The organism is Taklimakanibacter deserti (assembly GCA_003574785.1).
Window position 1 is genome coordinate 57,672 of the sequence record QORU01000015.1, and the last position, 55,216, is coordinate 112,887.

General features: G+C 63.8%; 57 protein-coding genes (2 of these 57 only partly in view). 19 read left to right on the top strand and 38 right to left on the bottom strand.

What is annotated here, in order from left to right:
• Window positions 1-539, bottom strand: partial view of a hypothetical protein gene (locus DS839_RS27650; protein ID WP_119273744.1) — the 5' portion only. 1,783 nt of this gene lie to the left of the window's left edge; only the first 539 of its 2,322 coding nucleotides appear in the window; it begins with the start codon at window positions 537-539; its stop codon lies off the left edge, out of view.
• A 103-nt stretch (window positions 540-642) separates the two neighbouring features.
• Window positions 643-1,500 (bottom strand): beta-keto acid cleavage family enzyme, encoded by an 858-nt coding sequence (locus tag DS839_RS27655; RefSeq protein ID WP_119273745.1) that lies wholly within the window; start codon window positions 1,498-1,500, stop codon window positions 643-645.
• A 74-nt stretch (window positions 1,501-1,574) separates the two neighbouring features.
• Between DS839_RS27655 and DS839_RS27660 the strand changes: the two genes are divergently transcribed.
• The 4 genes from DS839_RS27660 (at window position 1,575) to DS839_RS27675 (ending at window position 7,636) form a co-directional block, all read left to right on the top strand.
• Window positions 1,575-2,465, top strand: a complete 891-nt coding sequence (locus DS839_RS27660) for a MurR/RpiR family transcriptional regulator (protein WP_119273746.1) — start codon at window positions 1,575-1,577, stop codon at window positions 2,463-2,465.
• On the top strand, window positions 2,462-3,808 hold the full coding sequence (locus tag DS839_RS27665; RefSeq protein WP_119273747.1) for an aspartate aminotransferase family protein: 1,347 nt from the start codon (window positions 2,462-2,464) through the stop codon (window positions 3,806-3,808). Before DS839_RS27660 ends, DS839_RS27665 begins: the two co-directional genes overlap by 4 nt.
• A 58-nt stretch (window positions 3,809-3,866) precedes the next feature.
• A complete protein-coding gene (locus DS839_RS27670) occupies window positions 3,867-4,838 on the top strand; it encodes a TAXI family TRAP transporter solute-binding subunit (RefSeq protein WP_119273748.1) in 972 nt (323 codons plus the stop codon).
• A gap of 305 nt (window positions 4,839-5,143) precedes the next feature.
• Window positions 5,144-7,636, top strand: a complete 2,493-nt coding sequence (locus tag DS839_RS27675) for a TRAP transporter permease (RefSeq protein WP_119273866.1) — start codon at window positions 5,144-5,146, stop codon at window positions 7,634-7,636.
• A gap of 157 nt (window positions 7,637-7,793) precedes the next feature.
• Here the strand turns inward: DS839_RS27675 and DS839_RS27680 are convergent, their stop codons facing one another.
• The 4 genes from DS839_RS27680 to DS839_RS27695 all read right to left on the bottom strand — a co-directional run bounded on the left by DS839_RS27680 (window position 7,794) and on the right by DS839_RS27695 (window position 12,213).
• Window positions 7,794-8,687, bottom strand: a complete 894-nt coding sequence (locus DS839_RS27680; RefSeq protein WP_119273749.1) for a carbohydrate ABC transporter permease — start codon at window positions 8,685-8,687, stop codon at window positions 7,794-7,796.
• Window positions 8,687-9,628, bottom strand: coding sequence for a carbohydrate ABC transporter permease (locus DS839_RS27685; protein WP_119273750.1), 942 nt, complete (start codon window positions 9,626-9,628; stop codon window positions 8,687-8,689). Before DS839_RS27685 ends, DS839_RS27680 begins: the two co-directional genes overlap by 1 nt.
• Window positions 9,629-9,819: 191 nt before the next feature.
• Entirely contained in the window at window positions 9,820-11,130 is a 1,311-nt protein-coding gene (locus tag DS839_RS27690; RefSeq protein WP_119273751.1) for an ABC transporter substrate-binding protein, read from the bottom strand.
• 30 nt (window positions 11,131-11,160) lie between these two features.
• Window positions 11,161-12,213 carry an ABC transporter ATP-binding protein gene (locus DS839_RS27695; protein ID WP_119273752.1) on the bottom strand — a complete coding sequence of 351 codons (1,053 nt, stop codon included), beginning with the start codon at window positions 12,211-12,213 and terminating at the stop codon, window positions 11,161-11,163.
• A gap of 219 nt (window positions 12,214-12,432) precedes the next feature.
• Between DS839_RS27695 and araD1 the strand changes: the two genes are divergently transcribed.
• Genes araD1 through DS839_RS27710 form a run of 3 tightly spaced genes read left to right on the top strand, consistent with a single transcriptional unit; the run spans window position 12,433 to window position 14,663 of the window.
• Entirely contained in the window at window positions 12,433-13,425 is a 993-nt protein-coding gene (gene araD1, locus DS839_RS27700; protein WP_119273753.1) for an AraD1 family protein, read from the top strand.
• A gap of 5 nt (window positions 13,426-13,430) precedes the next feature.
• Entirely contained in the window at window positions 13,431-14,210 is a 780-nt protein-coding gene (locus DS839_RS27705; RefSeq protein WP_119273754.1) for a helix-turn-helix domain-containing protein, read from the top strand.
• Between the two features lie 42 nt (window positions 14,211-14,252).
• A complete protein-coding gene (locus DS839_RS27710; protein ID WP_119273755.1) occupies window positions 14,253-14,663 on the top strand; it encodes a VOC family protein in 411 nt (136 codons plus the stop codon).
• Between the two features lie 7 nt (window positions 14,664-14,670).
• Here DS839_RS27710 and DS839_RS27715 read toward each other — a convergent pair whose 3' ends face one another.
• Genes DS839_RS27715 through DS839_RS27740 form a run of 6 tightly spaced genes read right to left on the bottom strand, consistent with a single transcriptional unit; the run spans window position 14,671 to window position 21,090 of the window.
• Entirely contained in the window at window positions 14,671-15,996 is a 1,326-nt protein-coding gene (locus tag DS839_RS27715) for an NAD(P)/FAD-dependent oxidoreductase (RefSeq protein ID WP_119273756.1), read from the bottom strand.
• 4 nt (window positions 15,997-16,000) lie between these two features.
• A complete protein-coding gene (locus DS839_RS27720; protein WP_119273757.1) occupies window positions 16,001-17,164 on the bottom strand; it encodes a M24 family metallopeptidase in 1,164 nt (387 codons plus the stop codon).
• A 25-nt stretch (window positions 17,165-17,189) separates the two neighbouring features.
• A complete protein-coding gene (locus DS839_RS27725) occupies window positions 17,190-18,011 on the bottom strand; it encodes an ABC transporter permease (RefSeq protein WP_368911955.1) in 822 nt (273 codons plus the stop codon).
• Complete coding sequence (locus DS839_RS27730; RefSeq protein ID WP_119273758.1) at window positions 18,008-18,883, bottom strand: ABC transporter permease; 876 nt, start codon at window positions 18,881-18,883, stop codon at window positions 18,008-18,010. The genes DS839_RS27725 and DS839_RS27730 overlap by 4 nt, the downstream gene beginning before the upstream one ends.
• The gene (locus DS839_RS27735) at window positions 18,883-19,977 is read right to left on the bottom strand and encodes an ABC transporter ATP-binding protein (RefSeq protein WP_119273759.1); all 1,095 of its coding nucleotides are present in this window, start codon (window positions 19,975-19,977) and stop codon (window positions 18,883-18,885) included. The genes DS839_RS27730 and DS839_RS27735 overlap by 1 nt, the downstream gene beginning before the upstream one ends.
• 54 nt (window positions 19,978-20,031) lie before the next feature.
• The gene (locus tag DS839_RS27740; RefSeq protein ID WP_119273760.1) at window positions 20,032-21,090 is read right to left on the bottom strand and encodes an ABC transporter substrate-binding protein; all 1,059 of its coding nucleotides are present in this window, start codon (window positions 21,088-21,090) and stop codon (window positions 20,032-20,034) included.
• Window positions 21,091-21,299: 209 nt separating this feature from the next.
• Between DS839_RS27740 and ehuR the strand changes: the two genes are divergently transcribed.
• On the top strand, window positions 21,300-22,688 hold the full coding sequence (gene ehuR, locus DS839_RS27745; protein ID WP_162918850.1) for a MocR-like ectoine utilization transcription factor EhuR: 1,389 nt from the start codon (window positions 21,300-21,302) through the stop codon (window positions 22,686-22,688).
• A 3-nt stretch (window positions 22,689-22,691) separates the two neighbouring features.
• Here the strand turns inward: ehuR and DS839_RS27750 are convergent, their stop codons facing one another.
• Complete coding sequence (locus DS839_RS27750) at window positions 22,692-23,549, bottom strand: LysR family transcriptional regulator (protein ID WP_119273762.1); 858 nt, start codon at window positions 23,547-23,549, stop codon at window positions 22,692-22,694.
• A gap of 75 nt (window positions 23,550-23,624) precedes the next feature.
• On the opposite strand from DS839_RS27750, the gene DS839_RS27755 reads away from it, so the two are divergent.
• The 4 genes from DS839_RS27755 to DS839_RS27770 are packed head-to-tail and all read left to right on the top strand — an operon-like array spanning window position 23,625 to window position 26,207.
• Complete coding sequence (locus DS839_RS27755) at window positions 23,625-24,143, top strand: flavin reductase family protein (RefSeq protein ID WP_119273763.1); 519 nt, start codon at window positions 23,625-23,627, stop codon at window positions 24,141-24,143.
• Between the two features lie 20 nt (window positions 24,144-24,163).
• A complete protein-coding gene (locus tag DS839_RS27760; protein WP_119273764.1) occupies window positions 24,164-25,204 on the top strand; it encodes an LLM class flavin-dependent oxidoreductase in 1,041 nt (346 codons plus the stop codon).
• 9 nt (window positions 25,205-25,213) lie between these two features.
• Window positions 25,214-25,411 (top strand): tautomerase family protein, encoded by a 198-nt coding sequence (locus DS839_RS27765; RefSeq protein ID WP_119273765.1) that lies wholly within the window; start codon window positions 25,214-25,216, stop codon window positions 25,409-25,411.
• A 7-nt stretch (window positions 25,412-25,418) separates the two neighbouring features.
• A complete protein-coding gene (locus tag DS839_RS27770; protein WP_119273766.1) occupies window positions 25,419-26,207 on the top strand; it encodes an alpha/beta fold hydrolase in 789 nt (262 codons plus the stop codon).
• On the opposite strand, the gene DS839_RS27775 is transcribed toward DS839_RS27770, so the two are convergent.
• From DS839_RS27775 to DS839_RS27790, 4 genes are read right to left on the bottom strand one after another with little or no spacing between them, the layout of a single operon-like run.
• Window positions 26,158-27,444 (bottom strand): aminotransferase class III-fold pyridoxal phosphate-dependent enzyme, encoded by a 1,287-nt coding sequence (locus tag DS839_RS27775; RefSeq protein ID WP_119273767.1) that lies wholly within the window; start codon window positions 27,442-27,444, stop codon window positions 26,158-26,160. The two genes, DS839_RS27770 and DS839_RS27775, sit on opposite strands and share 50 nt — an antisense overlap.
• On the bottom strand, window positions 27,441-29,558 hold the full coding sequence (locus DS839_RS27780) for an ABC transporter permease (protein WP_119273768.1): 2,118 nt from the start codon (window positions 29,556-29,558) through the stop codon (window positions 27,441-27,443). Before DS839_RS27780 ends, DS839_RS27775 begins: the two co-directional genes overlap by 4 nt.
• Window positions 29,558-30,625, bottom strand: a complete 1,068-nt coding sequence (locus DS839_RS27785; RefSeq protein ID WP_119273769.1) for an ABC transporter ATP-binding protein — start codon at window positions 30,623-30,625, stop codon at window positions 29,558-29,560. The genes DS839_RS27780 and DS839_RS27785 overlap by 1 nt, the downstream gene beginning before the upstream one ends.
• A 17-nt stretch (window positions 30,626-30,642) precedes the next feature.
• Window positions 30,643-31,602 carry an extracellular solute-binding protein gene (locus tag DS839_RS27790; RefSeq protein ID WP_119273770.1) on the bottom strand — a complete coding sequence of 320 codons (960 nt, stop codon included), beginning with the start codon at window positions 31,600-31,602 and terminating at the stop codon, window positions 30,643-30,645.
• Window positions 31,603-31,701: 99 nt separating this feature from the next.
• On the opposite strand from DS839_RS27790, the gene DS839_RS27795 reads away from it, so the two are divergent.
• Entirely contained in the window at window positions 31,702-32,580 is an 879-nt protein-coding gene (locus tag DS839_RS27795; protein WP_119273771.1) for a LysR substrate-binding domain-containing protein, read from the top strand.
• On the opposite strand, the gene DS839_RS27800 is transcribed toward DS839_RS27795, so the two are convergent.
• Window positions 32,556-32,957, bottom strand: coding sequence for a winged helix-turn-helix transcriptional regulator (locus DS839_RS27800; RefSeq protein ID WP_119273772.1), 402 nt, complete (start codon window positions 32,955-32,957; stop codon window positions 32,556-32,558). The genes DS839_RS27795 and DS839_RS27800 overlap by 25 nt on opposite strands.
• Entirely contained in the window at window positions 32,957-33,652 is a 696-nt protein-coding gene (locus DS839_RS27805; protein ID WP_162918851.1) for an adenylate/guanylate cyclase domain-containing protein, read from the bottom strand. The genes DS839_RS27800 and DS839_RS27805 overlap by 1 nt, the downstream gene beginning before the upstream one ends.
• A gap of 182 nt (window positions 33,653-33,834) precedes the next feature.
• Here DS839_RS27805 and DS839_RS27810 point away from each other — a divergent pair, with 182 nt between their 5' ends.
• Window positions 33,835-34,554 (top strand): response regulator, encoded by a 720-nt coding sequence (locus DS839_RS27810; RefSeq protein ID WP_119273774.1) that lies wholly within the window; start codon window positions 33,835-33,837, stop codon window positions 34,552-34,554.
• Window positions 34,554-35,990, top strand: coding sequence for an ATP-binding protein (locus DS839_RS27815; RefSeq protein ID WP_119273775.1), 1,437 nt, complete (start codon window positions 34,554-34,556; stop codon window positions 35,988-35,990). The genes DS839_RS27810 and DS839_RS27815 overlap by 1 nt, the downstream gene beginning before the upstream one ends.
• Before the next feature lie 155 nt (window positions 35,991-36,145).
• On the opposite strand, the gene soxA is transcribed toward DS839_RS27815, so the two are convergent.
• From soxA to DS839_RS27855, 8 genes are read right to left on the bottom strand one after another with little or no spacing between them, the layout of a single operon-like run.
• Window positions 36,146-36,913 (bottom strand): sulfur oxidation c-type cytochrome SoxA, encoded by a 768-nt coding sequence (gene soxA / locus DS839_RS27820; protein ID WP_119273776.1) that lies wholly within the window; start codon window positions 36,911-36,913, stop codon window positions 36,146-36,148.
• Window positions 36,913-37,233 carry a thiosulfate oxidation carrier complex protein SoxZ gene (gene soxZ / locus DS839_RS27825; protein WP_119273777.1) on the bottom strand — a complete coding sequence of 107 codons (321 nt, stop codon included), beginning with the start codon at window positions 37,231-37,233 and terminating at the stop codon, window positions 36,913-36,915. The genes soxA and soxZ overlap by 1 nt, the downstream gene beginning before the upstream one ends.
• Window positions 37,230-37,607, bottom strand: coding sequence for a SoxY-related AACIE arm protein (locus tag DS839_RS27830; protein ID WP_119273778.1), 378 nt, complete (start codon window positions 37,605-37,607; stop codon window positions 37,230-37,232). The genes soxZ and DS839_RS27830 overlap by 4 nt, the downstream gene beginning before the upstream one ends.
• A 3-nt stretch (window positions 37,608-37,610) precedes the next feature.
• Entirely contained in the window at window positions 37,611-38,009 is a 399-nt protein-coding gene (gene soxX, locus DS839_RS27835; RefSeq protein WP_119273868.1) for a sulfur oxidation c-type cytochrome SoxX, read from the bottom strand.
• Window positions 38,010-38,020: 11 nt separating this feature from the next.
• Window positions 38,021-39,295 carry an FCSD flavin-binding domain-containing protein gene (locus DS839_RS27840; RefSeq protein ID WP_368911957.1) on the bottom strand — a complete coding sequence of 425 codons (1,275 nt, stop codon included), beginning with the start codon at window positions 39,293-39,295 and terminating at the stop codon, window positions 38,021-38,023.
• Entirely contained in the window at window positions 39,270-39,593 is a 324-nt protein-coding gene (locus DS839_RS27845) for a c-type cytochrome (protein ID WP_119273779.1), read from the bottom strand. The genes DS839_RS27840 and DS839_RS27845 overlap by 26 nt, the downstream gene beginning before the upstream one ends.
• A complete protein-coding gene (locus DS839_RS27850) occupies window positions 39,593-41,764 on the bottom strand; it encodes a xanthine dehydrogenase family protein molybdopterin-binding subunit (RefSeq protein WP_119273780.1) in 2,172 nt (723 codons plus the stop codon). Before DS839_RS27850 ends, DS839_RS27845 begins: the two co-directional genes overlap by 1 nt.
• A gap of 12 nt (window positions 41,765-41,776) precedes the next feature.
• Window positions 41,777-42,247, bottom strand: a complete 471-nt coding sequence (locus DS839_RS27855) for a (2Fe-2S)-binding protein (RefSeq protein WP_119273781.1) — start codon at window positions 42,245-42,247, stop codon at window positions 41,777-41,779.
• A 303-nt stretch (window positions 42,248-42,550) separates the two neighbouring features.
• On the opposite strand from DS839_RS27855, the gene DS839_RS27860 reads away from it, so the two are divergent.
• Window positions 42,551-42,922, top strand: a complete 372-nt coding sequence (locus tag DS839_RS27860; RefSeq protein WP_119273782.1) for a c-type cytochrome — start codon at window positions 42,551-42,553, stop codon at window positions 42,920-42,922.
• A gap of 15 nt (window positions 42,923-42,937) precedes the next feature.
• On the opposite strand, the gene DS839_RS27865 is transcribed toward DS839_RS27860, so the two are convergent.
• The 10 genes from DS839_RS27865 to DS839_RS27910 form a co-directional block, all read right to left on the bottom strand.
• Window positions 42,938-43,426 carry a c-type cytochrome gene (locus tag DS839_RS27865; RefSeq protein ID WP_119273783.1) on the bottom strand — a complete coding sequence of 163 codons (489 nt, stop codon included), beginning with the start codon at window positions 43,424-43,426 and terminating at the stop codon, window positions 42,938-42,940.
• Between the two features lie 24 nt (window positions 43,427-43,450).
• Window positions 43,451-44,068 (bottom strand): TetR/AcrR family transcriptional regulator, encoded by a 618-nt coding sequence (locus tag DS839_RS27870; RefSeq protein ID WP_119273784.1) that lies wholly within the window; start codon window positions 44,066-44,068, stop codon window positions 43,451-43,453.
• A gap of 5 nt (window positions 44,069-44,073) precedes the next feature.
• Window positions 44,074-44,493 (bottom strand): ester cyclase, encoded by a 420-nt coding sequence (locus DS839_RS27875; RefSeq protein ID WP_368911958.1) that lies wholly within the window; start codon window positions 44,491-44,493, stop codon window positions 44,074-44,076.
• A gap of 92 nt (window positions 44,494-44,585) precedes the next feature.
• Window positions 44,586-46,079 carry a M81 family metallopeptidase gene (locus tag DS839_RS27880; RefSeq protein ID WP_119273786.1) on the bottom strand — a complete coding sequence of 498 codons (1,494 nt, stop codon included), beginning with the start codon at window positions 46,077-46,079 and terminating at the stop codon, window positions 44,586-44,588.
• Complete coding sequence (locus DS839_RS27885) at window positions 46,076-47,074, bottom strand: oligopeptide/dipeptide ABC transporter ATP-binding protein (RefSeq protein ID WP_368911959.1); 999 nt, start codon at window positions 47,072-47,074, stop codon at window positions 46,076-46,078. The genes DS839_RS27880 and DS839_RS27885 overlap by 4 nt, the downstream gene beginning before the upstream one ends.
• The gene (locus tag DS839_RS27890; protein WP_119273787.1) at window positions 47,067-48,035 is read right to left on the bottom strand and encodes an ABC transporter ATP-binding protein; all 969 of its coding nucleotides are present in this window, start codon (window positions 48,033-48,035) and stop codon (window positions 47,067-47,069) included. The genes DS839_RS27885 and DS839_RS27890 overlap by 8 nt, the downstream gene beginning before the upstream one ends.
• Window positions 48,036-48,037: 2 nt before the next feature.
• Window positions 48,038-48,925, bottom strand: coding sequence for an ABC transporter permease (locus DS839_RS27895; protein ID WP_368911960.1), 888 nt, complete (start codon window positions 48,923-48,925; stop codon window positions 48,038-48,040).
• Window positions 48,922-49,848 (bottom strand): ABC transporter permease, encoded by a 927-nt coding sequence (locus DS839_RS27900; protein WP_119273788.1) that lies wholly within the window; start codon window positions 49,846-49,848, stop codon window positions 48,922-48,924. Before DS839_RS27900 ends, DS839_RS27895 begins: the two co-directional genes overlap by 4 nt.
• A gap of 29 nt (window positions 49,849-49,877) precedes the next feature.
• Window positions 49,878-51,458, bottom strand: coding sequence for an ABC transporter substrate-binding protein (locus DS839_RS27905; protein WP_119273789.1), 1,581 nt, complete (start codon window positions 51,456-51,458; stop codon window positions 49,878-49,880).
• Window positions 51,459-51,506: 48 nt separating this feature from the next.
• On the bottom strand, window positions 51,507-52,385 hold the full coding sequence (locus DS839_RS27910; protein ID WP_119273790.1) for a MurR/RpiR family transcriptional regulator: 879 nt from the start codon (window positions 52,383-52,385) through the stop codon (window positions 51,507-51,509).
• A 166-nt stretch (window positions 52,386-52,551) separates the two neighbouring features.
• Between DS839_RS27910 and DS839_RS27915 the strand changes: the two genes are divergently transcribed.
• Together DS839_RS27915 and DS839_RS27920 are read left to right on the top strand one after the other, a co-directional pair.
• Complete coding sequence (locus tag DS839_RS27915; RefSeq protein WP_162918852.1) at window positions 52,552-53,136, top strand: TetR/AcrR family transcriptional regulator; 585 nt, start codon at window positions 52,552-52,554, stop codon at window positions 53,134-53,136.
• Entirely contained in the window at window positions 53,133-53,576 is a 444-nt protein-coding gene (locus tag DS839_RS27920; protein WP_119273792.1) for a methyltransferase family protein, read from the top strand. Before DS839_RS27915 ends, DS839_RS27920 begins: the two co-directional genes overlap by 4 nt.
• On the opposite strand, the gene DS839_RS27925 is transcribed toward DS839_RS27920, so the two are convergent.
• Window positions 53,546-55,039: a pyridoxal phosphate-dependent decarboxylase family protein gene (locus DS839_RS27925; RefSeq protein ID WP_368911961.1), complete on the bottom strand. Its 1,494-nt coding sequence runs from the start codon at window positions 55,037-55,039 to the stop codon at window positions 53,546-53,548. The two genes, DS839_RS27920 and DS839_RS27925, sit on opposite strands and share 31 nt — an antisense overlap.
• A gap of 147 nt (window positions 55,040-55,186) precedes the next feature.
• On the opposite strand from DS839_RS27925, the gene DS839_RS27930 reads away from it, so the two are divergent.
• Window positions 55,187-55,216: the beginning of a transcriptional regulator gene (locus DS839_RS27930; protein WP_119273794.1), read on the top strand. 1,986 nt of this gene lie beyond the right edge of the window; the window shows 30 of its 2,016 coding nt (coding positions 1-30); the start codon lies at window positions 55,187-55,189; its stop codon lies beyond the right edge, outside the window.

Genomic DNA, 55,216 nt, shown 5'->3' on the forward strand with positions numbered 1-55,216 from the left:
GCGCGCATGACGACATTGAGGGTCAAAGGCAGCCTTGAGGCATATTGGGCACCCGAGCGCGCCTCGACATAGCCGAAGCGGTAGATGAAGCGCACCTCGCCGCAGAAATCCTCGCGCTTGGCCGATTTGATCCGGGGCGGGCGGAAGCTGCGGTCGAGCCGGTTGACGACGCCGACCAGCGCCAAAGTGGCGCGCGGGTCGTCGAAGAAATTGACCGGGAAGCCGTAGTCATTGGCGACGCCACGCGCTTCGAGCGAGTCCGCCTGGGCTTCGAGGATGCGCTCTTTGATCGTGCCTGCGACCTGCTTCAGCGGCGGATGGAGGAAGGGATTGCCGATCGCATCCGAGGTACTGCCGTGCGTGCATTCATCCGGGCTCGACACATGGGGGATGAGGCAGTCGATGCGAAAGCCATGCGATTCGAGATGGCGCATGACGAGCGGATCGGACACGGCGAGGCCGCGCTCCAGGGGATCGGCCGCAGCCGCTTCATTGAGCAGAGCCAGCGCCAGGCTTGCAAGAACAACCATCCAGCGCATGAAGGCTCCACGGGTTTCCTGAGGCCTGGATCATGCCACTCGAATACAGGCGAGAAAAGATGCGACGCTTATACCCTCTCCCGCTCTCGCGGGGCGAGGGTAGCTAGGAAAGCTTCGCCCAGGATTCTCTCAACGCCTCGGCGCTCAGAAGCTTGACGCCGCTGGACCTAAGGATGTCCGCGACCGCGCGCACGAGATCGGCATTGCTCTCGGCGCGGGAGCCATCGGGGAGATGAAGATTGTTCTCGAAGCCGACGCGCGCATGGCCGCCGAGGAGAGCGCCGAGGCTTACCGCGGCCGCTTCATGCCGGCCGAAGGCGCATGTGGTCCAGTGCCCGAAGCGGGGAATGTCCGGCGCCAGAAAGGCGAGCAGGTCTTCAGGCTTCGAGAGCTGGTCCCTCACATAGCGGCCGAGCACATAAAGCACCGGCACATCCCTCCACGGAAGGATGCCGCGCTCACGCAATCGCGCAAGATGTACGGCCTCTTCCGGCGAATAGAGGATGATCTGCGGCATGACATGCTCGCGTTTCAGCCACAGGAGAAACGCGGCGAAGGCGGCTTCGGCGGCAGCATCCGGAACGAATTCGCGCAAAGCCAGCGACACGGCTTCGGGACGCGCCGCCTTGGTGACGGCCATCTGCTCTGCCGGCTTATAGAGGCCGAGCGCTTCCGTGGTGATCTGGATCACCAGCCGGTCCCGGGTCCGGGCCCTGATTTCGCCGATGGCCTCGCGATAGGCAGTCCCATCGAGAAGATGGCGGCCTTGCGCGTCGCGGACGTGGAGATGAAGCATCGCGGCGCCCGCGGCGAGGCACCGGGCGGCGCAATCGGAAAGCTCGGCCAGGCTCAAGGGTAATGCCGGGTGGTCGGATTTGCCGCGCCTGCCGCCATTGGGCGCAACGGCAATCGAGACCAGTGGCAGGGAAGGGCTTGGATTTCCTGATATTTTTTCGTTCATGATCCAAGTGTATCATGAATTAAGATATGTGAAACACTTGTTGCATCATACCTCGGACGGCGCTATCCTGCCTCATGGATCCGGGGCTTCTTTCAGAGCGCGTCGTCGCCCAGTTTGACGGCCTATCCGCCCAGCTTCAGGTGGCGGCGCGCTATGTTCTCGATCATCCGCGCGACGTGGCGCTGCTCTCGATGCGCGAGCAGGCACGCAAGGCTGGCGTCCGTCCGGCGACGATGACGCGCTTCGCCAAAAGCCTGGGTCTTTCCGGTTATGATGCGATCCGCAGCACCTATGCGGACGCCTTGCGTGGCGGCGCGCTTGATTTCGCCAACAAGGCGGGCGCCCAGCTCGAAAGCCAGAAACTGCGCGGCGACAAGGCGCTGGCGGCCGAGATGATCGCGATATTGTCAGCCCAGCTTGCGCGCCTGGCCGAGCCCGGCGCGCTCGACCGGCTGGTCACCGTCGCCGATCATCTGGTCGAGGCGCGCCGGATCTATTGCTTAGGTCTGCGCTCCAGCCATTCGGTCGCCTGGCACGCACATTATATCTTGTCCTTCTTCGGCGACCGCAGCGTCTTCCTCGATGCGATCGCGGGCGTCGGCGCCGATCAGTTGCGCGACGCCACGAAAGAGGACGTGCTCCTGGTCGTGAGCATCGCGCCCTATACCAAGGCGACGGTCGAGATCGCCCAATATGCGGCATCCCTCGGCGTGACGGTGATCGCCATCACCGACAGTCCGGTGGCGCCGCTGGCCCAGCTCGCGAAATCGGCCATTCTCGTTCCGACGGAGAGCCCGTCCTTCTTCCACACCATGTCGCCGGCTTTCGTCATGGCGGAGATATTGACCGCTCTGGTGGCGGGACGCGGCGGCCATGCGGCATTGAACACGGTGCGCCAGATGGAGCGCCAGCTCATCGCTCTCGATGTGCATCTGAAGCCGCGTCCGGCAAGGCCAGCACCATGACCCATATCCTGCATCGGCGGATCCGCGAGACACTGCCCGCGGCCGTCAGGGGCCTGGGCATCGAGATCATCGACGATGCCGGGCGCCGTTATATCGACGCCTCGGGCGGCGCCGCGGTCTCCTGCCTTGGCCACGGCCACAAGGATGTGTTGGCCGCGATGCAGGCCCAGATGGAGAAGATCGCTTACGCTCACACCGCCTTCTTCACCACCGACGTCGCCGAGCGTCTCGCCGATCGGTTGGTCGAAGAGGCGCCGGCGGGGCTCGATCATGTCTATTTGGTGAGCGGCGGTTCCGAAGCGATCGAAGCGGCCTTGAAGATGGCGCGGCAATATTTCGTCGAGAAAGGTGAGACGAAGCGCCGCCATATCATCGCCAGGCGCCAGAGCTATCACGGCAACACGCTGGGCGCGCTCGCGGCGGGCGGCAACGAATGGCGCAGGACCCAGTTCTCGCCGCTCCTGATCGAGACGCATCATATCAATCCCTGCTACGCCTATCGCTATCAAAACCTGAGCGAGAGCGATGAGGCTTATGGCTTGCGCGCCGCTCAAGCGCTCGAGCGGAAGATTGAAGAGCTCGGGCCCTCGACGGTCATGGCCTTCATTGCCGAGACCGTCGTCGGCGCGACGGCGGGCGCCGTGCCGCCGGTCGGCGAATATTTCAAGCATATCCGAGCCATTTGCGATCGCCATGGCGTGCTCTTGATCCTCGATGAGGTGATGTGCGGCATGGGCCGCACCGGCACGCTCCATGCCTGCATGCAGGAGGGCATCGCACCCGACCTCCTCGCCATGGCGAAAGGGTTGGGCGGCGGTTATCAGCCGATCGGCGCGGTTCTCCTGAGCGCGCGCATCTTCGAGGCTTTCGCCAAGGGCTCGGGCCTCTTCCAGCATGGCCATACTTATATGGGTCATCCGATGGCGGCCGCCGCGGCGCTGGCCGTTCAGGACGTCATCCGCCGCGACCGGCTTCTCGACAATGTGAAGACCATGGGCCGGCATCTCGAGCGGCGCCTGCGCGAGCGTTTCGGCAATCATCACCATATCGGCGACATCAGGGGACGTGGCCTGTTCATGGGTCTCGAGCTCGTCGCCGATCGCGCCGGCAAGACGCCCTTTGCGCTCGAGCTCAAGCTCAATGCCGCGGTGAAGCGCGAGGCCTTTGCGCGTGGGCTCATCGTCTATCCGATGGGCGGCACGATCGACGGTGTGCTGGGCGATCATGTGCTGCTGGCGCCGCCTTTCATCATCGATGCCCGATCCATCGACACCATCGTCGAGCGCCTGGGCGATGCCGTCGATGCGGCCGTCGCGACGGCCGCAACCCGTCACGTGGCGTGAAATAAACGGAGAGGCTGCCCGTATTGATAGGGCAACCGGTTAGCAAGGAGGAAGTGAGATGAGTAGAGGTTTCAGTGTTCTCGCCAGTCTTGGCATGATTGCGCTCCTGGCCGCAGGCCCGGCGGCCGCACAGGACCAGCGCTTCATCACCATTGGCACCGGCGGCGTGACCGGCGTCTATTATGCCGCGGGCGGCGCCATCTGCCGTTTGCTCAACAAGGACAGAAAGACGCATGGCATCCGCTGCTCGGTCGAATCGACCGGCGGCTCGGCCTTCAACATCAACACCATCAAGGAAGGCGAGCTCGATTTCGGCATGTCGCAGTCGGACGTGCAGTTCAATGCGCTGAACGGCAAGGGCGACTATGACGGCAAGGCCTTCCCCGAATTGCGTGCCGTCTTCGCCATCCACCCCGAGCCTTTCACGGTCCTGGTGCGTGCTGATGCGGGCGTCACCAAATTCGACGACCTGAAAGGCAAGCGCTTCAATGTCGGCAATCCGGGCTCAGGCACCCGCTCTTCGATGGAACGGTTGCTTGCCGCCATGGGCTGGACGCTCGGCGATTTCTCGCTCGCCTCCGAGCTCAAGGCCGACGAGCACGGGCCGGCTTTGTGCGATGGCAAGATCGACGGCTTCTTCTATGGCGTGGGTCACCCTTCCGCCAATATCCAGGACCCGACGACGACCTGCGGCGCCAAGCTCGTCTCGCTCACCGGACCCGTCATCGACAAGCTCGTCGCCGACAATGTCTATTATGCCAAGGCGACGATCCCGGGCGGCATGTACAATGCCAATCCCGATCCGACCGAGACCTTCGGCGTCACCGCGACTCTCGTCACTTCCGCCAAGGCGCCGGACGAAGTCGTCTATCAGCTGGTGAAATCGACCTTCGAGAATTTCGACGAGTTCAAGAAGCTGCATCCGGCCTTCGCCGGTCTCGAGCCTGAGAACATGATCAAGAACGGCCTGTCGGCGCCGCTGCATCCCGGTGCTGAGAAATACTACAAGGAGAAAGGCTGGCTGAAGTAAGCCACTCTTGTTGCATGTGGATTCTCCGCCCTCCGGCGCAAGCCGGGATCCCCTAAATTCTTTCCACGCGATCAACATTGCCCGCGTGAACTTATTCAATGGATCCCGGCTTTCGCCGGGATGACGATTGTGGAGGATGGCGGGCATTAGAGACGAGGCCGCGAGGCGAAAATGCTGGCGGCCCTTTCGGGGCTGAGATTTCCGGGGAGGGAATGATGCAGGTCAAAGCCGAGGCGGCCACGACGCAAGTCGATCTCGAGCAGCTTGTCGCGGAAGCCGATACGGGCGGGCGCAAGCCCAAGGGCTTGGCCGGCAAGCTCCTCCTGTGGGTGGCGATCGCCTGGTCACTGTTCCAGCTCTGGTATGCTTCCCCCTTGCCCTTCATGCTGGGCTTCGGCGTCCTCAACGACACCGAAGCGCGCTCGATCCATCTGGCCTTCGCGCTCTTCCTCGCTTTCACCGCCTATCCGGCCTTCAGCTCCTCCTCGCGCCGGCATATCCCGGTGGGCGACTGGGTCCTGGCGCTCGCCGGCGCTTTTGCCGGCGGTTATCTCTTTCTCTTTTACGACCAGCTCGCGATGCGGCCGGGCCAGCCGACCACGCTCGATCTCGTGACCGCCGGCGTCGGCATCATCCTGCTGCTCGAGGCGACGCGCCGCTCGCTCGGGCTTCCCATGGTGATCGTGGCGATCGCCTTCATCCTGTTCACTTTCGCCGGCCCCTATATGCCCGCCGTGCTCCAGCACAAGGGCGCCTCGCTCAGCCGCTTCCTCACCCATCAATGGCTCGTCACCGAGGGCGTCTTCGGCATAGCGCTCGGCGTCTCGACGAGCTTCGTCTTCCTCTTCGTGCTGTTCGGCACGCTGCTCGACAAGGCGGGCGCCGGCAACTGGATGATGCAGATCTCGATAGCCCTTCTCGGCCATTTGCGCGGCGGGCCGGCCAAGGTGGCGGTCATCTCATCGGCCCTCAATGGCGTCGTCTCCGGCTCCTCGGTGTCGAATGTCGTCTCGGGCGGCATCTTCACCATCCCCTTGATGAAGCGCACCGGCCTTTCCGGCGTGAAGGCCGGCGCCATCGAGGCCTCGTCCTCGATCAACGGCCAGATCATGCCGCCGGTCATGGGGGCGGCCGCCTTCCTGATGGTCGAATATGTCGGCATTCCCTATTCCGAGATCATCAAGCACGCGGCCTTGCCGGCGATCCTGTCCTATGTATCGCTGCTCTATATCGTTCATCTCGAGGCGGTGAAGCTCGGCTCGCGGCCGATCCCGCGCGAGAAGGTCGACCGCAGGACGCGGGCTCTGCGCTCAGGCCTCGGCCTTGCCGGCACGATCGCCGTGCTTTGCCTGCTCTATTACGGCATCCAGGCGGCCAAGACGATCTTCGGCGCCAACGCGCCCTGGATATTGGGCATTGCCGGCATCGCGCTTTATGTGTGGACGGTCTGGTATGCGGCGCGCTTTCCCGATCTCGAGCTCGACGATCCCAACGCGCCGATCATCAAGCTGCCGCGCGCATGGGATGTGACCCGCACCGGCCTCGATTTCCTCGTCCCGCTCGTCGTGCTGCTGTGGTGCCTGACGGTCGAGCAGATGTCGCCCGGCCTTTCGGCCTTCTGGGCCACCGTCTCGATCATCGCCATCGTGGTGACGCGAAGGCCCATGCTGGCCTGGTTCCGCCGGCAGGCGATTTCGCCCGCCTGGAGCGCCGCGAGCGACGACCTCATCGACGGTCTCGCCAGCGGCGCCCGCAACATGATCGGCATCGCGATCGCGACCGCGACCGCCGGCATCGTCGTCGGCACCATCACCTTGACCGGCCTCGGCTTCATGATGACGGAGTTCGTCGAATTCATCTCCGGCGGCAATGTCATCGCCATGCTGGTGCTGATCGCGCTCGTCTCGCTGGTGCTCGGCATGGGCATACCGACCACGGCCAATTACATATTGGTGGCGACGCTGATGGCGCCGGTGGTGGTCGAGCTCGGCGCGCAAGCGGGCCTCGCCATCCCGCTGATCGCCGTCCATCTCTTCGTCTTCTATTTCGGCATCATGGCCGACATCACGCCACCCGTGGGCTTGGCCGCCTTCGCAGCGGCAGCGATCTCCAAGGAGGATCCGATCGCCACCGGCCTCCAGGGCGCCCTCTATTCGCTGCGCACCGCGATCCTCCCCTTCGTCTTCATCTTCAATCCGGAGATCCTGCTGATCGACATCGGGGGCTGGGCGCATCTGATCTGGGTGATCCTGGTCTCGACCGTGGCGATCCTGCTCTTCGCCGCCGCCACCATGAACTGGTTCGTCACCAAAAGCCGGTTGTGGGAATCGGCCGTGCTGCTCATCTGCTGCTTCGTGCTCTTCCGCCCGGGCTGGGTTCTCGACCGTTTCTATCCGTCTTCGGTCGAGGTGCCGGCTGCAACCTTCCTGCAGAAGGTCGGTGAGGCGCCCGAGCACGAGCGCATCGTCTTCATCGTCCAGGGCCTCTCTCTCGAAGGCGAGGATGTGCGCAAGACGGTCAGCCTGCCGCTGGGCCATCCGCAGGAGCCGCGCCTGCGGCTGCGCGCCCAGGGTCTCGGCGTGTCGCCCTTGGGCGATGCGGTCACGATCTCGGATGTCGCCTTCGGCTCCTATGCCAAGCGCATCGGCCTCGAGGTTGGCTATGAGATCACGGCCGTGCTCGAGCCGGCGGACCGGCCGTCGCGCGTGATTCCGGCGGCGATAGCGCTTCTGGTCGCAGGCGGCATCGCCGCCTTGCAATTTGCCCGCGGCCGCAAGCTCAAGGCCGCGATGGCATAATCCCCTCTCCCCCTGCGGGGGAGAGGGTTAGGGTGAGGGGGAACCGGCGGATAAGTTTCTCCGATATTCAAGGAACTTCACCGCCCGTTCCCCCTCACCCTCCCAATGCTTCGCATTGGGGCCCCTCCCTCTCCCCCGTTGGGGGCGAGGGTGTCATCTACTCCTTCACCGCCCCGGTCATCGACGACACATAATGCTCGACGAAGAAGGAATAGAGGATGACCACCGGCAATGAGCCGATGAGCGCGCCCGCCATGAGCGCGCCCCATTCATAGACGTCGCTGCGCACCAGCTCGGTCAGGACGCCGACCGGCACGGTCTTGTTCTCCGACGACTGGATGAAGGTGAGGGCATAGATGAATTCGTTCCACGAGAGCGTGAAGGCGAAGATGCCGGCCGAGATCAGTCCCGGCACGGCGAGCGGCAGCACGATCTTGGTCAGGATCTGCCAGCGCGTCGCGCCGTCGATCAGCGCGCATTCCTCGAGCTCATAAGGGATGGAGCGGAAATAGCCCATCAGCAGCCAGGTGCAGAAGGGGATGAGGAAGGTCGGATAGGTCAGGATCAGCGCGAAAGGTGTGTCATAGAGGCCGAGCTTGAACACCATCACCGCAAGCGGGATGAACAGGATCGAGGGCGGCACGAGATAAGCGAGGAAGATCGCAAGCCCGACCGTGCGCGCGCCCTGGAAGCGCAGGCGCTCGATGGAATAGGCGGCGAAGATCGAGGCGATGAGCGACAGGAAGGTCGCGGCGACCGAGATCAGCACCGTGTTGAGAAGCCAGCCCGGATAGGACGTCTCGAACAAAAGATATCGGATATGGTCGAAGGTCGGCCTGACCACCCAGAAGGGGCTGAAATTCTTGTAGTCGGTCAGTTCCTCATTCGGCTTGAAGGCGGTGATCGCCATCCAATAGAACGGGAACAGCAGCACGAAGACGAAGATGGCAAGCGGCAGGTAGATGGTGACGAGGCGCCACGGCAGGCGCTCGAGATAATTCATGCCGCCTTCATCGCCGGCGAGGTTCGCTGATCGCGTGACGTCGGCCATCAGTCTTTCCCGCCTTGCTGCCAGCGCCGCCGCTGCAATCCGAAATAGCTGAACAGGATGGCGGCAAGCAGGAAGGGGATCATGGCGACGGCGATCGCCGCGCCTTCGCCGAGATTGCCGCCGGAAATGCCGCGCTGGAAGCTCAATGTCGCCATCAGATGCGTGGCATTCACCGGCCCGCCGCGGGTCAGCACATAGATGAGCTGGAAATCGGTGAAGGTGAAGAGCACCGAGAAGGTCATCACGATGGCGATGATGGGCGTGAGCAACGGGAAGGTCACGAAGCGGAAGCGCTGCCAGGAGGTGGCGCCGTCGAGGGTCGCCGCCTCATAGAGCGAGGGCGAGATGGTCTGGAGGCCGGCGAGCAGCGTGATGGCGATGAAAGGGATGCCGCGCCAGATATTGGCGGCGATGACCGAGGCGCGCGCATTGGTCGGATCGCCGAGGAAGTTGATCGGCCCCGTGATCAGCCCGAATTTCTGCAGCACATAGGAGAGGATCGAGAATTGCGCGTCATAGATCCACCAGAAGGCGATGGCCGAGAGGACCGTCGGCACCACCCAGGGCAGGAGCACGATGGCGCGCAGGAAGGCCTTGAAGGGGAGCTTCTCGTTGAGGAGCAGCGCCAGCCACAGGCCCAAAGCGAATTTGAGAACCGAGGCGACGACGGTGTAGAGCAGCGTGTTGAAGACCGCGAGCCAGAAGACCGTGTCGTTCCACAGGAACTCGTAATTTTCGAGACCGATATAGATGCCGGGCCGGCCGACGCGCTCGTCGGTGAAGCCGAGCCAGACGCCAAGGCCCAAGGGATAGGTGAGGAAGAGCAAAAGCAGCGTCGCCGCCGGCAAGAGAAAGAGGAGACCCAGCGCCAGGCGGCTGTTTTCGAGCCGGCCCAGGAGGGATGTCGATTGGGGGGATCCTATGGCTGTCGTATCGGCCATTATTCTTTCAAACACTCCTCAGCCGAGGCGCCTTACCCTCGCCCCCAACGGGGGAGAGGGAGGGGCCCATTGCGTAGCAACGGGAAGGTGAGGGGGAACGGACGGGGAAGCTTCCTCGCATTTCATAGAAACCGCTCCGCCGGTTCCCCCTCACCCTAACCCTCTCCCCCGTTGGGGGAGAGGGGATGTCGTCACACGCGATAGTAGCGATTGGCCCGCTTCTCGGCGCGTTCCATGGCGGCTTGCGGCGTCTGCTGGCCGGTGACGGCTTCGGCGAACATGTCGACCAGCACGTAATCCGCCATCACGCCGGCCGAGGCATAGCCCAAGGGCCCGGCATAGCCGTTGTTGCGCAAGGTCTCCGACGCCTTGGCATAGGGTGCGTTCGCCGGATCCGCCGTCCATACCGGATTGCTGGCATAGGCCTTGAGCGTCTGGCAGCAATAGCCGCTCGACTTGGTGATCCAGTCATTCATCCGCGCCTCTTCGAACATGAATTGCAGATAGGCTTTCGCCGCATTGGGATATTTCGTGTATTTGAAGATGACGGCGCTCGTCACCTGGAACAGTTCGACCGGCTTGCCGACCGGTCCGATCGGCAGGTTGGTGGTGCGGATGTCCTTGGCGATCTCGGCGAGCTTCGGATCGTTCTTGGCCGAATAATAGGCCGAGATGCCGTTGGCGATGACCGACAATTCGCCGGCGAGGAAGGCGCGGTTGTTGTTCACATCGAGCCAGCCTTCGGTGCCGGGGATGAAGGTCTTGTAGAGCTCCATCGCATATTCGATGGCCTTCAGCGTCTCCGGGCTGTTGATGGCGACGGTGCCCTTCTCGTCGACCATCTTGCCGCCATGGCTCCACAAGAGCCAATGCGCATAGTTGTTGCCGTCGCCGACGCCATGGCCATGGGTGAAGCCGACCGGATGGCCGGTCTTCTGCATGGCTTGGCAGAGTTTCAGGAATTCATCCGTGGTCTTGGGGAATTCGGCGAAGCCCGCTTCCTTCACCCAGCTCTCGCGATAGACGATGGCATTGCCGATGGTGGCGAGCGGCAGGCCGACGAAAACGCCGTCGCGCGTCGCATAGCTCTTGGGGCCGTCATACCAGCCGCCATATTTGTTGCCCAGATAGTTGGCGAGATCGCTCACATCGAGCAGCTTGTCGGGATATTGATGCGGATCGTCGAACCAGACCCACATCAGGTCGGGACCCGATCCGACATTGGCGGCGACCGCGGCCTTGGGACGGATGTCCTCCCAGCTCTCCTTGTCGACGCGCACCTCGACGCCGGTCGCCTCGGTGAATTTCTTGGTATTGGCGAGCCACTGCTCCTCTTCGCTCTTGACGAAGGGCGACCAGCGCAGCAGGCGCAGGCTCGCCCCTTCCTCCGGCTTGAAGGAGAGATCCTGGGCCTGGGCCCTAGAGCCGAGGACCGCAGGCATGAACAGTCCGGCCGAAGCGCCGGCCGTCGTCTTGAGCAAATCGCGCCGCGTGAATCCCATCATTTCCTCCTGTTCCACATTGCCTTCATGTCACGAAATCCGAAGCCCGGTCTCGCCGTCGAAGAGATGCATGGCGCCCGCCTGGGGTTTCAGCGAAATGGTCTCGCCGGGCGAGAATGAGTGCCGCTCGCGGAACACCGCGACGATCTCATCGCCATTGGCGGCGCGCGCATTGACCTGCACTTCCGAGCCCGTCGGCTCGACGACGATGACTTCCGCCTTGATGCCGTCGGGCGCCAGCACCAAGTGCTCAGGCCTGACGCCGAGCGCCACCGCGGGGCCCGCCGGCGCCTTGACGTCGACCGGCAGCCTGATGCCGCCGTCGGCTTCGAAAGCTGCTCCGGCGAGGCGGCCAGAGATGAAATTCATCGCCGGCGAGCCGATGAAGCCCGCCACGAAGCGGTTGCGCGGTCGGTCATAGAGCTCGAGCGGCGCCCCGATCTGCTCGACCTCGCCCTCGTTCATCACCACGATCTTGTCGGCCATGGTCATGGCCTCGATCTGGTCGTGAGTGACGTAGATCGTCGTCGTCTTGAGGCGCTGATGCAATTGCTTGACTTCCGCCCGCATCGCGACGCGCAATTTGGCGTCGAGATTGGAGAGCGGCTCGTCGAACAGGAAGACTTGCGGGTCGCGCACGATGGCGCGGCCCATGGCGACACGCTGGCGCTGGCCGCCGGAAAGCTGGCGCGGATAGCGTTCGAGATAGGGGGCGAGGCCCAATATGTCGGCGGCCCTGCGCACCTTCTGCGCGATCTCGTCCTTGGGCGCGTTCTTGAGCCGCAGCGAGAAGCCCATATTCTCGGCGACCGTCATATGCGGATAGAGCGCATAATTCTGGAACACCATGGCGATGTCGCGTTCCTTGGGCGGGACGTTGTTCACCACCCGCTTGCCGATGGCGATCTCGCCGCCGGTGATGCTTTCGAGCCCGGCGATCATGCGGAGCAGCGTGGACTTGCCGCAGCCCGATGGTCCCACCAGCACCACGAATTCGCCATCGGCGATGTCGACACTCACCCCATGCAGGACCTGGGCGCTGCCATAGGCCTTGCGCGCGTCACGAATCTCGACTTCCGCCATGCTGCGGCGATCCTCCCATTCCGCGCTCATGGTGTTGATTGTTGTAATGAGCGCGAAGCGGAACGATACGAATGCGGCGCCGCCGCTGCAAGCCAAGACCGCTCTATTCGACAAAAGACTAATACGCGCCGCAAGGTAAGGCCCGCCTAAAAAACAGGCAGACTTGCCATCCCGGGAAATTGTATGACAATAATTCGAAAAATCGGAAGGGAGCGTCGCATGCTGTTGTCACAAGTGGTTTACAAGGGCGGTACAGGCGTGGTCGTGCGCGAAGCGGGTGCCGCCGGGCGCATCGTGAAGGGCGCGACCAGCGTCTATGACCTGGCGCTGGCGGCGGCGGAGACGGGCGCCTCTCTCGCCGACAAGGTGAAGAAGCAGGGACTCGGCGAAGAGATTGATCTCGAACGTGCTTATGCCGACGGCAAGGTGCTGGCGCCGATCAACCATCGCAATGCCGCCAATCTGTACCTGACCGGCACCGGCCTCACCCATCTGGGCTCGGCGGCGACCCGCGATGCCATGCACAAGAACCTCGCCGAGAAGGACAAGGAGACGCTGACCGACTCCATGAAGATCTTCCGCATGGGGCTCGAAGGCGGCAAGCCCAGGCCGGGCGAGGTGGGCGTCCAGCCGGAATGGTTCTACAAGGGCAATGGCGCGACCGCGACGGCGCCCGGCGCACCGCTGCTGTCGCCCGCTTTCGCGCTCGATGGCGGCGAGGAGCCCGAGGTCGCCGGCATCTATGTGATCACCAAGAACGGCACGCCCTTCCGCGTCGGCTTCGCTCTGTCGAACGAATTCTCCGACCATGTGACCGAGCGCATCAACTATCTCTATCTGGCCCATTCGAAGCTGAGACCCGCGAGCTTCGGCCCGGAGATCAGGGTCGGCGCACCCCCCGCCGACATCAGAGGCGCATCGCGCATCAAGCGCCAGGGCAAGGTGATCTGGGAAAAGCCCTTCCTGTCGGGCGAGGCGAACATGTCGCACACCTTCGCCAATCTCGAGCATCATCACTTCAAATATGATCTCTTCCGCCAGCCGGGCGATGTCCATGTCCATATGTTCGGCACGGCGACGCTGTCCTTCGCCGACGGCATCAAGCCCGAGGAGGGCGATGTGTTCGAGATCGATTGCGCCGATTTCGGCCTGCCTTTGCGCAATCCGCTGAAGATCGCCAAGGAAAGCGCGGTCACGATCCGGATTCTCTAAAGGCGATGGATGTCGATCATCCGATTTGCCGTGGTGCGGATGGCCAAGAGGCACAGGTTTTCTTCCGCCGATATGCTCCGCCACCGGAAATACGAAGCTTTGTCGAGTCGCTCTGGACATTCGAGGCGGGGGCCGGGGGCAAGGCGCTGACCGATTATATCCTTCCTGATCTCGCCACTGAGATCATTTGCCGGATGGATGGCCAGGTTTTCATGCGCGGGCCCAGGCTGCATCTGGAAGAAATCACCATTGCGCCCAAGGCTCGCTATATGGGTGCGCGCTTGCGGCCGGGCGTGGCGCCTGAGCTTTTCAAGCTCGCCGCAAGAGATGCATGTGGATCACGCCTGGCGCTCGAGGATATGGGTTGCCTGGTTGCAGCATCCTCGCAGGGTGACTTTACCCGCTCTTTGGTTGATCTCTTCAGGCGGCGCGGTCTCACCGGCAACAGGATTGCCCGGCGTGCAGTGGATATCATATCGCGGCCGCGGGGCAGGATCTCCGTCGATGCCGTTGCGACGGCCCTGGGCTGCTCGACCCGCCATCTTCACCGCGAGATGATTGCCGATCTCGGCATGGGCCCGAAGACAGTGGCGCGCATCGCCCGCCTCCGCCGAGCGATCACGCTCCTCGACGCCGGCCACGAGACTTTGGCCGCGACCGCTGCAGATGCCGGCTATGCCGATCAGGCCCATATGACGCGCGAATTTTCCTTGCTGAGGATGCCGAGTCCCGCGCGCTGGCGGCAATGGCGCGAGTCCGATTTCATCAATACATCCCAGGCCTGATCGGCTCTAATTCCCTGCCTGGCAGCGGATTGGAGCGATGAAATGCAACTCACCTTCAGATATTCGGGCTTCTTCGTTGAGGATGTCCCGGCGACAGTAGAGTTTTACCGGCGAGCCTTCGGTTTCGGGCTGCGCTATCTGCATCCGTCGCAAGGCTATGCCGAGCTTGCCACCGGCGACACGCTCCTGTGTTTCGTCGGTGAGGCTTTTCTCAGGGGCGCCGATCTGTTGGGCGGAGTTGACGTGACCTGCAGCCGTCCCGGCAGGCCGCCCATCGGCGCCCAGATCGCGCTGGTCTCGCATGATCTCGACCGCGATTGGGAACATGCGATCGAGGCGGGTGCTTCGGTCGTGAAATCGCCCGAGGCCAAGCCGTGGGGCCAGCGCGTAGGTTACCTGCAGGACATGAACGGTGTGCTCGTCGAACTGTGCACACCGAGCCCGAGACCGTAACGCCGAGCTAAAGCCCGGTCTCCGGCCGGATCGAGCTGCCGTCGGTGAAGCGTGCGAAGCGGAAGGGTGCGGGATCGGCGATCGGGCTTTCGCCTGTCACCAGTTGCGCGGTGAGGCTGCCGGCGCCGGGACCGATGCCGAAGCCGTGGCCCGAATAGCCGGTCGAGAGGATGAGGCCCGGCACGCTCTCGACGCGCGAGATCACCGGCAAGATGTCGGGCGTCGCATCGATCATGCCGCCCCAGGAAGCTTCCGTCCTGACGGTCTTGAAAACCGGGAATGTCTTTTCGAGATTCTGCCGCGCCCGCGCCAGATCATGTTGCGATGGCAGAGGATCGAGCTCACGCACGCGCTCGAAAGGCGATGGGCCATCTCTCGTCCAGTATCGGCCATAGACCGCTTCATCGAAAAAGCTGCGCCCGGCGTGCAGCGAGATGCCGCTCCATTCCATTTTGAGGAGCGGCAGGAATTCGCGGAAGAATCTGAAACTGTCGGGCACGATATCGGCGATGACGCTGCCATGCGAGACCGTATAACCGCCATCGCGCCTTTTGCGCAGCGAAAGACCAGGGCCCCAGGCGGCGGGACCGGGACCTTGATCGGTCGGCGCCGTGCGCAGCACCGAGGCCAACACTTTGAGCTGCGGCAGACGCAAGCCCAGGCTGCGGCAGAAGAGGCTCGACCATACGCCGCCCGCCAGCACCACGGTGGTGCAGGCGACCGTTCCCTTCTCGGTCACCACGCCTGAAACGCGGCCGGCGCTCAATTCGACCGAGCGCACCGCGCAATCCGTGAAAATCCGGGCACCCTTGCGCCGCGCCGCGAGCGCGATGGCGGGGGCCGCCAGGCTGGGTTCGGCGACACCGTCATCGGGCGTGAACAAGGCGCCGCTCCATTGCGCGACCGATCCCTGAAGTGTCTCGTTCACTTGCGGAGCCCGCAGGATGCGCGAGGACACGCCATAGGCCTTCGCGCGGTCGAGCCAGGCCTCGCGCTTCGCCAGCGTCTTGTCGTCCGGACATATATAAAGAGTGCCGGTCTGGCGGAAGCCGGTCTCGGCCCCGATGCGGGCATCCATGTCGCGCCACAGTTTGAGGCTCGCTTGCGCGAGCGGCATTTCGCGCAAGTCCCGCCCCATGGTGCGGCACCAGCCCCAATTGCGGCTCGACTGCTCAGCCCCGATGCGGCCCTTCTCGCAGAGCAGCACCGGGATGCCCTTATCGGCGAGCTCGTAAGCCGTGCACACGCCAATGATGCCGCCGCCAATGATCACCACATCAGCCTTGGCCGGCAGCTTCGCGTCGGAGGGGACGGGATCGAGCAGGACCGGCATGATGTCAGGCCGAGACGAGATCGATATCGCCGGCGCCGGCCAGCATTTCGAGGCTGTCGTCGTTCAAGAGGTAAGTGCCGCCCTGGACGATGCCGATCTCTTCATCCGGCAGTTCCAGGCAGGAATGCAGAACGAAGACCATGCCAGGCGCGAGGCGGCGATCGAAGCCGCGGCTGATCTGCAGGGTCTCGAGCCAGATCGGCGGATAGGCGATGCCGAGCCCATAGCCGAAGCGCATCATGGCGGCATGTTCGAGGCCGGCCTTGCGCAAAGGCTCGAGCGAGGCCTCTTCGATGGCATCGACGGGCGCTCCGGGCTTCGTCGCCTTGAGGCCGGCCCGCAGCGATTGCAAGGCGATGTCATAGAGCTCGCGTGCGCGCCCTGACGGCTCGCCGGCCGCCAGCGTCTGCAGCGCCGTCGCGTGATAGCGGTTGCTGACGCCGGCGAATTCGACATGGACGAGGTCAGCGGGCTCGATGATCTTGGACCGTGGTGCTGCATGGCCGCCGGCCGAGCGCCAGCCACTGGCAAGCTCGGTCGGGATCGCCCAATAGTCGCTGCCGGCGCGGCGCATGGCGGCTTCGATCTCGGCGGCGAGCGCGATCTCGGTCATGCCGGCTTTGAGCGTGCGCGCAGCGGCCTCGAGCCCGATCTTGGCGAAGGCGCCTGCTTGGCGCATCATGGCGATCTCGGCCGGCGATTTGATGAGCCGGAGATCGCCGAAAAGATCGGTGCAATCGGTGAAGGAGAAGCTCGGCAGCGCTTCCTCGAGACTGAGCGCCATGGCATGCGGCAAGGCATAGGACTGGAATTCGATGCCGAGCCTTCCTTTGCCAAGCCCTTTCTCCTTCAGCACCTTCTCCACCAGCCCAGGGACACTGTCGGTATGGAGGTGATAGGTGCGGATATCCCTGATCCAGGTCGTCTCTTGCGCCAAAGCCAGATCGACATTGCGCAGGATGAGCGTGGGCTCGTCCTCGTCCTTGGTGAAGATCATGAATTGCGGGCTGTTGACGCCGACCCAGGTCTCATAGCCGCCGGCGTGATAGATGTTCTCGGGCGCCACCATCAGGCAGCCGTCGAGCTTGGCCTCGCGCACCGTCTCGCGCAAGCGGGCAAATCTTTGTCTGTGCTCATCGACGGAAAAGGCGGCTGATCTCGGCTGCATGGTTGCCTCGTTGAAGGGAAGATTGTCAGTGGGAGCGGGCCGTCTTGCCGCCGCGCGCCGAAAGCAGCGCGACCAGAGCGAGGACGAAGGTCGTGAGAATCAGGAGAGTGGAGATGGCGGCGATGGCGGGGCTCACCTGGTCGCGCAAGGAAGTGAACATCTTGCGGGTCAGGGTCGAGGACGGTCCGCGCGAGACGAACAGCGCCACCACCACCTCGTCGAAGGAGGTGATGAAGGCGAAGAGCGCCGCCGACATGACGGAGGGCTTGATCTGCGGCAAGGTAACGGTCATGAAAGCCTTGAGCCGCGAGGCGCCGAGCGAGCGCGCCACCAATTCCTGATTGGCGTCGAAGCGCTGGAGCCCGGCGCTGATCACCACCATCACGAAGGGAATGGCAAGCACGCTATGGGCGAGGACGAGGCCCAGAAGCGTGTTCACCAGATTGAGCCTGGCATAGAGGTAGAACACGCCGATGGCGATGATGATCACCGGCACGATGAGCGGGATGATCAGGCCTGCGCGGATCAGCCGGGTGAAGGCGAAGTGCGAATATTGCAGGCCATAGGAGGCGGCGATGCCGAGCGGCGTGGCGACGAGGACGGTCAGCACCGCGGCCTTGAGCGATATGATGGCGGCACCAATCCATTCGGGGCTTTTGGCCAGGCTCTGATACCAGCGCAGCGACAGCGCGCTCGGCGGGAATTCGAGGAACTCCGAGGGTGAGAAGGACATCGGGATGACGACGATGATCGGCGCCAAAAGGAAGATCGCGACGAAGAGGCAATAGAGATAGAGCCACAAGCGGCGCCAATGGTTGACGGTCGGGTCGCTGTCGAAATCCATCATGACGCCTTGCCCATCAGGCGATCGACCGGCACCAGCATCTGGATGGCCTTGAAGAGGAGAAGGGTCGCTACGAGCAGCACCACGCCCAAGGCCGAAGCCGCGCCCCAGTCGGAATAGATGGTGGCGTTCTCGAGGATCTTCATCGAGACGAGATTGATCCGTCCGCCGCCCAGGATCTGCGGCGTGATGTAGAAGCCGAGGCAATAGATGAAGACGAGGAGGCTGCCGGCGATGAGGCCCGGCAGCGATAGGGGCGCGAAGACGGTGAGGAAGGCGCGCGAGCGCGGCGCGCCGAGGCTGATCGCCGCCCTGAGCAGCATCGGATCGATCGAGCGCATGGTGGCATAGAGCGGCAGCACCATGAAGGGCAGCATGATATGGACCATGCCGATCACGACGCCCGACATATTATAGACAAGGCTCAGGGGCTCATCGATGATGCCGAGCGACATCAAGGTGGAGTTGACCAGGCCTTTGCGCTGCAGGAGGACGAGCCAGGCATAGGTGCGCACCAGGAGCGACGTCCAGAAGGGAAGGAGCACGACGGTGAGGCCGATGATCGCGAGGCGCCTCGGCAATTGCGACAGGAGATAGGCGAGCGGATAGCCCAGCACCGCCGTGATGAGGGTGACGAGGAAACTCGAGAGGAAAGTGACCTTGAAGATCTCGAAATAGGCTTCGTTCTGGACGAGCCGCATGTAATTGGCGGTGGTGAAGCCATCCTTGTCGACGAAGGACAGGAAGAACAGCCAGCCGACCGGCAGCAGCAGGATGATGAGAACGAGCAGTGATGCCGGGGCGGAGAGCGACAGGAGCCTCAGGCGCTCGCGCCGCGCATCGCCTTCGAGCACATCTGCCGCATGCGGTGTCATCAAGGGTGCTCTTCGGGGACGAGCAGCGTGTCATCGGCATGGAGGCCGACCTCCACCGCTGCATAGCGCGCCGGCAGGTTCTGCAGGCTTTGCTGGTCGGTGCCCTGGCGCAGGAACAGCGTCTCGCCGCCTTCGAGCCGGATCGAGAGCAGCACGCTCTCGCCCTGATAGACGATGTCATCGACGGTGCCGGCGAAGCGGTTCCAGGCTGCCGTGTTCTTCTTATCGACGAGCCGCAGCTTTTCCGGCCGCAGCACGACATGGGAAAGAGCGCCATTGACCTTGTCCTTGGTCTTGACCGGACGGCCGCGGAAGGTCGGTTGTTTCGCACCCTCATCGAGCGCCAGCAAGGTCGCATCGCCGATGAATTCGGCGACGAACTTGCTCGCCGGCCGCTCATAGAGCGCCTTCGGCTCGCCGATCTGGGCAAAGCGGCCGTGATTGATGACGGCGATGCGGTCGGACATGGTCAGCGCCTCGCGCTGGTCATGGGTGACATAGATCGTGGTGACGCGCAGCGTCTCATGCAGGCGGCGGATCTCGATCTGCATATGCTCGCGCAATTTCTTGTCGAGGGCCGAGAGCGGCTCGTCCATCAGGAGCACCGAGGGCTCGAAGACGATGGCACGGGCGAGCGCCACGCGCTGGCGCTGGCCGCCCGAGAGCTGATCGATGCTGCGCTCGCCAAAACCGTCGAGCTTCACCAGAGCGAGCGCCCAGGCGACGCGCTTGTCGATCTCAGGCCTACCGATGCCGCGCAGCTTCAGGGGATAGGCGACATTGCCGGCGACGCTCATATGCGGGAAGAGGGCGTAGTTCTGGAAGACGACGCCGATATTGCGTCTATGCGGCTCGAGCCGCGTCACGTCGGCCGCGCCGAATTGGATGAGGCCGGAATCGGGGCGCAGGAAGCCGGCAATGGCCATCAGCAATGTCGATTTGCCGGAGCCCGAGGGACCGAGCAGCGTCAGGAACTCGCCGCCCGCTATGTCGAGATCGATCGCATCGAGCGCCCGATAGGGGCCATAGGTCTTGACCAGCTTCCGGATGGTGATCGGAACGCTCGCGCCGGATGAGGTTGCCTGGCTGGTCATCTAAAAATGTGAGGAGTGATGCTCGCGCATCACTCCTTCCCCTCGCCGTAGCATCTATTGATTGATGAACTTGGCCCAACGGTCGCGGGCCTTAGCGCCATTCTCGCCCCACCAGTCGCCGCGCACGATCGCCTGCTTGGCGGCGTTCTCGGGCGCGGTGTTGAGCGTCTTGGCGAGCTCGGGCGGGATCTTGCCGGTCTCGTAGGATTTGAGATTGGCCGGACCATAGTCGATATATTGCGGGATATTGGCGAGGATCTCGGCCGAGACGGCCTTCGCCAAAGCCTTCATCGCCAAGTCCTTGTTCTTCACGCCCTTGGGGATCGCCAGGCAGTCGGCGATGAGGAGCCCCTGGTTGAAGGTGAATTTGTATTTGGCGCCAGCGCCGATCGCGGCGCTGATGCGGCCGTTCCAGGCGCCGATCATGTCGACCTCGCCATCGGCGACGAGCTGGGCTGCCTGCGCGCCCGACGACCACCACACTGAAATGTGCGGCTTGATTTTTTCGAGGCTCTTGAAGGCGCGGTCGAGATCGAGCGGATAGAGCTTGTCGGGCGCCACGCCATCGGCGAGGAGGGCTGCTTCCAGCACTTCCGCCGGATCGTTGCGCAGCGAGCGCCGGCCGGGGAATTTCTCGACATCCCAGAAATCGGCCCAGCTCTGCGGACCGGCATCGCCGAATTTCTCAATGCTCCAGCCGATCACATTGGAATAGTAGTTGAAGCCGATATAGGTCGGCTGCACCACCGCCGGATCGAAGCCGTCCTTGCTGATGACGGCGTAATCGAGATTTTCGAACAGGCCTTCGGTCTGTCCCTGCGCGCAGCCGTCGATGGTGAGCTCGGTAATGTCCCACAGGACGCTGTTGGCGGTCACCTGGGCGCGCACATCGGCGAGGCCGTTGGTCGAATCTTCGAGGATGGTGATGCCGAGCTCCTTGGCGGTCGGCTGCCAGATCGCCTTCGACATCGCTTCCTGATAGTTGCCACCCCAGGACGAGATGGTGATGGTGTCTTCAGCCGAAGCGGGGACGGCGAAGAGCGCCATGACGGCGAAAGGCAATGCTTTCCGGGCGAGCTTCCTGGCGAGGCGCGCTTGTGAGGACTGAGGCATTCGATCCACTCCCTGTTCGTGGTTGTTGCGCCCCTTGCCATGTACTTATCCACAGGCGAGGCGTTCAATTCGAAAATAAAGAGCAGGACAAGCAGGTCAATTATTATATTGTACTGCGACGCTTTATCACTGATTTACTTGGAGTTCTGGACATTGAGTGGCGTGCCCGCTAGCTTGTATGCCTCTCAGGACGAAGATCGGGGTCAATTGTGTGGGTTCCTGACTACAAGACAAGGCCGGGGCGCATCTATGTCGCCCTGGCGGATGCGATGGCGGACGACATCGCCTCAGGGCGCTTGCGGCCGGGCGAAAGATTGCCCACCCATCGCGAGCTCGCCTGGCATCTCCAGCTGTCGGTCTCGACCGTCAGCAAGGCCTATGCGCTGGCGGCACGCCGCCATCTGATCGGCGGCGAAGTCGGGCGCGGCACCTTCGTCACCTCGAGGCCCTCCGACCTTTCGCGCCTCGAGCCCAACCGCGCCCAAAGCGATCTCATCGATCTCACTTTCAACTGCCCGGTGCAGCTTCCGGTGCAGGAGAAAGCGCTCGCCTCCACCTTGCGCGATATTGCCGATAGCGAGCGCCTGCCGCTGCTCATGCCCTATCATCGCGACTGGATCGGCATGCCGGAGCATCGCCACGCCGCGTCCGCCTGGCTCGAGAAGCGCGGCGCCGAGGCCACGCAGGACGACATCGTCATCGTGAATGGCGGTCAGCAGGCGGTGTCGGTCATTCTCGCCGCCTTGCTGGAGCCGGGCGAGATCATGGCGGCCGAAGAGCTGACCGATCCCGGCATCAAATTCCTCGCCGCCAACCGTCATCTGACGCTGAAGGGATTGCCCATCGACGAGCATGGCCTGATCCCCGAGGCCTTCGACGCGGCCTGCCGCGGCGGACCGCTGCGCGCCTTGATCTGCTGTCCCAACCACCAGAGCCCGACTCTTGCGGTGATGCCGGTGGAGCGGCGCCAGGCGATCGCCGAGATCGCGGTCAAGCACGATGTCATTTTGATCGAGGACGATGTCTATGGCGGCTTCATCGAGACCGCATTGCCGTCGATCTCGAGCTTCGCGCCGGAGCATTCCTACTATGCGACGAGCCTGTCGAAGATCGTCTGCCCGGGCCTGCGCATCGGCTATATCGCGACACCGCCGGGCCGCGCGCGCGATCTGATCCCGGGCCTCGGCGCCACCACCTGGATGGCGGCCTCGCTCTCGGCCGAGATCGCCTATCGCTGGATCGAGGACGGCACCGCCGATCGTCTCGCCCAGGTGCAGCGCGATGAGTTGCGCAAGCGCCAGGCGCTGGCGGGCGAGATTCTCGCCGGCCAGTCCTTCCGCTCGCTGCCCACCGGCCTCCATCTCTGGCTCGATCTCCCGGAAGCCTGGCGGGCCGAGAGCTTCGTCGCGCAGTTGCGCGCGCAGGGCGCTGCCGTGACGCCGGCGGAAGCCTTTGCCGTCGGCCATGGCCCTTCGCGCCATGCCATTCGCGTCAGCCTGGGCGGCGCCACGCCGTCGCGTACCGAATTGCAGAAGGGCCTCGAGATCCTGGCCGATCTGTTGCGCGGACGCCCGGCCGCTTCCTATGTGGTGCTGTGAAAATCAGACGCGCATCGCGTCGGCGAGTTTCCGCTTGAAGCTTGCGGAAAAACTTTCGAACCACGGCCAGCTATCGGTGCGCGCGGTGTTGCGCGCGAGATAGACGGTGCGCGTGAAGCGCGGCGCCCCTTCCACTTCATGGAGCCGCGCCGCTTCGAGATGCGGCTTTGCCACCCGATAGGGCAGATAGGCCGATCCGCCGCAAGTGAGGATGTGATCGAGCGCATGGGCGCTCGAGGTGAAGGTGACGATGGCGGTCTCCTCCACCGGATAGGCCTCCGCATGCTTGCGGCGGAAATCCTCGCCCAGATCGACGAAGACATAATCCGGATCCCAGCGCATCAGCCCGCGCTTGACGGTGGCGACCTCCATGAAGACATCCTCGCACAGGACATCGACGGCAAAGGCGCCGCTCGGCGGCGTGTAGGAGAAGACGACGTCGACCATGGCGTTCATTTGCCAGGAGCGCGCGATGTCGCCTGCTCCTTCCGCCACGCTGATGGCGATCGTGCCGCGCTCGCCGCGCAAGCTGCCGACCCATAATTCGCCGATGCCCGTCCATAGAGCGGGATCGCAGCCGATGGCGCAGACATCCTCGAAGCCGCGCGGCAGCGACGTCTCATAGCGCGCCTGTTTCCACACCTGCACCATGACCTCGGCGTGGCGCAGGAACTTGGCGCCGGCGGGCGTCAGTTCGGTACCCGATTTGTTGCGGCGCAGGAGCTTTTGTCCGATCAGGTTTTCGAGCGCATCGATGCGCGCCGTCACTGTCGACTGGGTGACATTGAGCTTGAGTGCGGTCTTGTTGAGATTGCCGGTTTCGACCGCCACGACGAAGGTTTGCACATGGGCGAGGTTCATAATTCGATTTATCCGAACTTTCTAGCCAATATAATTTGATTTACAGGATTATCCCGGCCAAGGATAGTGCCGGGCATGGCATGCACTTCCCAGGATTTCCGATTGGCGATGCGCCGCTTTCCCGCCGGCGTCGCGATCGTGGCCGCAGGCGCCAGGCCCTATCGGGCCGGCATGACGGCGACCGCGATCTGCTCGCTCTCCGCCGATCCGCCGCAAGTGCTGGTCTGTCTCAATCAGCGCGCTATGACCACGCGCACCATCGGGCAGTGCCGGCGCTTCTCGATCAATCTGCTCAATACCGGCCAGCTTCCCTTGGCGCGTATCTTCGCCGGCCTCGAAGGCGAGGCGGCGGGCGAGGAAAAATTCTGCACCGGCGCCTGGCGCGACGGATCATCGGGCGCTCCCATTCTCATCGATGCGGTGCTGACGCTCGAATGCGCGCTCGTCACCTCTTATGCGGCGAGCACGCACAACATCGTCATCGGCAAGGTGCTCGATATTCCAGGCTACGCCGCCGAGGACGCGCTTCTCTATCGCAGTGGCGCCTTCGGCCGATGGGCCGATCTCGCAAGCCCGCAGCAACATTTCATCTGAAAAAGATCGAGGCCATAGTTTTGCAATTCAATCACTTCCTCTCTTCTTATTATCCCGACAAGGCCTATGGCGGCGACCGGCTCTATGCCGACATGATCGAGCAGGCGATTGCGAGCGAGCGCCTGGGCTATCGCGGTGTCACCATCCCCGAGCATCATCTGATCAATATCCTTCTCGTGCCCGATCCCTTGCAGATGGCGGTCAAGGTCGCGTCGGTGACGAAACGGATCGAGGTCGTGACCTCCGTGTCGGTGCTGCCCTTGCACGACATGCGCATCTTTGCCGGCCAGGCGATCCAGGCCGACATATTGTGTGAAGGCCGGCTCATCCTCGGCGTCGGCCGCGGCGCCTTCGCCTATGAGATGGCGCGCATGGATGTGCCGATCGAGATCTCGCGCGAGAAATTCGATGAATCGCTCGACCTCCTGATCGCGCTTTTCACCCGCGAGGAGGTTTCCTGGGACGGCAAGTACTATAAATTCGAACCGATCACCGTGATGCCGCGACCGGTCACCAAGCCCATGCCGCAATTGATGGTCGCGGCCCTGGTGCCGGAAGGCATCTATGCCTCGGTGAAGCGCGGCTTCCATATCCAGACGACGCCGCTCGATGCGACATTCGAGAAGATGAAAGCGCAGGTCGGGGCCTTCCATCGCGGCAAGGCCGAGCTCGGCAAGGCGGGCGAGCATTTGCGCCTCGCTCTGTCGCGGGTCTGCCTGGTGGCGAAGGACGAGGCCGATGCCGAGCGCAAGCTGAGCCTCGCTTACGACTATTACGGCCGCTTCAACAATGTGTTCACCGGGCCCGGCATCGTCGACAATGGCGCCATCAGACTCTTGCCGCAGAAGCAGACGATCGAGGAATTGTCGCGCAACCTGATCATCTGCACGGCCTCCGAAATGGTCGACCGGGTCGCGCAATATGCCGAGCTCGGCATTGACGATTTTATCATGAACGTGAATATCGGCCACACGCAGAGCGAGGCATTGGAAGCGATGCAGCGCTTTGCCGAAGATGTCATGCCGCATATACCGAAGAGCGCAACCACGCGCGCAGCATAAGGATCATCCATGCCCGTCATCAGAGTTGAAATGTTCAAAGGCCGCAGTGTCGATCAGAAGCGCGAATTGGTGAAGGAGCTGACCTCGGCCTTCCTGCGTACCTGCGGCGGCACGCCGGAAAGCGTGCAGATCGTGATCTTCGATGTCGACAAGCAGGACTGGGGCGGCGCCGGCCAGCTGATGTCGGACAAATATCCCGACAAATAGGTAATCCATGACAAATCCGGTCAGATCGGCCTTCTCGGTCGAGGGCGAAGGCCCGCCCTTGTTCATGATCCATGGGATCGGCGCCTCGCGCCATTCCTGGGACGGCCTCGTCAAGGAGCTGCGCGGCCAGTTCCGCTGCATCTCTTACGATTTGCGCGGCCATGGCCGATCGCCGATGACGCCCGTGCCTTTCAGCCTCGACGATCTGGTGGATGACCTCGAAGCCTTGCGCGCCGAGCTCGGCATCGCGCGCGCCCATTTCATCGGCCATTCGCTGGGCGGCATGATCGGTCCCGCTTATGCGCGCCGCTACCCTGAGCATGTCGAAACGCTGGGCCTGCTCAGCACCGCGGCCGGGCGCACGCAAGAGGACAGCGCCAAGGTGAAGGCCGTCGTCGCGGCGATGGAAGCGAAGGGCATCGCGCCGGTGCTCGAGACGCTGAAGGACCGCTGGTTCACGCCCGAATTCGGCGAGAGGCGGCCGGATGTCATCGCCAACCGCCTGAAGCAAGTCATCGACACCGACGCCCAGGTGTTCCTCAATGTCTTTCATATCTATGCCGAGACGGAGATGGCGCCCTGGCTCAAGGAGGTCGCCTGCCCGTCGCTGGTGCTGACGGGCGAGTTCGACGGCGGCTGTCCGCCGCGCCTCAATGAGTTCATTGCCGGCGAGCTCCCGCAGTCGGAGCTGGTGATCCTTGACGGCCTGCGCCATGCGATCCTGCTCGAGGCGCCGGAGCGCGTGGCTAGACCTGTTGCAGCTTTCCTCGCGCGGCACGGCGACCGTCGCGACTGACCGCGCCGGCAAAGCTCCTAGCGACCCTTTCGACGCGCGTCAGCGCTTCGGTGATCTCGTCATCGGAGATGATGAGGGGTGGCGAGAAGCCGACGCTGGCCGGTCCCTTGTCGGTCGTCGAGAGGCCTTCCCGCCAGAAGGCCTCGACCAGGTCGCCGGTGAAATCGGGACCCGGCTCCCTTCCGCACAGCTGCGGTGCGAAGTCCAGCGCGAGCAGCAGGCCCTTGCCGCGGGCGCCGGCGATGAAAGGAGTGCGGGCGGCCATTTCGGCCAGGGCGAACATCACGCGCCGGCCCAGTTCGGCGGCGCGCTGGTCGAGCCGGTCGTCCTCGATGATCTCGATCATGGTCAGCGCCGCGCGGGCGGTCAGCGGATTCTTCTCATGGGTGTAGTGGCCGAGATCGAGTTCGGGCGCCACATCGAGCCGCGCATCGGCGATGACGGCGGCAATCGGCACCACGCCGCCGCCCAGCGCCTTGCCGAGGACGACGGCATCGGGGACGACGCCCATATGCTCGAAGGCGAAGAAGCGCCCGGTCTTGCCGAGACCGGAAGGTATCTCGTCGAAGATCAGCAGCGTGCCATGCGCATCGCATAGAAGGCGCACCTCGGGCCAGAACCAATCCGGCGGCACATGGCAATTGGATCGGATCGGCTCGGCGATGACGGCGCCGATGTCCTTGGCCGAGCGGTCGAAGACCGCCTTCATCGCGGCGAGCGCCTGTTCGGCACCTTGCCAGTATCCCGGGACATGATGGCGCCCGGAGAGGAATGGGCCGAGCCTCGCATCGGGAGCGGATCGCGACAGCCCGAAGGCGCCAAAGCCATGGCCGTGATAGGAGCCTTCGAAGGAGAGCGTTCCCGGCCGCCCCGTGGCGACGCGGGCGAGCTTGAGCGCGATCTCGATCGCATCCGACCCGCCGGTCGCGAACAGCACCTTTGCGGGAGCGCCCGGCCAATGGCCGAGGAGCTTCTCGGCCAGCATCACCGCCGGTTCATTGGTGAAGCGGCGCGGCGAGAAGGGCAGCTCGTCGAGCTGCTGCTTGAGCGCGGCGATGAGGCGTGGATGGCCGTAGCCCAGATGATGGGCGGTGTTGCCATGGAGGTCGATGAAGCGGCGCCCCTCCACATCCTCAAGCCACACGCCTTGCGCTTTGTGCAGAGCGAAGGGGCATGGCGATGAGCCCTCCTGATGGAAGAAGGCGGCGGCATCCCGACTGATGAGATCTTTTGTCATGGTGCGAGGCTCGGTTTTGCGATCCGTGTCGGCAGCAGCCCGGACAGGGTGATCTTGCGCACGCGTCCCGGCGGCTGGTCGATGAGCCAGATGAGCGCCATGGCGGCGAGCGCCAGAACGAGCAGGATCACGCTCTTGGCGCCCGCATAGCCGAAATCGCCCGACGTCGCGTGATTGAAGATGGTGACGGAAGCGAGCTTGTAGTCGCCGGAGACGAGGAAGATCACCGAGGACAGAGTGGTCAGCCCGTCGACGAACACATAGAGCGTGCCGAGCAGCAGCGCCGGGCGCAGCATCGGCAAAGTGACATGGAAGAAGCGCCGCATGAGTCCGGCCCCCAGGCTTTCCGCCGCCTCATCGACCGCGACATTGAGGCGCTGCAGCGCGGCGCGTCCCGCCAGCACGCCGACGAAGAGATTGGAGAACAGGATGTTGATGATGAGGATGGCGGCGGTGCCGGAGAGCGACAGCGACGAGAAGCCGAAAGGAACGTTGAAGGCGACGATATAACCGATGCCGAAGATGATGCCGGGAAGGATCGCCGGCAACAGGCTCAAGGAGACGATGAGATTGGCGCCGGGCGGCCTCACCCTTTCGACGACATAAGCGACGATGATGCCGAAGAGCCCGCCGATGGGCGCGGCGATGCCGGCGATATAGAGGCTTGTCCAGATGGTGGAGAGGCCGCGATCGGAGCTGCCATAGCCCGAGCCCGCGAGCCCGACATCGACACCTTCATTGGTGAAATAGCCGAGCGTAAAACTCCAATCGACGCCCCAGACCCGGGTGACGGCGCCGAGTGCCATGGTCGCATAGATGATGAGCACCAGCGCCGAAACCGATCCCGCCAATGACCGGAGCATCCAGCGCCAGGCGCGCGGCATCGGCAATTCGCTGACGCTGCCGGCCTCGCCCGTCGAATAGGCTTTGCGGGAGCCGATCCGTTCGAGGAGGATATAGAGCAGGAGCGAGGGCAAAATGAGCCAGCAGCACAAGGCCGCGGCGAGCGGCATGTTCTGATAGGCCGTGATCTGCTGATAGACGACCTCGGCGAGCACCGGCGTGTCGCGCCAGAGCAGCACCGGATTGGCGAAATCGGTGAGGCTCATGATGAAGGCGAGCGCGATGGCGCGCTTCATCGCGGGCCAGGCGAGCGGCAAGGTGACATGGGCGAAGACCGCGGCGTGCCCGGCGCCGAGGCTCGCCGCGGCCTCATCGACGCGCCCGCTCTGCCGCCGCATCACATTGTCGAAAATGATGAGCGTTGCCGGCAGGAAGGACAGAGCTTGCGCCACCACCGCGCCGGCAAACCCATAGGCATTGGTCGCTTCGGCATCGATCAATCCCAGCGTCTGGTCGAGGAAAGTGTGGGTGATGAGACCGCGCCGCCCGAACAGCATGATGATCGCGGTGGCGATGAGGACCGGCGGCGCGACCAGAGGCGTCAGCAGGATCGCGCGGGTCACGGCGGGCGAGCGCACGCCGCCGCCATTGATGGCATAAGCGAGGAAGAGACCGAGCGTCACGGTGAGCAGAGTGGAGGCCGTGGCGAGCATCAGGCTGTTGAGGCTGGCCTGGCGCAGATAATGATCGCGGAAAATCGCGAGGTAGTTGTCGAACCCGATGCGGTCGTCGCGGCCGTTGCGCAATTCATCGAAACGCGCCTCGCCGATCCGGTCCCTGACTTTGAAGGCAAGGGCGGTACGCTTATGCAGCATGATATGCGCGATCGGATAGTTGCCGGTGACCCTTTCCCTGACCGCCGCCGGGAGTCGGGCCAGCGCCTTGTCGAGATCGGTGGCCTGCGTGGTATAGAGCGCCTTGCGGTCCCAGGGCACCGACAGTCCTTCGAGGGTGAAGGCGGCGGCCATCGCATCGACGCGCTCATTTGGGCTCGCGGCGTCGCGCCACTGCGTGACGAGTTTTGCGCGCTCGTCGGCGCCGAGCGACTGGAGCGCCGCTTCGGTGACGGCCTCGAGGCGCGGCAGCGGCATGGGCCCGCGAATGACGAAGCTTTCGGCAAGGATGGCGCCGATCGGATAGGCGATGAAGAGCGCAAGCCCGGCAAGGACGGCGAGCGTGACGAGGATCTTCGGCAGATTCCGCGAGGACATTAGACGAATTCGTCGCGCAGGATCACGGCATGGCGCGGATCCGGCCTGACCGTGACCGGCATGCCGACGGCGAAGCCGTCCAGCATTTCGAGCGACGGCCGGTCGGCAATGACATGCCGTCCCGACGCCATGGCGATATCGAGACGCACGAAGGAGCCGAGGAAGGTCACGCTTGCGATCCGTCCGGCGAGACCGTCCTGTCCGTCGGTGCTCACCTCGAGATGCTCGGGTCGGTAGAGCGCGGTGACATCGCTTCCCGGCCACACGGCAGGCTCGGGCGCGATCGGCCAGATCTCGCCTTGGGCGTCGATGCCGCTTTGGGCGGCGCGGCCCTTGACCAGATTGGAGGCGCCGATGAATTGCGCCACGAATTTCGTCCGCGGCCGGTGATAGACGTCTGCAGGCGTGCCGATCTGCTCGATGCGCCCCTGGCGCAGGATGGCGACGCGGTCGGAGAGCGCCAAAGCTTCTTCCTGGTCATGCGTCACATAGAGCGTCGTGATGCCGAGCCTCTCGACCAGGTTGCGGATCTCCGCGCGCAATCTCACCCTGATGCGGGCATCGAGCGCCGACATCGGCTCATCGAGCAACAGCACTTCGGGATCGGAAGCGAGCGCCCGGGCCAGCGCCACGCGCTGCTGCTGGCCGCCCGACAATTCATGCGGATAGCGCTCGATCAGGGCCTGAATCTCGAACATCGAGGCGAGGTCGTGCACCCGCTTCTCGGTTTCGGCGCGCGGCTTCGCCGCCATGGTAAGCGCGAAGCCGATATTCTGCCTGACGGTCTTGGTCGGGAACAGTGCATAGGACTGGAAGACGAAGCCCATGCGCCGCCCGGCCGGAGGGGCATTCGTCACATCGGCGCTTTTGAGCAGGACGCGGCCCTTGTCGGGCGCGGTGAAGCCCGCGACGATGCGCAGCAGCGTGGTCTTGCCGCAGCCTGAATCGCCGAGCAGCGTCACGAATTCGCCGCGGGTCAGCTGCAGCGAGACATCGTCCACGACATTGGGCCCGCCAAAGCTCTTGGCGACGCCCAGTATCGCAAGATGCGGCTCGGCGGCGAGCATGGACTTCCGCCTTGCTGCTACTGCTTGAGGATGCGGCTGGCGAATTCCTTGCGGAATTCGGCGATGTCGACCGGCCGCTTCATCTTCCACAGCGTGATCTCCTTGAGATCGACGAGCCCGTGGCCCGGTACCGCGGTGGCGCCGACGACTTTGCCCAGGACTTGCGCCGCGTCCTCGCTCGCCATGAAGTCGAGGAAGATCTTGGCCTCGTCCGGATTGGGACCGCCGGCGACGAGCCCGCCGCCTTCCGAGACATTGGGCGTGATGCGGCCATAGACGATCTCGACCGGCTTGCCGGAGGATTTCGTCTCGAAGCAGGTGGTGTCGAAAGTGAGCCCGATCGATACCTCGCCTTGGCCTGCGAGCTGCGCCCCACCCGAGCCGCCATCCGAATATTGATAGACGTTCTCATTGAGGTTTTCGACGAAGGGCCAGCCGAAGGCGTCGACGAAGGTGGTAAGAATGGCGCCGCCGGTGCCCGACTTCAGAGGCGAGGGCAGCGATATCTCCTTGGCATAGATGGGCTTGATCAGGTCTTCCCAGGTCGAAGGCTGCGGCAGGTTCTTCTGGGCGAGACGGTCCTTGTTCACCACCATGCACATGGTGGTGGCGAAATACTTGTTGTAGAAGCCGTCCGGATCGCGGAAGTCGGCGGTGATCTTCGACTCTTTCGGCTCATATGGCTCGAACACGCCCGCCTGCTTCAGTTGCTCGAGCGCCACATTGTTGATGAGATAGACGACGTCGGCCTGGGGCTTGGCCTTCTCGGCGATGGCCCGCTCGGTGATCGGACCGGTCGAGCCCGAAACGAATTTGACCTTGATGTCGGGATGCTTCTTCTCGAAGGCGGCGACGATGGCCGAATTGACGCTGTCGGACGCATTATAGACGACGATCTCGCCGGCGAGCGCGGTGCCGGCGCTCAAGCCGGCGATCAGGGCCAAGGCCGCGAGGCCGGATTTGGATGTGGCTGTCATGTGACTCTCCCGCGATGAAGCATTCCTGTAATATTAGTGTTGCTTAAATCCGTGACAGTCGTATGAAGTAAAGCTTATGGGCTAGCCTATGGAAATCGCATGAATTTCGCTCAGTTGCGCGCCTTCAACGCGGTCGCCACTCATCGCACCTTCATGGCGGCGGCCCAGGCCCTGGGGGTGACCCAGTCGGCGATCACGCAAAACATCAAGGCGCTGGAGGAGAGCGTCGGGACGAGCCTGTTCACGCGCACCGGCACGCGCATCGAGCTGACGGCGAGCGCCTATGATCTCCTGCCGCGGGTGCGCGAGGTGGTCCTGGCGCTCGAGGATCTGGGAAGCCGCATCAGCAAGACGCGCGATCTGCGCCTCGGTCATCTGTCGATCGGCCTCTGCGCGCCCTATGTCGCCATGCCGATCTTCGAGCGGTTCTCTCAGAGCTATCCGGGCGTGACGCTCAATGTCCGGCTCGGCAATTCGAGCAGCCTCCTCGATCTCGTGGCGCAGCATGCCGTCGATGTGGCGATCGTCACGCTGCTCGAGCCCGATGATGATTTCGTCTGCGAGAGACTGGTCGACCAGGAGGTGATGATCCTGGTGCATCAGGGCCATCCCTGGTGGCAAGTCGATCAGGTCACGGCCAAGGGTCTCGCAGGCCAGCCCTTCATCCTGCGCGAGACGGGATCGATGACGCGCCAGATCTTCGAGCGCGCCATGTCGAAGCTTGCGGTTCCGATCTCGACCCGTCTCGTCCTCGGCAGCCGCGAGGCGGTGAAGGAAGCGGTGGCGGCGGGCCTCGGCATCGGCATCGTGCTCAACCGCGAGATCGGCCAGGATGCGCGCGTTAAGGGTATTCGCCTCAAGGGCGCCGATGTGTCGGCAGGCGAATATCTCGTCACCTTGCCGCGCAACCGCGAGCGCGGTGTCATTCGCGAGTTCTTCGCCACGGCCTGCGATCAGGCCGCGGACGGGAAGGGCTGAGGAGTCGCGGAGCCGATGCCTTGGCGCGCCGCCGCGAAATCAGGACCCTGCGCCATTGTCCAATCGAGGATCCTGTCGGCGAGTTCGAGGAAGCGCTGGCCAAGCCCGGTGAGCCGGTACTCCACGCGTGGCGGGACGACGGGAAAGACCTTACGCGCAATGAGGCCGTCGCGCTCGAGTTGCTTCAATGTCCGCGTCAGCACTCTGGCCGAGATCGGGCGCGTTGCGCTGATCCGGCGCATGAGATCGGTGAACCGGATGGGCTCGCCTTCGATCATATGAATGACGCACACGCTCCACCTGTCGCCGAGCCGCGCCAGGACTTCCTGCGCAACCGCATAGCGCTCATCGTTCATTGCTGCATGCCAGGGAGTCATCAGGCGCTCTCCTTCATGGACCACGGGTGGAATATGGCGGGCCTGACCGCGAGCGGCCGCGCGCGGCCCGAGAGGGTGACCGAGAGCGCGGAGGGAAAATAATCGAGAAGGGCGGTATCGCCCGCAACTTGCGCGACGAGGCGGTAAAGCTCTTCCGATATGACGATGTCGGTGCCGAGACGACGGGTCTGGCGCTCGAGGCGGCTCGCGATATTCACCGTGTCGCCGAACACGCTGGGCTGATGGCACTCATCGGCATAAGGCCGCCCGAGCAGGACCGGCCCCGCATGGATGCCGATCCCGGCTTTCACCGCCGGGAGATTGCTCTTGGCGCGCCAGGCATTCCAGCGCTCCATCTCGACGAGGATGGCGAAGCCGCAGCGCAGCGCCCGGAAGGCCTGCACCGCGAGCGGCGCCTTGCCCTTCCACACCGCGAGCACCTCGTCGCCGAAATGATCGACGATGGCGGCATCGTGCAGCGTGGTCGCCTGGCTGGTGCGCCGATAGAAATCGGCAAGCAGCAGGAAGGCCTCCTCGGGATCGAGGCTTTCGCAATGCTGGGTATAGCCGACGATATCGGCGAACAAGGTGACGGCGGTCGTGACCTGCGGCAGGGATCGCGGCTCCTTGAGCTTCATGTCGGCGGCTCGTCCTTGGGCCTCGTGCAGGCTGCCATTGAAATGATACTGGTACATGGATGATTGTCCGGTCCTGTTCGCTCGATGGGTGCAATATGGGTGGCGGGGGTCGCGGAAATTGGGCGGAAAAAGCCGCATTTTCCGCGATCTGTCACAGGGCCCGCCTCTCGCCATAATTTGATACACTTTTCCCAGGGGCACACCTTTACTTGCCGTTATTGAGGTGTAGGGATCAGGGCATGGACTCGGCACCCCATATCGCGGTCGTCGACGATCACCGCGACATTCGTGACCTGGTGGGCAAATATCTCACCAAGCACGGCTATCGCGTCTCGACGGCAGAGAATGCGACGAACTTGCGGCGGCTTCTCGACCGCAGCGCCTTCGACCTCATCGTCCTCGACGTCATGATGCCGGGCGAGGACGGCCTGTCGCTCTGCCGCTATGTGCGTTCGACCACCGAGGTGCCGGTCATCCTCCTCACCGCCATGACGGACGAGACCGACCGCATCATCGGCCTCGAGCTCGGCGCCGACGACTATCTCGGCAAGCCGTTCAATCCGCGCGAGCTCCTGGCCCGCATCAAGGCGGTGCTGCGGCGCGTCACCAGCCTGCCGCCGCAGAAAGGGCGCAGCAAGGCGCAGCAAGTGAGGTTCGACCGCTGGCGGCTCGATGTCGGGCGCCGCGAGCTCTTAGGGCACGACGGCGTGGCGGTGCCGCTCTCGACCGCCGAGTACCGTTTGCTCTGCGCCTTCCTCGATCATGCCGGGCTGGTGCTGACGCGCGACCAGCTTCTCGACCTCACCGTCGGGCGCACCGCCGAGCTGTTCGACCGCAGCATCGATAACCAGGTGTCGCGCCTGCGCAAGAAGATCGAGCTCGATCCCAAGTCGCCGGCGCTCATCAAGACCCATTGGGGCGGCGGCTATTGCTTCGCCGCCGGCGTGGAGCAGGTCTGATGCGCATCTGGGACCGCAGCATCGCCACGCAGTTCATCTGCCTCATGCTCTTCGCTCTCCTCTTGTCGCAGGCGATCAGCTTCCTCATCTCGCGTGACGAGCGCGGCAATGCGGTGCGCGAAGCCTATAAGGGCGAGTTCCTGAGCCGCGCGGAAGCGGTGGCGCGGCTGCTCGAGACGACATCGCCTGCGATCGAGGATCAGATCACTCAGGCCAATAACACGCTGAACACGCGTTATTGGGTGACAGCGGAGCCGCCTCCCGCCGATCCCGAAACCTGGCGCCAGGCGGCATGGGCGCGGCTGACGGAGCCTTTCACATCTTCGGAGTCGGCCGCTTTCATGGCCCGCGCGATCAAGAAGGATCTTCAGCATGACAAGATCGGCGCCAGCGCGGTCATCGGTACCGGCTGGACCAACCTGTCACCGGAAGACTGGCATTCGCCTCGTCCGGCGAAATTCATCAGGCTCGATGATTATTATGGCGTAGGCCTTGCCGTCGAGCTCAATCGCGGCACATGGCTCAACACCGCTTTTGCCAAGCCGGCGATGGGCGGTTTCTGGAGCTCCTCCGCTTTGTCCTTCGCGGTCACGGCGCTGACCCTGTCGATCATCACCATCCTCGCCGCACGCGCCATCACACGCCCGATGCGCCGCTTGGCGGTGGCGGCCGAGGCGCTGGGCCGCGGCGAGGCGACGACGCCGCTGCCCGAGACGGGTCCTCAGGACATGCGTTACACCGCGCAGGCCTTCAACCGCATGCAGCAGCGCTTGCAGCGCTTTGTGGCCGACCGCACCCGCATGCTGGCGGCGATCGGCCATGATCTGCGCACGCCGATCACCTCGCTCAGACTGCGCACCGAATTCGTCGGCGACGCCGAAATCCGCGAGAAGATGCTGGCGACGATCGACGAGATGCAGAAGATGACCGAGGCGACGCTCACTTTCGCGCGCGAGGAATCGGCCGCCGAGGAGACGCGCTCGATCGATCTCTCGGCCTTGGTGCAGTCGCTCTCCGACGATCTCGCCGATATGGGCCATGACGTCACGTTCAACAACGGCTTCAAGATCAAATATCGCTGCCGCGCCGATGCGCTGAGGCGCGCCATCCGCAATCTGATCGAGAATGCGGTGCGCTACGGTCAGCGCGCGCGCGTCTCGATCACCAAGGGCGAGGACTCGATCGACATCGTGATCGAGGATGACGGGCCCGGCATTCCGCCCGAGCTTGCCGAGCAGGTCTTCGTGCCCTTCTATCGGCTCGAGGATTCGCGCAATCGCGAGACGGGTGGCGTGGGCTTGGGCCTCTCCATCGCGCGCAGCATCGTGCGCAATCATGGCGGCGACATTAAGCTGGTCAATCGCCCAGGCGGCTTGCGCGCCATCATCACCTTGCCGGCGATCGACGCGCGCACAAGGCTTGCGGCCGCGGCTTGATCCCCTCTCCCCCAACGGGGGAGAGGGCTAGGGTGAGGGGGAACCGGCGGAAATAATCTGCTCAAGCGCAACAAGCTTTGCCGTCTGTTCCCCCTCACCCTCCCGTCGCTGCGCGACGGGTCCCTCCCTCTCCCCCGTTGGGGGCGAGGGTGTTCTTACGGCCTCACCCCCGGCGTCTCGATCTTGAGCCCCTTGGCGCGCGACATGAGATAGGCTTCGAGCTCGATCATTTCCTGGGCGCCATAAGGGAAGGGCTCGGCGCGCATGCCGATCAGGCAATTGCGCAACCGCCTTTGCAGCGATCCGAGCGCCTGCCATTCGAGCCGGTAGAGCGGATAGGCGGTCGGATGCGCCTGCGGGATGACGCTGCCGCCGAGGCGCTGGCCAGGGGCGGCATCATGGCAGGCGGCGCAGGACAGGCCGAGCTGGCCCAGTCGGCGCTCGAACAGCGCCTGGCCGTTCTGCCGATGCCTGTCGAGTTTCGCATCCTGGGAAGGCGCGATCACCTGACCCCGCGATTGATGCGCCACATAGGCGGTGAGCGCCAGGAGCTCCGGGCTTTCATAGGCGAAGGGCGCCGCCGACTGCTTCTCCTGCCGGCAGAGATTGATCCGCTCCTGCAGGTCGATCAGCCGGCCGCCTTGCTTGTCGACTTGCGGATAGCGGATCGCCGCACCCCGCATGCTTTGCCGTGCCTCGCCATGGCATTGCGCACAGGCGGTGCCCGCCGGGTTGTCACGGGCTTGCCACAGCGCCTCGCCCTCGGCGATCGAGAGCATGCCAGGATTGCTCAGATCGTCTTCCTGCATGGCTTGCGTCTCGGGCGCCATGAAGTCGAAGCCCGATTTCTTCTCGCCGGCCTGCAAGACTCCGCCGGATAAAATCAGAGCGGCCGCGGCGAGGAGCGGGAGCCGCCATGCCATCACACCACCTTGATCTCGGCGGTGGCGGTCTCGGTGTTGCCCTTGTCGTCGGTCCAGGCGAAAGCGATGGTGCCGCTCTTGGTCGCGATGGTGCTGAAAGCGATGAACGGATTGGCGGATATCGCCGGGAACAGCTCGGCGGCGAAGATCTCCGCCCCGTCATAGAAGCAGGTGAAGCGGTTGATGATGTTCCGCTCGATCGCCGCACCACCCGCATCGCGGCGATAGCCCGTCTCCATCACATGGGCGATCATCGCCTTGATCTCGATGATCTCGCCGGTGTGCGCTTGCTTCGGCACGTTGATGAGGGCGCGCGTCACAGGAGATCCTCGACGCAGGCGGCGAGCGTCACGATCACCTTGGCCTCGCCCGACCAGAAGCTGCCGTCGCTGAGCTCGGCCACCGCCTTGACCGTCTGCGACGCGGCGAGGCGGATGCGGGTCGACACCTTGGCCTGTCCCGAGCGGGGGCCGAGATGGAAGATGGCGACGCCCGATTGCGGGTTCTTCTCATTGAAGAGGGCGATGCGCCGCACATGGTCGCTCGCCGTCATCGGGCTTTCCACCGTCACCGTGACGCCGACGGCATTGCCGTTCTCGACCAGAGGCGGGATGTCGAGATGGACGCGGCCGCTCCTTATGTCGGCGGAGCCCGCGAATTCCTGAACCGCTTCTTGCAGCGAGGGACGCGCCATGTCTCACTCCTTGAGGGTAGTGAGGAAGGCGACAATGTCCTCGATTGCCTGCGCCTCGAGCACCGGCTTGCCGCGCCAGGCTTCGCCGACCCGTGCATGATCGGCGATGCGATAATAGGCTGGCATGATGGTCGAAGGATTGAGCCGCTTCATGTCGACGATACGCAAGCGGATCTGCCCTTCCGAGAGCCGGCCGCCCACACCGCGCAGATCCGGCGCCAGCGTGCCCTGGGCATGGGGTTCCGGAAACGGACCCTGATGGCAGAGCAGGCAAAGACTCGCTTGCCGACTCATCACCAGGCTTTGTCCGCGCGCGGCATCGCCGCGCTGGCCGGTGAGCGGCAGAGGAATGGCGTCACCCGCGACGGTATAGGGCAAGAGGCTCATGACGACCGGCATCATGATGAAGAACCTCACCCGAAGACTTCCCCGGTGATCGTCTGGAACCAGGCCTCGGCATAGGCAGCCTCGACGGCGCGCTGTGCGGGCTTGGCTTCGAGCGGACTCACGCCGCCCGCCCCTTTGATCTCGGTCAGGAGACCATCCTTGGGACTGTACACACCCGCGACCGAGATGCCGTAATCCGGGGCCACCAGGCTGTAGCAAGTATTGATGAGCTTCACCTCATGCACTTCCTCGCCGCGCATGAGGCCCGCGATCATCTGGGCCGCGACCTTGGCCTGGGCATTGGCGGCGAAAGCGGATTTGGGCATGGCGCCGGCAATGGCGGCATCGCCGATCACATGGACATCGGGTCTGAGCTTCGATTCGAAGGTTAAGGGATCGATGGGGCACCAGCCGGTCTGGTCGGCGACGCCGGCCGAGACGGCGATGGCGCCAGCGCGCTGCGGCGGGATGACATTGGCGACATCGGCGCGGTGACTGCCGAATTCGGTGATGAGCGTCTTGCTGGCGGGATCGACTTCCGTGACGCGGCCCCCTTGCGACAGCGGCACCCATTCGATGAGGCCCGGATAGAGGTCTTGCCACGCCGCCTGGAACAATTTCTGCTTGGAGAAGGTATCCTTGGCGTCGAGCAGGATGAGCTTGGAGCGTGGTTTCCGGGCTTTCAGGTAATGCGCGATGAGGCTCGCCCGCTCATAGGGACCGGGCGGGCAGCGGAAGGGATTGGCCGGTGCCGACATGACGACCACGCCGCCATCCGCCATCGCCTCGAGCTGCTGGCGCAGGAGAACGGTCTGCGCGCCGGCCTTCCAGGCATGCGGCATGATCTCGGCCGCCGGCTGGTCATAGCCCGGCAGCGCGTCGAATCTGAGATCGATGCCGGGCGCGAGCACGATGCGCTGATAGTCGAGGCTCCGGCCGTCGGCGAGCCGCACCTGGCTTGCGTCCCAATCGATCGCGACGACGATCTGCTCGGCGATCTCGACGCCGGATTTCTTCACGCCGTCGTAGCTGAAATATTGCGCCTCGATCGGGCGCAGTCCGGCGATGACGGCGTTGCTGAAGGGGCAAGCGGCGAAGCGGTTGTTCGGCTCGATCAAGGTGACGGCGAATTTGCCCGCTTCCTGCTTGAGCCAGCGTGCGCACGTGGCGCCGGCAAAGCCGCCGCCGATGACGACGATGCGCTGAGGCGCCTGCCCGAGCACGGGCGGTGCGGCGAGGGCCACGAGCCCGGCGGCACCACCCTTCAGGATCGTCCTACGGTTTGGCGCCGCTTTGCGCATACCAGTCCGCGATGGCGCGTATCTCTTCATCGGAATACCCCTTTGCGATGCGGTCCATCACCGTCGCCTCGCGCTCGCCGCTGCGGAAAGCCGCCATTGCCGCGACGATGTCCTGCGCCGGCCTTCCTGCGAGATTGGGCACGGCGCCTTCCATCGTCGGTGCATGACAGCCGGAACAGGCGGCAGCGGAGGTCTGAGCTGCCGCCTGTCCCGGACCCGCAAGCAGCGCAAGAAGAACGAGCGCGATCGGCTCGACGGGGGATCTTGCGCCGCTGCGATATGGCGAGGATGAGCGCATCAGGCGAGGTTGTGGTTCTTCAACGGCAAAATGCGGATGCGCTTGCCGGTGGCGGCGAAGACGGCATTGAGCACCGCGGGCGCCGCGACCGCGATGGTAGGCTCGCCCACCCCGCCCCAGAAGCCGCCCGAGGGTATGATGATCGTCTCGACTTGCGGCATCTCGGCCATGCGCATGACTTCATAAGTGTCGAAGTTCTCCTGCTCCATGCGCCCACCATTGACGATGCATTCGCCATAGAGGCAGGCGGAGAGGCCATAGACGAAGGAGCCTTCGACCTGCCTTTCGATCTGCGCCGGATTGACGATGTGGCCGGGATCGGTCGCCGCCACGATGCGGTGGATCTTGAGCTGGCCATTGTCGACCGAGACCTCGGCGGCCGCCGCGACATAGCTGCCGAAGCCCATGATCTGGGCGAGGCCCCGATGCACGCCCTGCGGCGGCGGGTTGGTCCAGCCGATGCGCTCGGCGACCGCGTCCAGCACGGCGAGGTGCTTGGGATGCTGCGCCATGAGCTTGCGCCGGAAGGCGAGCGGATCCTGGCCTGCCGCATGGGCAAGCTCGTCCATGAAGCATTCGACATAGATGGCATTCTGGTTGAGATTGACGCCCCGCCAGAAGCCCGGCGGCACCGGCGGATTGCGCATCGCATGGTCGATGAGAAGATTGTCGACCGAATAGCCGAATTCGTTCTCGGGGCCTTTCGGGTTGAGGCCCTGGAAGACGACCGGGTCCTTGCCGTTCTGCATGCCGTCGGGCCGGACCGAAGCGAGGATCGACTGGCCCGACAGGCGCATGTGCAAGGCGGTCAGGTTGCCTTGGTCATCGAGAACGCCGGTGAGCTTGCATTGCGTCGTCGGATGATAGGCGCCATGCAGCATGTCCTCCTCGCGCGACCAGATGAGCTTGACGGGTGTGCCCGGCATCTCCTTGGCGATCAGCACGGCCTGGCGCACATAATCCTGGAAGGCGCCGCGCCGGCCGAAGCCGCCGCCCAGATGGATCTTGTGGACGTCGCATTGCTGCGGCGGCAGACCCGCCGCTTCGGCGGCCGCCGCGAGGCTGCCTTCGCCATTCTGCGTCGGCACCCACACTTCGCAGCGCTCCGGCGACCACACCGCCGTTGCATTCATCGGCTCCATGGTGGCGTGGTTCTGATAGGGGAAGGCATAGGTGGCCGTCACCTTCCTGCCCGGCCCCGCGAGTGCCTTCAGCACATCGCCATTCTCATTGCCGACGAAAGCTTCCTTGGCCTCCAGTCCTTCGGCCAGCATCTCGGCGATCTTGGTGCTGGTGAGATCCTTGTTCGGGCCTTCGTCCCAGACGATCGGCAAGGCGTCGAGCGCCGTCTTGGCGCGCCACCATGTGTCGGCGACGACGGCGACGGCGGTGTCGCCGACCTGCACGACCTTGCGCACGCCCGGCATGTTGGCGACGGCATTCGCCTCGAAGCTCTTGACCTTCCCGCCGAAGACCGGACAGGCCTTGATCGCGGCATTCAGCATGTTGGGCTGCTTGAGATCGATGCCATAGACCTGCTTGCCGGTGAGCTTGTCGGCGGTGTCGAGCCGGGGCAGCGGCTTGCCGGCGATGGTCCAGTCTTTCGGATCCTTGAGCGGAACATCGGCGGGCGGCGTCACCTTGGCCGCTTCTTCCGCGACCTTGCCATAGGTGGTGCTGCGACCGCTGGCTTGATGCGCGATGACGCCCTTGCTCACCGAGCATTCCGTGGCCGGCACATTCCATTCGGCCGCGGCGGCCTGGATCAGCATGGCGCGCGCGGTGGCGCCGCCCTTGCGCACATATTCCTGCGATTCGCGGATGCCGCGGCTGCCGCCGGTCGAGAAGCTGCCCCAGATGCGGTCACGCGCCAGATTGGCGCCAGGCGTCGGATATTCGGTGGTGACCTTCGACCAGTCGCATTCGAGCTCTTCGGCGACGAGCTGGGCAAGGCCGGTCAGCGTTCCCTGGCCCATCTCCGAGCGCGCGATACGGATGACCACCGTGTCGTCGGGCTTGATGACCACCCAGGCATTGATCTCGGGAGACATGCCGGTAGCGGCGAGCGCGGCCTTCGGCAGCGGCACATGAAAGCCCAGCATGAGCCCGCCCGTGGCGGCGATGGAGCCCGCGATGAAATTGCGCCGCGAAAGATTTGGAATCATGTTCATCTGTGCGCCTCCTCAGCCGTTGGTCGTTGTGGTGTTTTGGGATGCGGCGAGCTTGATCGCGGCGCGCACGCGGTTATAGGTGCCGCATCTGCAGATATTGGTCATCTCGGCATCGATATCGGCATCGCTGGGATTGGGGTTCTGGGCGATGAGCGAGGCGGCCGCCATGATCATGCCGGCCTGGCAATAGCCGCATTGTGGGACATCGAGCGTGGCCCAGGCCTTCTGCACCGGATGCGATCCGTCGGGCGAGAGCCCTTCGATGGTCACGATCTTCTGCTCCGGCACAACCGCGCTGACAGGTGTCGCGCAAGCGCGTGTCGCGACACCATCTATATGTACCGTGCAGGAACCGCATTGCGCGATGCCGCAGCCATATTTCGTGCCGGTAAGCCCGGCCTGCTCGCGCAGGACCCAGAGCAGCGGCGTGTCGGGATCGACATCGATATCACGAGTAGTGCCATTGATTGTCAGTCGGGCCATTCGGGGTCTCCTGAGATGATGGGGTGCCAAGCCGGAACTGGGCGCTGCCGCGCCGCAATGAACTCTCGAGGCTAAGGACGACCTGTCGCAGAAACTTGGCCACGGGCGCTCAATTTGTCTCCGCTTGTCGCCGATGGGCCGGCTGACACAGCTTGATACAATTTTCCGAAGACCGCGCCCTGAGTCCGACGCCGGCGCCGCCTACCTACATGTCCGGACGGCCTTGCGCATGCGGACCTGCTTCGCATGACAGATTTTTTGTTGTTTGATCAGGGAGATTGTTGAATGAGATTGAGACCGGCCATGACCTTCGCTGTCATGTTTGTCATCGGCATCGGCGCGCCTTTCGTGGCGTCGGCGCAACAGGCGGGCGATGGGGAGCGCCTGTTCCGCCAGCGCTGTGCTGCCTGTCACGCGCTTGAAGCCGGGCAGAACAAGGCCGGGCCGCATCTCGATGGCCTCATCGGCAGAAAGGCCGGCAGTGTCGAAGGGGCGCGCTATTCCCGCGCACTGCAAGGCGCCGAGATCACCTGGGACGAGCAGACGCTCGACGGTTTCCTCGCCAATCCGCGCAAGGCAGTCTCCGGCACGACGATGGTGGTCGGCGTGCCCAATGAGGCTCAGCGCAAGGCCATCATCGCCTATCTCAAATCGGTGCCGGCGGCCGCCAATTGATGCGGGCCAGGCCGGCTAGTCGGGCATGATGACCGTCAGATAAGGCGCCGACGGCTTTTCCGCATGGCCGGCAATGGCCGGGACCTGATGATGGATAGGCTTCAGGCTCTTGAGATAAGCAGCAAGCGCATAGGCATCCGCATCGGTCAGCTTGCCATAGTGGCCATAAGGCATCACCGGCGCCAGGATGCGCCCATCGGGGCGTTCACCGGTGCGCACCGCTTTGACGATATCGTCGGCGCTCCAGTTGCCCAGCCCCGTCTCGCGATCGGGTGTCAGATTGGGCGGGTAGAAGATACCGAGGCCTGGAATCTGGAAACCCACTTCGGAGCCCGCGAGATAGCGTTCGGGATCGGGCTTGCCGAGAAACACGCCCGTCGTGTGGCAACCGCCGCAATCCATGATGGTGGCGAGATACTCGCCGCGGCGCAGCGTGTCGTCGGCCGCGGATGCCGCGTCGGCAAGGGCCAGCAGGCTCGCAAGGGCAAGCAAAGATTTTCGCATGATCGCTCCGTTCAGATGATTGGCTCAGGTCCTTCGCCGCGGCTTTCGCGCGGCGTCCACCAGCGCGCGGATGGCCCATTGCTTGACCTTGCGCGCTTCCGTGTCGCTCGTCTGCAGGACGTCCTTGAAGACCACGATCCCCTCGGTTCCGATGATGAGCGCCAGCGCCTTGTGCAGAAGCTTGAGGGCGGCGGGATCGAACTCGTTCCGTTCGGGCTTGAGTGCCGCCTCGATCAAGGGGCTGCGGCGGTTCTGGCGTGGCGGGATGTCGCTGTCCCCGCCGCCCTTGACGACCCGCTGCAGCGAATGCACCAGCATCATCCTGAGCGAAGGCTCATTGGCGAGGATCATGTCGTGAAGCGTGGTATCGACGAGATTGAGCCGCTCGACCGGATCGCTGGAGGAGTCGTTGCGGAAGAGCGCGTCGGCATCCGGCACGGCGAGGTCGAGGGAAGCCTCGACGAGCAGCGCCTCGACGCCCGGGAAATAGCGATAGGCCGTGGCGCGCGACACCATGGCTTCATCGGCGATTTCTTCGAGGCTTGGATTTTGCCCGTGCTTCATGAGGCGCGCCGCGGCCTGCAGCAGATCCTTGCGGGTCCGCCGCCGCTGATTGGCGCGGCCGGCACCTTCGCCATCCATGTGCGTCACTCCTGCGGCAACTGCCGCATGATGGCGGCGAAATCGATCCACACATTCTCATGGCCGATCTCACCGGTATTGGTGAATTCGATGACGTGAAGCAGCCGGAATTCGAGCGGCCGGTCGCGGCCTTCCAGTCCGAACGGCCTGCCATGCGCCCTGCCGTGCCAGAGCGATTCATCGACCAGGAAATTCTCGCCATAAAGCCGCCTCAGGCTGTCGACACGGCTTTCGGAGAGATCGGCGAAGAGCCGCTCATAGAAGACGCGGGCCTCGGCGCGGCCATAGGAAGGGCCGCTGGGCCAGCCGACGACATCATGCACGGCGTCGCAAGCGAGCGTCGCGAGCACGCCTTCCACGTCGTCACGGGCTTCGAAGCCGAAATGCTCGTCGAGCTTACGGTCCATTTCCGCAGGGGTCAGCATCGGGTTCCTCATTATTGCCTTTACCAAAGGTCATAATGAGATTATCGTCTCATGTCAATACGTAAATATCTTAATAGGACTCCAGGCTCGAACTATAGCCGCATATCGCGGTCGAGCGGAAAGATCGGCCGCGGCACATTGCGGTAAGGCAATCGCTCCAGATAGGTCGTGCACAAAGCGCCGCTGTCGCAGACGATCACCTTGCCGGCGATGGGCTCGAAGGCGGCGCGGAAATGCTGCATGGATTTGAGCGCCACCACCGTCTTCGCCGCCGGATCGATGCCGAAGGCGCGGAACTGCTGCAGGTCCAGCATCTGGGCCGGCTCCGTCACCACCAATATGTCGATGCCGCCGACTTTCAGCACCGCCGTCGGCCCGAAGCTCAGCCGCAATTTGCCGACCATGGGCCCGTCACCGACATAGGATCCGTCGCTGACCAGCTTCAGCTCGCCCTCGACATCGAGCGGTGCGCCGCCGAAGCGCGGATCGGTCTTGCCGCCGAGGCTCAGCCTGACGCGCTCGCCCACCTTGTGCTTGTGCAATTGCCGCGCGGCTTCGGGATCGACCATCGGGCCATAGGCGGCGTCCGCGATGCCGGCATCGAGCATGGCCTTCAGCAAATTAGTCGAATCGCCATAACCGCCACCGCCCGGATTGTCGGCATAATCGGCGATGATGATCGGACCATTCTGGCGCTTGTAGGTTTTGGCAACGGCGGCGGCTTCCTCCACCGTCATGAAGCTGTTGATGACCTCGAAGCGCTTCTCCCAGATGTCGTCGGCGAGGCCCTCGGCGAAAGCGCGGTGTGGTACCTCATTGCCCTCGTAAGTGACGAGCACGGTCGGTCCGACGTCCCAGATGTCGGCATTGCCGAAGCCGGCATTGATGCTGACGGCGAACACGCCCGGCTCTTTCTCATAGGCGACGGCCTTCGCCATGCGCTCGATCATCGGGCCGACATCGGTGCGCCCGCTATTGGCTTCGTCCAGCATCGGGCGATGCGCGCGCAAGGTGCGCGGCCGGATCTCGCCCTTCATCGTGCGCTCGAGAATGTCGCCCGCCTGGCGGGCGCGTTCGCGCATGTCGATATGCGGATAGGTCTTGTAGGAGACGATGATATTGGCGAGCGCGCACATCTTGGGCGTGACATTGGCATGGGGATCGAGCGTGATGGCGATTGGAAGATCGGGCCCCACCACCTGGCGCAGCCGCTCGAGCAGCTCGCCTTCGCCGTCTTCGCAGAAATCGGTCACCATGGCGCCATGCAGCGCCAGAGCGATGCCGTCGAGACTGTCCTTGTGCTTGGCGGCGGCAGCGACGATGGCGCCGCCCAGCCGGTCGAAGGCATCGCGCGTCACATAGCCTGCGGGCTCGGCCGCCGTGCTCAGCACATGGATATGCTTCCAGCCATATTTGCGTTCCGCGTCGCAGAAGCCGGCGAGCCCAGTATTGGCGTCGCCGAGCTCGCGGATCGCGTCCGCGCCGAAATAGCCGAAGCGCTCCATGAAAGCGTCATAGTCGGTGAGGTTCCTGTTGAAGGTGTTGGTCTCATGCATGAACTCGGCGGAAAGGACGGTGAAGGTCATGGCGTTTCCCGATTTTGAGGTGAGAGGTTGGGGTTGAAGCAGGCCGTTTCATGGTCGTCGGCGGAGGTCTCGAGACGCGGCCGTTCGCTGCGGCAGCGGGCATCGGCATAGGTGCAGCGCGCCGCGAAGGCGCAGCCCGGCGGCAGGTCGAAGGGGCTCGGGATCTCGCCCGAGAGCTGGCCAATCTCACGCCGCCTTGTCGGATCGGGCGCGAAGGTGCTGTCGAGCAGGGTCTGCGTATAAGGATGGCGGGGTCTCGCCTTGGGATGAGGAAGGATCTCGACGATGCGGCCGAGATACATGACGACGATGCGGTCGCAGAAATAACGCACCAGCCCCAGATCATGCGAGATGAAGAGATAGGTGAGGCCGAGTTCGCGCTTCAGCCTTTCGAGCAAAGTGATGATCTGCGCCTGGATCGAGACGTCGAGCGAGGCGGTGGGTTCATCGAGCACCAGGAAGTCGGGCTCGAGCGCCAGCGCTCGGGCGATACCGACACGCTGGCGCTGGCCGCCCGACAATTGATGCGGATGGCTTTCGCCGAGCTTGCGGTCGAGACCCACCATGGCGAGCAGCGCTTCGACCTTGCTACGCGCCGCGCCGGCGCTGAGCTTCAGGCCTTGCACCTTGAACGGCTCGAGCAAGGCATCGGCGACGCGGTAGCGCGGATCGATCGAGGAATAGGGGTCCTGGAAGACCATTTGCATGCGCCGGCGCTGGCGCCGCATTTCCTGATGCGACAGGCCTCTGAGATCGACGCCGTCGAAGACGACGCGTCCGCTCGTCGCCTCCAGGAGGCGCAGAGCGAGGCGCGCCAAAGTCGACTTGCCGCAGCCCGATTCGCCGACCACGCCCGTCACCTGTCCGCGCGGTATGTCGAGCGTTACCTGGCTCACCGCCGTCATCTTGCGGCTGCCGCCGAACAGGCCCTTGCGGCTCTCGAAGACTTTGTCGAGCTCGCGAAGCTCGACAAGCGCTGGCATCTTGTCAGCCATGGGCGGCTCCGGCATCGCTGAAATGGCAGGCGACGGCGCCGCCCTTAGGCGATCCGTCGAGCGACGGTACGGTCGTGGCACAGGTCGCTTCCTTGCGGGCGCAGCGCGGATGAAACCGGCAGCCGGAAGGGTAATGTCCGACGCTCGGCACGGTCCCGGGAATGCCGGCGAGGCTTCCCGCCGGCATGCCGTCGCGTGGGATGCAGCCGATGAGGGCTTGCGTATAGGGATGGCGCGGCGTGGCGAAGATGCTCCGCACGTCATTGCTTTCGGCCACCCGCCCGGCATAGAGCACGCTCACCCGGTCGCAGCTCTGCGCCACGACGCTCATGTCATGGGTGATGAGGATGAGGGCGAGGCCGCGGTCGCGCACCAATTCGCCGAGAAGCCCGACGATCTGCGCCTGGATGGTGACGTCGAGCGCCGTCGTCGGTTCATCGGCGATGATGAGATCGGGATCGGCGGCGAGCGCCATGGCGATGACGATGCGCTGCTTCATGCCGCCCGACAATTGATGCGGATAGTGATGATGGAGCATCGCGGCTTCTGGGATGCGCAAGCGCTCCATGAGCGCGATGCTGCGCGCCCGCGCGGCCTCCGCGTCGAGGCCGAGATGGAGCCGCGACACCTGGTCGATCTGGGCGCCGACGCGCATGACGGGATCGAGCGAGGTCATCGGATTCTGGGTGATGAAGGCGATGCGGCGGCCGCGCAGCTTGCGGTATTGCGGCTCGGCGAGGCGCGTCAGCTCCGTTCCGTCGAAGCGGATCGAGCCGCGTTGGATCCGCCCGCCGATCAAGGGCAGGAGTCCCATGACCGAAAGCGCGGTGAGCGACTTGCCGGAGCCCGATTCGCCGACCAACCCCAAGATCTCGCTTTTGTCGACCGCGAAGCTGATGCCGTCGAGCGGCTTCAGGCCCGAAATGGCGATCGACAGGTCGTTGACCTCGAGCAGCGCCATGATCAGCCGTCCCTGAGCTTGGAGCGGATGTCGAGCGCCCGGATCAGGGCGTCGCCGAACAGGTTGATGGCGATCACCGTCACGGCGACGGCGCAGCCGGGGAAGATGATGATCCACGGCGCCTTGAAGATCTGCGCCGTGCCGCTCGACATCATGGCGCCCCAGCTTGGCACCGGCGGCTGCGCGCCGAGGCCGAAGAAGCCGAGCGTCGCTTCGAGGATGATGGCATCGCCCGTCGCCAGCATGCCGCAGATGATGACCGGCGCCATGGCATTGGGCAAAAGATGGCGGAAGATGATATGGCTGTGGCTGGCGCCGAGGCCGATCGTCGCCTCGATGTAGGTCTCGCTCTTGAGCGCCAGGATTTCGGCGCGGGTCAGGCGCGTGAACTGGGCGAGGTAGGCGATGCCGATGGCAAACATCGTGCTGTTGAGGCCGGGGCCGATGATGGCGACGAGGATGAGCGCGATCAGGATTTCCGGGAACGACCAGGTGAGGTCGACCGCCGCCGTGATGATGCGATCGATAAGGCCGCCAAAATAGGCAGCCGCGGCGCCGAGGCACATGCCGACGAAGACCGAGACGGCGATGGCGGTGATGCTGACCGACAGCGAGGTGCGCGCGCCATAGATGATGCGCGACAGCACGTCGCGGCCGAATTCATCGGTGCCGAGCGGATGTGCGAGATCGGGCGGCCGGGCCGCGATGGACAGGTTCTGTACGTCATAGGGATAGGGTGTGATCCAGGGGGCGAGGAGCGCCAGCAGGATGATGGCGATGAGATAGCACCCGGCGATGCCGCCTTTGGATGTCAGGAAGATCTTGCCGGCGACGCTGCGCCGGAAGGCCTGCCACGGGCTGGTGCCGGTTTCGGTCACGGGCATCGTCATGCGAGCGCGCTCCTGATGCGCGGATCCATCGCCGCCTGGACGAGATCGCCGATGAGCGTGCCGAGCATCACCGCGATGGCGAGCATCAGGAGGCAGGCCTGCACCACAGGATAATCATGCTGGGCGAGCCCTTTGATCAGCAAGGTGCCGAGGCCGGGCCTGGCGAAGACATATTCGACCGTCACCGCGCCGCCGAGGATCCAGCCGATGCGCAGGCCGAGGATGGTGACGACCGGCAGCAGCGCATGGCGCAGCACGTGGCGCAATTGGATGGTGGAGGCGGCGAGGCCCTTGGCATGGAGCAGCAGCACGAAGTCCTTCTGCGCGGTCTCGAGCATGGCGATGCGGGTCACGCGCGCCACGAGCGCCGTGCCGCCGAGGCCGACGGTGAGGATGGGCAGCACCAGGCTCTGCCAGGAGCGCGCCCCCGATACCGGGAACCAGCGCAGCCAGACGGCGAAGAACAGGATCAGCATCAGCCCCAGCCAGAAGCTCGGCAAGGTCGAGCCGAACAGGATGCCGGTCATGACGCCGCGGTCGACAGTGCTGTCCTTGCGCCAGGCGGCGACGACGCCCGCCGCTATGCCGAGCACGGTCGAGAACAGGAGGGCCGAGGCCCCGAGGCTCAGGCTATAGGGCAGGTTCTGGGCGATGAGGTCGGCGACCGGGCGGCGCATGACGATGGCGGTGCCGAGATCGCCGCGCATGAGATTGCCCAGCCAGATGAGATATTGCTCGATGAGCGGCCGGTCGAGGCCGTAGCGCTGGGTGATCTCGGCCTTCTGCTCGGGCGTCGAGCCGACCCGCAGCAGATTGTCGATCGGATCGCCCGGCACCAGATGGATGATGAGAAAGATGATGCCGGAAACGGCGAAGAAGACCGGAATGAGGAGCAGCAGGCGTCTTACCGCATAGCTCAGCATCCCGGCCTTCTCCCTTGACGTCGTGGAGACTACTGGACGAGCTCGAGATCGAGCACCGAAGAGGTGGTGACGCCCTTGCTCAGCATCTTGTCGGTGACCTTGAGACGGTCCTTGTTGTAGGCGACGTTGAGCATCGGCTGATAGATCGGCACGAAGGGAAACTGCGACAGCACATATTCATGATAGGCCTTGAAGTTGGCGACGCGCTCGGCCGACGTCTTGGAGCCCGTCAGCGCCTTCTTGTTGAGCTCCTCGCCCTTGGGGTCGTTCCACATGGAGATATTGGGATAGCCGAGGCGCTGGCCCGAGAAGAACCAGTCGAGGATGTCGGCATTGCTCCAATTATAGGAGCGCACCGCGAGCTGATGCTCGTTCTTCTTGTACTGGTCGCGGATGGCGGATGAATCGAAGACGGTGATCTCGGCATCCATGCCGACCGCCTTCAATTGCGCCTGCACCGCCTCGGTCAGGCGCTTGAACTCGGTATCGCTCTGGGTCCACAGCTTGACCTTGAGCGGCTTGCCGTCCTTCTCGCGGATGCCGTTGGCGCCGAGCTTCCAGCCGGCCTCGTCGAACACCTTCGCCGATCTGTCCGGGTTGTAGCTGATCTCGAATTTGGGATCGACCTTCGATTCCGGCAGCGCGCTGATGAGGAAATTATGCGCCTCGAGCCCGATACCGCCATAGATGCTGGCGAGTATCTCCTTCTGGTTGATGGCGAAGGCCGTCGCCTCGCGCACCTTGATGTCGGTGAAGGGTTCCGACGTCACATTGATCGGCATATAGGCGACATCGGTGCCGGGCCTGGTGATGACGCCGACATTGGGCTCGGCCTTGAGCTGCGGCAGATAGTCGGTCGGCACCGAATAGAGGAAGTCGACGCCGCCCGATTTGAGCTCGAGGAAGGCGGTCGAATCTTCCGGGATCTCGCGGAAGGTGATCTTGGCGATCTTGGCCGGGCCCTTGTTGTCGGAAAGCTCCGAGCCCCATTTGTAGTCGTCATTGCGCGTGAGCACGGTCTCCTGGCCGATGGCGAAGCTCTCGAGCTTGAACGGACCGGTGCCGATCGCCTGGGTGATGCCGAAATTGTCGCCGAGCTCCTTATAGGCCTTGGGTGCGGGAACACCCATGAAGACCTGGGAGAAGTTGAACAGGAGATTGGGCTCGGGATGCTTCATCACGAATTTGACGGTGTGGTCGTCGACGACTTCCACCTTGTCGATGGCCGCGACCATATAGGCGTTGTCGGTGCCGGCGAAGCTCGGGATCCAGGCGGCGATGGCGGCGGCGTTGAAGGGCTCGCCATTGTGGAAAGTAACGCCCTTGTGCAGATGGAAGATCCACTGCATCCCGTCCGGCGCCTCTTCCCAGCTATCGGCCAGATGCGGATGGAAGGTGAGATCGACGTCCTGGACGACGAGCGTGTCATAGATGAGCTCGGTCGCGCGGTTGGTCAACGTGGTCTTGACCGGATTGTAGGTGGTGGCGCCGACCTCGTTGGTCGGCATGACGAAGATCGCCTCTTGCGCCGCGGCGAGGCCGCTTGCCCCGACGAGGGTCAAGAGCGCCGTGCCGGCTATGAGAAAGGCCCTGCGTAGCTGGTGTTTCATGAGTTCCTCCGTCTTCCTTTGTTATGGTTGGATGCGAGAGCGCCCGCTTCACGAATCGGGCTTGCCCGGGTCGCCGACACGGCCGGTGAAGCGGCTGTAGAGGGCTGCCACCTTGTTCATGCGCCCTTCGATGTCGGGGCCGAGTTCGTTGAAGATGCTGTTGATCATGAGCGCGATGAGGCTCGCGAATTGCGGCGTCGAATCCCAGAACTGGTTGATATCGGTCTCGACCGCGAAAACCTCGTCGACCACGTCATGCGCCCAGTCGCAGAACTTGTCGGTGATCAGCGTCGTAGCGATGCCTTGGGCGCGGGCATCGATGGCAAGGAGGCGGGCGAGCCGCGAATAGCGCCGCGCCTCGATGATGACAAGATTGGTCCGCCGCGGCTCGCCCAAGAGCACATCGGAGAAATTGCCGCCGGCGAGATCGGCGAGATGCACGCCCGGGCGCAGATAATGCAGCTGATTGACCATGTATTGCGCCAGGCCGCGCTCGGTCTGGAAGCCCGCGACATAGAGGGTGGGAATATGAGCGAGGCGCCTGGCGGCGCGCTTCCATTCCTTGCTGCGCGCCATCTCGTAATTATTGACGAGAGCGGCGATCTCCATTTCGAGGCCGCGCGCCAATTCGTCATTGCCACGCCGGCTGCGCTCGCGATAGTCCTTGAGCCTGTCGCCGATGAGCCACGGGCCGTCGCCGATATCGGCCTTGAGGTCGGCTTTCAGGCCCTTGAAATGCTCATAGCCGATGGAGCGGCAGAAACGCCCGACCGACGGCTCGCTCAGGCCCACTTTCTCGGCAAGGGTCGCCGCCGTTTCGAAGGGGAGGCTTTTGAGATTGGCCAGCATGTAGCTGGCGAGCGTGCGCTCGGCCTTGGTCGCGTCCTCGAGGCATGCGGTCAGCCGCTGGCGCACCGATTCCCGCATGCCGCTTCCTCTCTCCTTTTTTCTGGTTGCATGAACTCTGTCAGTTTTCTGTCATGCTGTCAATTTGGTAAACTTTCTATCATAGCTGAAAGAGCCGACTTGACTTATTGACCGCTAGTCATTAATTACTGACTGATAGTCAATAAGGTCGATGATGCGCCGGCGCTTGAAACCCGATGCCCGCCGCCTGGAGATCCTCGTGGCGGCGGAGAAACTCCTGAAGCGGCGTGGCACCGCGGTGCGCGTGGAGGATGTCGTCGCCGAAGCGCGCGCCGCCAAGGGGACGTTCTACACCTACTTCGCCACCTGGGATGATCTCCTCGAGGCCATCCGCGCCCGCAAGATCGCCGAGCTGGAAGCCGCTGCGGCCCCGATCCTCGCCTTCGGCCCCGCCACGGATTGGCGCAAGGTCCTGCCGGCGCTGGCCGCGCTCCTGATCGATTTCATCACCGCCTCGGGTGGATTGCATGAAGCCTTGTTCCACTCGGCCTTCACCCGCAACCGCCCCGAGCCGCCGCATAAGCGTCTGGCGGCGCGCCTCGCCCAGATCGTCAAGGCCGGCATGGCGGCCGGCGCCTATGCGAAGCTCGACCCCGAGCCGACCGGCGTGCTGATCTCGGCAGTCATCCATGAAACCGCCGATCAAATCCTCGCCGGCGCCGATCGCGTGCGATCGCAGGCCGCCCTCGACCACCTGCTTCATCGCCTGGTCTTCGCCGATTCCCCAACCGAGCAAGGGGGGCTCTCATGAAGAAACTGCTGCCGCCCGTTCTGGTCGCGATCATCACCATCGTGATGTGTGGGGCGCGGATCGTCTTGCCCGGTCCCGTTATCGTGCCCGCGCCTTACAACTGGCTCGGCCTTGCGCTTCTCGTGGCCGGACCCGCGCTCGCTCTCATCGGCGCGCGTAGATTCGACAAGGTGGGCACGAATATCAAGACCTTCAACGAGCCGACCCTTCTGGTGACAGACGGGCTCTTCAAATGGACCCGCAATCCGATGTATCTGGGCCTCACCCTCTTCCTCTTAGGGCTTGCGGTCCTGCTCGGAACACTCTTTCCGTTTCTCGGACCGGTCGCCTTCGCCGTGACCGCCGATTGCTGGTACATCCCTTTCGAGGAAGCCGCATTGCAGCACAAATTCGGCGAGCGCTATGAAGCCTATAAGCGCGCCACCCGGCGCTGGATCTGATCCGCAGGCCTGATCTCAGCGCCGAGGCGCAAGGTCTCGGCCACGAGAAGGTCGAGATCGCGGCGCCTTGTGCGGTGATTGTTGATCGCTACCCGCAAGGCATGGGTGCCACGGATCGTGGTGTCGGAAATGGCCGCGATCCCTTGCTCCTGGAGTCTGAGCATGATCTCGATATTGAGGGCTTTGAGCGCCGCCGCATCGAGATCGCCCGGGCGGTAGCGGAAGCAGACGATGTTGATGCTGGTGGGGGCGGCGAGCTCGAGGCACGGCTCGCGCCGGATAAGGTCGCTCAGATATTTCGCCTGCGCGATATTCTGGTCGATGAGGCGGGCGAATTTATTGACGCCATGCTCCTTGAACGCCATCCAGATCTTGAGCGCGCGGAAGGCGCGCGAGGTCTGCAGGCCGTAATCATGCAGCCAGTGGCCCGAGGCGAGACCGCGTGGCCTGCCTTCGAGAAATTCCGGCGTCACGGTGAAGGTCCGGCGATGCGCCTCTGCATCGCGGATGAGAACGCAACCCGCTTCGAACGGCGTATGCAGCCATTTATGCGGATCGAAAGCGAGCGAATCCGCCCGCTCCAACCCCGCGACGCGATGCGCGTTCTTGGGTGCTAAGGCGATTAGCGCGCCGATGCAGCCATCGATATGGAACCATAGTCCCTCCTCCTCCGCCAGATCGGCGAGCGCCGGGAGGTCGTCGATGGCGCCGGTATTGACGGTGCCGGCCGTGGCGATGATGCAGGCGGGAGCGAGGCCCTGGGCGCGATCTTCGGCAATGGCCCGCCGCAGCGCCGAAACATCGATCCTGAAATCGGCATCGGTGGCGATGCGGCGCAGCGACTGGTTGCCGAGCCCCAGCGCCTCGACCGCCTTGCGATGGCAGCTGTGCATCTGGTCGGAGGCATAGAAGCGCAACGGTTTCTTGATGGCCGCGACGCCCAGCTCCCGGACATCGATGCCGGCTTTGACATTGCGCGCCACGTTGAGGCCGATGAAATTCGCCATCGACCCACCCGAGGTCAGCGTGCCGCTGGCGGATGAAGGAAAGCCCAGGAGCTCCTTGCACCAGTCGACGACCTGCTGGTCCATGAGGGCTGCGGCGTGATTGCCGCCGCCCAGATTGGAGCCCTGGATGGCGGCGAGGAATTCGCCCATCGCGCCGGCGAAATTGCCAGCCCCCATATACCAGGACCAGAAGCGCGGATGGATATTACCCATGGGATAGGGCATCACCTTCTCGCTCACCTGGCGGTAGACGTCGCCGAGCGCCATGGGCGAGCGCGGCAACGGTGTGGTGAAGAAGGTCTTCACCTCTTCCGGCATTTCTTGCCATACCGGGCGATCGCGCAGATCGCGCAGATAGGCGATCGCATCATCGACCATCCGGTGCGACAGGGCCTCGATATCGGCCCAGTTGCCGGGGTCGAGGGTCTCCTCGACGGGCTCGACGGCGATATTCACAAAGGCCTCACGAATTGTGCGCGCCACGCTTGGCGGGAGGCCGTGCCGGATTGGGGGATGATGCCTGCCATGATATGCTCCACGATATGTCTGCCTTCTTCTTCTCATCGCTAGAGGATCGCCGTGGGAGCCAGCGTGGGAATCGCCATGGAAACGCATGACGGTCCCGCCATACCG

Bases quoted from the DNA above. Each gene is read 5' to 3' on its own strand.
- DS839_RS27670 (WP_119273748.1), top strand. From the start codon at position 3,867: ATGAGTAGAGGTTTCAGTGTTCTCGCCAGTCTTGGCATGATTGCGCTC.
- DS839_RS27830 (WP_119273778.1), bottom strand. From the start codon at position 37,607: ATGGCGCGTCCCTCGCTGCAAGAAGCGGTTCAGGAATTCGCGGGCTCC.
- DS839_RS27785 (WP_119273769.1), bottom strand. From the start codon at position 30,625: ATGCTCGCCGCCGAGCCGCATCTTGCGATACTGGGCGTCGCCAAGAGC.
- soxA (WP_119273776.1), bottom strand. From the start codon at position 36,913: ATGGCATGGCGGCTCCCGCTCCTCGCCGCGGCCGCTCTGATTTTATCC.
- DS839_RS27880 (WP_119273786.1), bottom strand. From the start codon at position 46,079: ATGACCTTCACCGTCCTTTCCGCCGAGTTCATGCATGAGACCAACACC.
- DS839_RS27730 (WP_119273758.1), bottom strand. From the start codon at position 18,883: ATGACACCGCATGCGGCAGATGTGCTCGAAGGCGATGCGCGGCGCGAG.
- araD1 (WP_119273753.1), top strand. From the start codon at position 12,433: ATGCTGTTGTCACAAGTGGTTTACAAGGGCGGTACAGGCGTGGTCGTG.
- DS839_RS27865 (WP_119273783.1), bottom strand. From the start codon at position 43,426: ATGCGAAAATCTTTGCTTGCCCTTGCGAGCCTGCTGGCCCTTGCCGAC.
- DS839_RS27750 (WP_119273762.1), bottom strand. From the start codon at position 23,549: ATGAACCTCGCCCATGTGCAAACCTTCGTCGTGGCGGTCGAAACCGGC.
- DS839_RS27870 (WP_119273784.1), bottom strand. From the start codon at position 44,068: ATGGATGGCGAAGGTGCCGGCCGCGCCAATCAGCGGCGGCGGACCCGC.
- DS839_RS27840 (WP_368911957.1), bottom strand. From the start codon at position 39,295: ATGCGCAAAGCGGCGCCAAACCGTAGGACGATCCTGAAGGGTGGTGCC.
- DS839_RS27680 (WP_119273749.1), bottom strand. From the start codon at position 8,687: ATGGCCGACGTCACGCGATCAGCGAACCTCGCCGGCGATGAAGGCGGC.
- DS839_RS27910 (WP_119273790.1), bottom strand. From the start codon at position 52,385: ATGCGGGAATCGGTGCGCCAGCGGCTGACCGCATGCCTCGAGGACGCG.
- DS839_RS27895 (WP_368911960.1), bottom strand. From the start codon at position 48,925: ATGACGATGCCCGTGACCGAAACCGGCACCAGCCCGTGGCAGGCCTTC.
- DS839_RS27800 (WP_119273772.1), bottom strand. From the start codon at position 32,957: ATGACTCCCTGGCATGCAGCAATGAACGATGAGCGCTATGCGGTTGCG.
- DS839_RS27860 (WP_119273782.1), top strand. From the start codon at position 42,551: ATGACCTTCGCTGTCATGTTTGTCATCGGCATCGGCGCGCCTTTCGTG.
- DS839_RS27705 (WP_119273754.1), top strand. From the start codon at position 13,431: ATGGATGTCGATCATCCGATTTGCCGTGGTGCGGATGGCCAAGAGGCA.
- DS839_RS27850 (WP_119273780.1), bottom strand. From the start codon at position 41,764: ATGAACATGATTCCAAATCTTTCGCGGCGCAATTTCATCGCGGGCTCC.
- DS839_RS27655 (WP_119273745.1), bottom strand. From the start codon at position 1,500: ATGAACGAAAAAATATCAGGAAATCCAAGCCCTTCCCTGCCACTGGTC.
- DS839_RS27900 (WP_119273788.1), bottom strand. From the start codon at position 49,848: ATGCTGAGCTATGCGGTAAGACGCCTGCTGCTCCTCATTCCGGTCTTC.
- DS839_RS27775 (WP_119273767.1), bottom strand. From the start codon at position 27,444: ATGACAAAAGATCTCATCAGTCGGGATGCCGCCGCCTTCTTCCATCAG.
- DS839_RS27845 (WP_119273779.1), bottom strand. From the start codon at position 39,593: ATGCGCTCATCCTCGCCATATCGCAGCGGCGCAAGATCCCCCGTCGAG.
- soxX (WP_119273868.1), bottom strand. From the start codon at position 38,009: ATGATGCCGGTCGTCATGAGCCTCTTGCCCTATACCGTCGCGGGTGAC.
- DS839_RS27725 (WP_368911955.1), bottom strand. From the start codon at position 18,011: ATGATGGATTTCGACAGCGACCCGACCGTCAACCATTGGCGCCGCTTG.
- DS839_RS27720 (WP_119273757.1), bottom strand. From the start codon at position 17,164: ATGCAGCCGAGATCAGCCGCCTTTTCCGTCGATGAGCACAGACAAAGA.
- DS839_RS27665 (WP_119273747.1), top strand. From the start codon at position 2,462: ATGACCCATATCCTGCATCGGCGGATCCGCGAGACACTGCCCGCGGCC.
- DS839_RS27885 (WP_368911959.1), bottom strand. From the start codon at position 47,074: ATGGCTGACAAGATGCCAGCGCTTGTCGAGCTTCGCGAGCTCGACAAA.
- DS839_RS27815 (WP_119273775.1), top strand. From the start codon at position 34,554: ATGCGCATCTGGGACCGCAGCATCGCCACGCAGTTCATCTGCCTCATG.
- DS839_RS27735 (WP_119273759.1), bottom strand. From the start codon at position 19,977: ATGACCAGCCAGGCAACCTCATCCGGCGCGAGCGTTCCGATCACCATC.
- DS839_RS27810 (WP_119273774.1), top strand. From the start codon at position 33,835: ATGGACTCGGCACCCCATATCGCGGTCGTCGACGATCACCGCGACATT.
- DS839_RS27740 (WP_119273760.1), bottom strand. From the start codon at position 21,090: ATGCCTCAGTCCTCACAAGCGCGCCTCGCCAGGAAGCTCGCCCGGAAA.
- DS839_RS27710 (WP_119273755.1), top strand. From the start codon at position 14,253: ATGCAACTCACCTTCAGATATTCGGGCTTCTTCGTTGAGGATGTCCCG.
- DS839_RS27765 (WP_119273765.1), top strand. From the start codon at position 25,214: ATGCCCGTCATCAGAGTTGAAATGTTCAAAGGCCGCAGTGTCGATCAG.
- DS839_RS27660 (WP_119273746.1), top strand. From the start codon at position 1,575: ATGGATCCGGGGCTTCTTTCAGAGCGCGTCGTCGCCCAGTTTGACGGC.
- DS839_RS27685 (WP_119273750.1), bottom strand. From the start codon at position 9,628: ATGGCCGATACGACAGCCATAGGATCCCCCCAATCGACATCCCTCCTG.
- DS839_RS27780 (WP_119273768.1), bottom strand. From the start codon at position 29,558: ATGTCCTCGCGGAATCTGCCGAAGATCCTCGTCACGCTCGCCGTCCTT.
- DS839_RS27755 (WP_119273763.1), top strand. From the start codon at position 23,625: ATGGCATGCACTTCCCAGGATTTCCGATTGGCGATGCGCCGCTTTCCC.
- DS839_RS27715 (WP_119273756.1), bottom strand. From the start codon at position 15,996: ATGCCGGTCCTGCTCGATCCCGTCCCCTCCGACGCGAAGCTGCCGGCC.
- DS839_RS27770 (WP_119273766.1), top strand. From the start codon at position 25,419: ATGACAAATCCGGTCAGATCGGCCTTCTCGGTCGAGGGCGAAGGCCCG.
- DS839_RS27805 (WP_162918851.1), bottom strand. From the start codon at position 33,652: ATGTACCAGTATCATTTCAATGGCAGCCTGCACGAGGCCCAAGGACGA.
- DS839_RS27875 (WP_368911958.1), bottom strand. From the start codon at position 44,493: ATGCTGACCCCTGCGGAAATGGACCGTAAGCTCGACGAGCATTTCGGC.
- DS839_RS27695 (WP_119273752.1), bottom strand. From the start codon at position 12,213: ATGGCGGAAGTCGAGATTCGTGACGCGCGCAAGGCCTATGGCAGCGCC.
- DS839_RS27905 (WP_119273789.1), bottom strand. From the start codon at position 51,458: ATGAAACACCAGCTACGCAGGGCCTTTCTCATAGCCGGCACGGCGCTC.
- DS839_RS27795 (WP_119273771.1), top strand. From the start codon at position 31,702: ATGAATTTCGCTCAGTTGCGCGCCTTCAACGCGGTCGCCACTCATCGC.
- DS839_RS27690 (WP_119273751.1), bottom strand. From the start codon at position 11,130: ATGGGATTCACGCGGCGCGATTTGCTCAAGACGACGGCCGGCGCTTCG.
- DS839_RS27890 (WP_119273787.1), bottom strand. From the start codon at position 48,035: ATGGCGCTGCTCGAGGTCAACGACCTGTCGATCGCCATTTCGGGCCTG.
- DS839_RS27920 (WP_119273792.1), top strand. From the start codon at position 53,133: ATGAAGAAACTGCTGCCGCCCGTTCTGGTCGCGATCATCACCATCGTG.
- DS839_RS27855 (WP_119273781.1), bottom strand. From the start codon at position 42,247: ATGGCCCGACTGACAATCAATGGCACTACTCGTGATATCGATGTCGAT.
- DS839_RS27790 (WP_119273770.1), bottom strand. From the start codon at position 31,602: ATGACAGCCACATCCAAATCCGGCCTCGCGGCCTTGGCCCTGATCGCC.